Source organism: Deltaproteobacteria bacterium, from assembly GCA_016874735.1.
Classification (GTDB): Bacteria; Bdellovibrionota_B; Oligoflexia; order Oligoflexales; family CAIYRB01; genus CAIYRB01.
Genome location: VGTI01000033.1, coordinates 1 through 48004, shown reverse-complemented (window position 1 = coordinate 48004; position 48004 = coordinate 1). Strand labels below are relative to the sequence as shown.

Below are 48004 nucleotides of genomic sequence, written 5' to 3'. Positions count from 1 at the left end.
AATGCAGAGCGGCAAAGTTTGCAGCGATAACGCTGAATCCGTGGCATATGCCCCGTTTCGCGTTTAAAAAATCCATATTTGATTACCGAGCGATAATCTTTGGGACAAATGGGACAAGCTGGACGTACTGCGGTCTTGGAAGGCACAATTCTCTCTCCCTACTTTGAAGAGCGAGTTATGCTTCAACTCATCCGCATAGAGAAGTGACATGAGCCTTGCGCACGATGACTTATGTATCTCTCACCAACAGTTAAATGGATCAGTTGTTAAGGCCCCCCCCACGCATGGCATCGACTAAGTTACACACATAGCGCATTCCTGGATGCTCGACCAGACGCTCACTTAGCCTCATCGAAACGTCATGAATTGACCGAGCACCTTGCAGCGCCCCGTCGAGAGAAGCCCAAAAAATCTCGTCTAGTCCGACAGCAGATTCATCGGGTGGAGGACTCTCATCGTTCAGTAACATCAAAAATCCGTCGGGGCGATGATAGTTGAGTCTCTTGACTAGCCCTTCCAGCTGAGCTTGTAGCGGTGGGACGTCCCATGGGATCACGCGCGCAAAAATAGCTGCAACATCACGGCTAGGTGGTACCCGAGGGGTGATATCATTGACATGCTCAAGACGGAAGTAACGACTGCCAACGAGTTCTCTGGCCTGATTATAAAAATCTTCGTTGCCGACGCGCGGCTGCCCAGAAGTATAAATCCCTGCCACTTCCTGGCCCATAAGTTTTAGACGCATACCGTACATAAGAGCCATCGCTCCGCCGAGGCTGTGTCCTACGAGATATAGTGGTTTTGGATCCTTTTCTATGCGCTCGAGTAGCGGCTGCATGACTAGGCCTTGCAGCTTCTCGAAATGGCGCCTCATCCCAAAATGTCCGGCGCCAGCAAGGCCTATCGGTGCATAGGACACTTGGTTGAAAAGCGAGTCCTTGATGGCCTCCTCAAAACTTGTGGTACCGCGAAAGGCGACTAACCGAAAGTCATCCATTTCTGCCACAATTCCGTAAAACCCCTGACGTGGTTGACCGAGATACAGAACATCGCGAAATTGCCAGGCCGTAAACTGCTCCTCAATGAGTTCTTTGCTACGCTTCTCCACCACATAACTTGCCAAGGTAGCTAGCAGCGCATTGTCAACTTTATAGTCGGTTGATACCTGAAAATTGGCGCTAGGCATGCGATCAGCACAATCAAGTGGCACGACTACGGGCTGAAGCGTCCAAGCCCAGCACGGTGTAGCCAAAAATCCTGTCAAGACAACCAAGCAAAAACGAAAGACGGCCCAGCGAGCGCATGAAAGCATCCAATGCTCCAGATGTCGCCGACCATGCTGCCGCACGTGAATGATCTCCGTCAGTGTTACAGTAGTCCAGGACCACCGTTAAACTATCGGACCTCCGCTCGGATCACGGTCGCTAAGGTTGCTCTTTTTCCAAATTATAAGAGAAATTTGCCCATCCGGCTAGAGATTTCTAATCCAGCCGGTGCGCCACGAAAATACCGATACCGATACCCTCACCGAAGTCTGCTAGTCCAACGCTTTGCAGGGGAGAGGCAGGAAGAACAAGGTCACATGTGAATGCGATATCACCCTGTCCATTGATACTCGGGCTGTGATTGAAGTTGGCGCTCGCCCCCATTGGCCGACCAACCACAGCGGGCCCAAGGTCAGACATGACTGTATCCCCGCTACCAATAATCTTGATGAACGCGTCGTCTTCGCTTAGGTAAACGCCCCTGAGACCTCTCGCTACTGCTCTTAATACCACCAGGCCGTCATCATTAATTGCCGCTGGGAACAATTCTGCAACTCCATCAAATGCGGACGGAACAATCGGCGTAATCTGATTATGCACCGTCAAGAGACGCCAAGCGAGGCCCCCCTGGGCACCGTAATAGGCGAATAAAAGCTCGCCACGGGCGTTGCCATGAATCCATGGTGCTAAAGCGCCGTTAACCGCCCCACCCCCGGAGAACGACTGCTGCAGCAAAGACTCAGGAGGAGCACCAGACCGTAGTCGATAAATTGCTGAATCACCCGATCGAGGGGAATGCATTGCGTGAACGATAGCCTGGTCCTTCTCAACAAAATGAACCCCGTAGAAAAAGTAAAAAGGACTTAACCGATCGACACTCATAGTCGCAGCGAGCCAATGCCAAGATCCGCTCTGATATACACCTAATTGTTGGTCAGAAGCGCCAAAAGATAATTTCGATCCAAAAGCGCCGTTACCGAGAGATTCTAAGCTACGAAATGCCCTGACACCGAGCGGCTGTGCCGTCACTAAGGTAACCTGATCATTCGCGTAGCTGTAACGATAGACACCGAGCGCAGCCGCCTCATCCATCACGGTGAAAAGGACTCCTTCTTTCCCGTCGTTCACGACCTCTGTGATGAGCTGATCTGTATCATCGACCTCAAAAACAACCCGGCCCGATAACCAATCGTGTCCTCGCACCCACAGAGCCGCTTTACCATGCGGACCTGTAAGCATAGGCTGGGCTATGTCTCCTGCGTCGTTCAGGACGACTGGATGAAAAGAGGGATATAAACCCTCTTCAATTGCAAAACTGCCATGCCTTGAGCCAATGGCAGCCATACGAGCCGCCAGCTTTATTTGGTAGCGAGCCGCAAAAAGGTCACCGGCAACCCCCAGGGCAACCACGACGGTAAAGCATCGAAGTAAAACCTGCGCCAATGCGCCGTACAACATCGTCAGGCCTCATTTAACCATTTCATTCCAGCATGTTATGTCAAATTGACGGAACTTGTATTTTATTTCAATTCGCATAATGATGATCCGGAGATCCTCGGTGTAACCTATGGTGCCATAGTTAACCACGAGGGACTACTCGGGGAGTACGGTAGTTAACAAACATTTTTGAATGGGGAGAAAAAGCATGAAGCGGATGCTGACGGCAGTCGTCGCACCCTGGTTGCTCGCGATGATGTCGCTTGCTAGCCCAGTGTTGGCGGCCGATGACGACGACGCAACAGAGATCAGTGAAGAGGAAATCCACAACGACGACGCCCTGGCCTGCGACTTCATTGAGGAGCAGGATTTGTGCGAAGCCCAAGACGCCTGCATCTACGACGAAGACCAGAGCCTGTGCCTAAGTAAAGAGAGCCAGGAATCTGAAGGTCAGACATTCGAGTTCCATCGTGGTGGTGTTCCCGGAGGTGGATTTCACCCTGGCCCAGGTCCTCGCCCTGGTCCACGCCCGGGTCCCTATCCCGGCCCGCGCCCCGGCCCCTATCCAGGACCACGCCCAGGACCTTACCCAGGGCCTGGCCCGTACCCAGGACCACGTCCCTGGCCGGGACCTGGACCGGTGCCAATTCCGGTACCAGTGCCAATCCCGGCACCCTATCCGCAGCCTTACCCGCAGCCTTACCCGCAGCCTTACCCGCAGCCTTACCCGCAGCCTTACCCGCAGCCTTACCCGCAGCCTTACCCCAACCCAGGCCCAAACCCGGGGACATGGTGTGACCCATATTCCCACCAGTGTTATCCATACTGTACAAATGGGAGCAACAACGGCAACGGATGGGGCTACCAACCGGAATTGGGTGGACCCAACGGCTCATGCCGCGTCCCCTACTGATTCGTATCATCGTCAGTTTCAGAGCAGTGGCCGGTGGACTTACGTCCATCGGCCGCTACTGCGTTCGGGTAAGAATTCATTACTTTATAAACAAAAGATCAACGCTACCCTGCGCCATTAGTGCTAAGGTTGTGAAACAAGTGTCCCCCCCACCTACTTGCATTTTCACACCTGCACTGGGAAAGGTCCTGGACATGGCCAAGATTGCCTTGATTAATATAGACATGCACGGCCACGTGAACCCCACCCTCGGGTTGGTTGCCGAACTACGTCGAGCCGGACACGATGTGCATTTCTTCTCTTCCGAAGAGTTTAGAGAATCCGTCTTGCCCACCGGTGTAACCTTTCACGCCTACCCGAGCGTCATCGGCAAAGCAATTGCCGCAACAGCCCAGATACAGGCCGTTGCTGATACCTCTGGGACGGCAGCGCCCAAAGAGCTCGCTCCTTTGAAAAGGGGGCTCGACGAGTTTAGTGCAACTTTTGACAGTCTCTACCGAGAATTAGAACATTTAAAACCCGACCTGATGATTGTCGATTTTGTCTCACTTGCTGGCCGCATCATCGCCGACAATCTTAAAGTACCTCAAATTAAATTCTATACGACTTATGCTTCTAACGAACATTACGACCTGATGGCTGCATCCTTTGCTAAACGCGAACCAATGACCCTCGATGCTCTCAATGCAGCGCAGCAAATCATCGATACTAAGTGCACCGCTTGGGGACTCAAATCACTGAGTTTAGCCAAGTCCTTGAACACCATTGCGGATCACAACTTAGTTTTCTTGCCACGAGCTCTGCAACCTCACGGTGACACATTTGACGAGCGCTTTCACTTCGTAGGCCCATGCTTTTTGCCGGTATCGCCTCATGAAGCTAGCGAACTGATTCCTCAGGGAGACGGACCGGTCCTTGTAGTGTCTCTTGGGTCTCTGTTTCACGAATGGCCCGAATTTTACCAAAGCGTCATTGCCGCATTTCGAGATACGGATTGGCGCGTTGTGATGAGCATTGGCCGTCAGTTGAAAGCTAGCGACCTTGGACCTATCCCAAGAAATGTTGCAATTTATCCGCATATTCCTCAAGTTGCTCTCCTGCAGCACGCCGCCTTGTTTATCTCCCACGGCGGCATGAACTCAACTATGGAAGCGCTCAGTTACGAGGTGCCTCTCGTAGTCATCCCGCAAATTGAGGAGCAAATGATCACCGCCGACAACGTAGTAAAGATGGGCCTTGGTATGAAACTTGACCGCCCTAAGTTGACTACTCCCGCCTTGGCTGAGGCCGTTGCCACGGTCTATGAATCGAAAGAAATAGCCGCCAAAGTCACCGCCATGTCAGAAGCTATCCATGCCGCCGGCGGTCCGCGGGCTGTACTCAAACTTGTCGAACTGATGATCGCCAGGCCCAGCGTCACGAAAGGTGACACGAGTCAACTGGATGAACAAGACGTAGAGAGGTGAGAATTGGCACGTCCAATATATTCGATTCCGGTCTTACTACTGGCAGGCGTACAACTGTCGCATGTTCTTGATTTTGTAATTCTCATGCCACTTGGTCCTATGTTGACGCGGGCACTTGGTATCAGCACCCAGAGCTTTTCTTGGTTGGTCTCTGTTTACACTTTGAGTGCGGCTTTGAGCTGCTTACTGGCCGCATTCGTTATGGATCGCTTTGACCGCAAGAAAGTTCTAGTTCTCATCTACAGTGGACTGGTTTTAGGCACGTTCATGTGCGCAGCTAGTACAAATTTCGAACTACTGCTTGCAGCAAGGGTGATCACTGGATTTTTCGGCGGACTATTGCAATCCATCATACTCGCGATCGTCGGCGACATCGTACCGGCAGACCACCGCGGGCGAGCAACCGGTACGATCATGGCAGCTTTTGCCGTTTCCTCAGTAGTCGGCGTGCCGCTTGGACTTGCTATCGCCAACAAGTACGGTTGGCAGGCGACCTTTTTCGCGATTGCCGGATTCAGCCTCGTCAACTTGGGCTTAGTCATGTGGCGCGTACCTAAACTCGATGGGCATATCGGCACTGACGACAAGTCTTCGATAGCTAGTGAATTCGCTAATCTGATGAAAAGTCCTACGACCTGGACCGCATGGATGCTCATAATCTCTATGATGAGCGTATTCGGTATGTTTCCGTTTATCAGCCAATTTATAGTTCAGATTTTAGGGATCGACGAGTCGCGCCTACCACAAATTTATCTAGTACAGGGTTTAGCGACCATGATCGCGGCTCCCTTGATGGGTCGATTGTCGGACCTTTTCGGAGCCAAAAAAGTTTTCATCATCTGCTCCGTACTATCTACGTTCTTTGTGACCTGGTTCACCCACTTAGAGACGGCGACGCTACTTACGGTTATCACACTAAACACTGTCATGGCAGCCATCGGTATCGGCCGAATGACCCCCTCTATGGACCTTATTAGCCGTAGTGTGATCGCCAGAAAAAGGGGCAGCTTCATGACTTTGGTAGCAGCCGTCCAGCAGCTTGCTGCTAGTGGCGCTGCCTACGCCGGCGGGGTGATCCTTAGCGGCCATAAAGGCATGGCGGCATTTCCCGTGGTGGGATTATTGGTGGCGGCTACAATGGCTCTTTCAGTTGGCGTCAGCGCCAAGATGATAACCGTCGAGTGATGAATTAAACTTGGTAGTTCGTAATACCGTTTCGGGAGATCTTAAACATGCTCGTATTTAAAATAAGGCTCCGGCTTTATCAGTTAGTGTCGCTCGGTCTATTTGTGTCATCCACGGTGTTGGCGCGCACAAAGGCCGATTTTCCCGTAACCGTGAACCCGGATGACATTATTTCTGCGCCGGATGTTGAAGATCGCATTTTTCTTGCCGTCTTTGGAGACAGTGTCTCGATGGCCACCATGGCGGACGCTAAACTTGGTCAACCAGGCCCGCGATTTTATGCTGACTTTCTCGCGTCAATTGCCGCGGCCACCACTTATGACGCGACTCTCGGCAAACTCAAGAAGGAGCGAACCGAAGACGAACAGCATCGACTCCTGACTGCCTTCTTCGGCAACATGGCACGCCTTCACCTGTCGCCGTTGCTCGGACGTCAAGATTATTCCCTACCAGTGCTGATAGAAGAGTCCCATGGCAACAAGCCACTTGTATACAACGGTGCGCGCATGGCTGGCGCGTATCACTTTGGCCATCTCTACTTAGCGACATTTAGGAAATTTTTAGAGCGCCATCCGTTTATCAAAAAACCCGACCTCATCATCGTAAACTTCAACGGCATGGACTTTATGGAGGGCTGGCCGCTGGAATCCTACGCAGAAAATGTACGCTCTTTTTATCTGGAGCTGACACAACTGGCCCCCCAAGCGAACCTCGTGGTCACAGGAATGGCTGATCCTGTACCGTTGTTGACAGCACCTGATCGCGTGACCATCCCGAATTCGCCTGCCGGACCCATCACCTGCTCCCAACTCTATAAGATTGTGCGCTTTGGCAATAAGACTGGACTGTATCCGGGAGCTCCTGAGGAAGTCCTCGACGCGGCGCGGCAAAGGGTTCTGGCCATGAATGATACCCTGGAAGCAGCTGTAGCTCACTTGAACGACGACCGTAGTATGTTCCCGGAGTACAAGGGTCAAGCCATCTTCGTACCCCCAATGACTGGAGGCGACGGCGCTAATCACATTGCGGCGGACTGTATTCATCCCGATAAATTCGTTCAGGAAGCTATCGGTAGGCACCTCTGGCCGCTCGTGGAACCCTTACTTTGAATCGGATTGGGCGGCCACGACAAGGTTTGCATAATCCTAAAATAGTCACCTTTGGGATGCTGCTGCAGTACTCTAGCGTCACCCGGATACCGCCCCGATACTCCATGGCCCCGTCGCAGGGCCACTAAAGCTCAATGTTACAGGAATAATTGCCGATCCTACGTATAGAGGACTATGCCTCTCTCGCAGGATTAAATGCAGTCATTAAAAGAAATATTGATTAACCTCATCCGGATCCTGATGGTCTCGAACGACGGGCTATCAGAGGACGAGGTAGAATATTTAAAGCGTTGGGAATGGGATAAGATCAAGTTATCCTATCTCCATACTTCAAAGCTCTTCGCAATCATGATGCCAATTTCTGTCGTCGCTATCGCCATCCTAAGCCCTGCCCCCCAGAGATACGCCCAAATTCCAACTCATGTTCTTATGTCCATCATAGCTGTCTACTGGGCTCACCGCCTCGAGAAGTTACTTTCGTGGACACCATGGATAGCCTTGACACTCAATGCGATTGCAGCAATAGGCTACGCAGCAGCCATCAACCTTGCTTTCCGCCAAGGTCCCGACGTCAATGCGGCGGTATTTCTCATTGCGGCTCAGTCTGCCATTTCAATCATCACCATCATCCAATTCCCGTTCGCTAACGGTAGCGTGCTCCTATGGGCTGTAGCTTTACTGATCATGGTTTTTTTCTCGGTTTCTGCTGACTCATCGATCTCCACCACAACTGTCGTACAGATTTCAACCTTTAATATCCTTCTGGCAACCTGGTTTAGATATTCCATGATTAAAAACATCAGAAACCAAGCCCTCACTGAGTTTGCAGTACGTCAGACAATCGTCAATGAACAACGCGCAATCACTGGCGACGTAGAATTGCAGATCCGTGAGGCCGAGGAGCTTCAAAAATCATTCTCATTTGAATTAGGGGAGCCCAAAATACCAGGACTCAAAATTGACATCCAACACAGGCGCGTGGAGCGTCTAGCTACCGCCTGGTGTGCTGTGCGCCACCTTACTCATGGGGAAACCGTAGTATTTCTTGTTGATGCAACCACGCTGGGACTTCGTGCTGGACTGATGATCCACTCAATGCAGGCACTATGGGCATTGAGCCTCACTGCGACAAACTTCGATCCAAAGACATGGTTGAGCACGGCAAGTAGAGCACTGAGCGCAGTCAGTGCGGATGTTGAAAAAGCGGTCTCTTTGTCGCTTGTCATTCTAACCCAAAACACAGTAAGCCTATACGCCACAAATTTATCCCACCTGTGGTTAGTGGAAGAACAGGATGACCATGCAAACACCACATATCTCAGCGCAGAATTGAATAAATTTACCCAATCAGAAACTAACGTGGTGGGTCAAAAAGATTTCCGGCTCCGTGATAAACAAAAACAATCACTAGTTTTACATACAAAAAACGATGCAACTCGCGATCTTGACGAGATCCATCAGAGTTTCAATCTCTTTAAGTCAAACAAATTAAACACCGCTCAAAGCGGGGGCAAACAGGATCATTCTATACCAATTAATAATGCAGCAACATCACAAGCAGATAGTCTGATGGTATGGGTGTCTTATGAAAAAGCTGGTTAAATGGATCTTCTTCCGCCACACCGAACTTTCCCCCGAAGAGCAATCGTTTACCAAAGATTGGTTGATACGGGATCAGACGCTTTACATTATCGGAGTAGCTAAATTCTGCCGCTGGACAATCCCAATATTTATTTTGATCATGATGCTGAACGGCAACGCGTCCAAATACTGGATTATTACCGCAACGCTTCTGGTCCTGTCCGTCATAAGTTGGCTGATAACGGTTCTAAGGCACTTGCAAATGCATTACGTGCGGCTACTGGTAACGGTAGCATCGCTGACAATATTCATGGGTTCTACGAGCATCATAATCCAAACATTTCGGCGTCCGTTTGATTTAGAGGCCTCCATTTTGGTCACCCAGATCTACATTGCCGCACTTATTTTTAATATCCGTATTTTCCCCTATCGATCGGCTTGGATTATTCCGTGGACAGCGTTTCAAACCACCGCAGCAGCTTTGGCTTTCAGCACCAATCCTGATCTAAAAGTACCCGACCTTATAGCCGAACTTATTTTGGTGTCCGGCATATCAGTTGGTCTTTATTACGCCTGGATGCATCGGCTTCACTCAGAGGCCGTCTTGGAATTCAAAGCCAGAATGATCCTCCTTGAGGACGAGCATGCTAGACAAAAATCTCTACAAAAAGATTTAGAAAATGCCGAAGCTACCACGCGCGGTGATGTTGTTAACAGCTCTCAGGTCCTGTCGCGCGATCTCGCCATATCGTTGTTTGAGAGGAGGTTCTCCGCTCTGGGTGGAGACTGGGGAGCACACCGCACGTTTCCTGACGGCAAACTTGTCATTGTGGTCGCGGATGCCACTGGCAAGGGTATACAAGCCGCACTTGTGATCCAAGCGCTGAAGACCATGTGGGCCATGATTGACGATCAACACAGCTTCGACCCCATGTCGTGGTTAGCTATGGCAAATAAAGTATTCTATCAACTGGGTCACCGCCGCGATCACACACTGACCCTGGGCCTACTTGTCATCGACGAATCGTCACTGACTTACTTTGCTGCGGGGCATGTACCCGTCTTTGCGATCGTCAAAAACGAGAACGGTGACGACGTCGTTGAGACTATCGTCGGCCAGGGCATACCACTGGGACTCGAAGAGGAACTGTCCCTCGAGCCCACCAAAATTCAGCTAAATCTTGCCAAATTAAAAGGTTTGATGCTGGGGACGGACGGTATATTCGATCGGGGTGTACGGACGCGCAAACGCGATATTATTAAGCTTCAACAGGTATTTACAGCTAATGGCGCGGCGGCGCTGGACACCCTGCCACGCCATGACGACCAACTTGTCGTCTGGCTGCACGCGGCTGCTTAAGTGAGTTCCACTTAGTTGTTGGTGAATCCTGCTAAATACCCTAAAAGGGGATCCTCAGTAGGATTGGGTAAATGCTATTGTGTTGAAAGAGATTCTAAAGGCACGGGTATACGAAGTAGCTAAGCGGACGCCGCTCGAGCGCGCACCCGCCATTTCCCACGAACTGGGCCATCAGGTGTATCTCAAGAGAGAGGACCTGCAACCCATATTTTCCTTCAAAATACGGGGGGCTTACAATCGTATCGCAGCGCTGACGCCAGACGAGCGGGTACGCGGAGTCATCTGTGCCTCTGCGGGCAATCATGGGCAAGGTGTAGCCCTCTCGGCGCAAAGACTAGGGATACCGGCTTGGGTAGTCATGCCGACGACGACTCCGGATATTAAAATTCAGGCCGTAGCGCGCTTTGGAGCAAAGGTCATTCTATCCGGTGATCACTATTCCCAGGCCTACGAGCGTTCCCTGGCGCTAGTGGCATCCACTGGCGCCACCATGATCCACCCATTTGATGACCCCCTGGTCATCGCCGGCCAGGGCACGATTGGTAAGGAGATCCTTGAGGATTTACCCGAAGTTGACGCTATATTTGTCCCAGTGGGTGGCGGCGGTCTCCTTGCCGGGATAGCATCCTACGTTAAGGAACTATGCCCCGACGTGAAGATTTACGGTGTCGAGCCGCGGGATAGTGATGCCATGGCCCGTTCGGTCGAGGCGGGTGAGCGGATCGTTCTGAATGACGTAGGAATATTCGCGGATGGTGTCGCCGTCAAACAGGTGGGAGCAAACACTTTTAGCTTAAGTCAGTCTTTGGTTGATGGCTACGTTAGGGTCACAACGGACGAAATTTGCTCCGCAATTCATGATATTTATCGCGAAACGCGCACGCTACTGGAACCAGCCGGGGCCTTATCTTGGGCTGGCGCCAAGAAGCATTTGATGGCCAGCCAACAACGGAGCCTGAATGTCGTCACTATCAGTTCGGGCGCAAACATGAACTTTCAAAGGCTCCAGTTTGTCGCCGAACGCGCCATGACAGGAGCTGGTCTCGAGTGTCTCTATGCCGTGCGCTTGGCTGAACGTCCGGGCAGTCTCAAAGCGCTTTGCTCTGATATCCTGGGTGGTCGCAGTATCACGGAATTCAATTACCGCAAAAGTGGACCAGACGATGCTTTTATCCTACTTGGTATAGCAACGCAAAAACCTAGTGATCACGGCATTTTTACAAAACAATTACGAGATAAAGGGTACTTTTTTACCGATCTGACCTCTAACGATTTAGCCAAAGAACATGTGCGCCACATGGTGGGCGGCAGGGCGCAGCACGTGAGTGCCGAGGAGCTATATAGTTTCGTGTTCCCTGAGCGTCCGGGAGCATTGGCTAATTTCCTTAACACTATGAGTGGGGGCTGGAACATTTCCCTGTTTCACTACCGCTCCCACGGCGCCGATTATGGTCGTGTGCTGATTGCCTTTGAGGTGCTTAGAGAGGAGCGCGAAGACTTCGAGCGGCACTTGATTAACAGTGGATACCCGTTTAAGAGGGAAACTGACAACCCGGCATACACACTACTTTTGTAAACCCGTCCAAGTGGGTAACGAATAAAAGTTGCCATTTTTTGTTTGCGATTATTTGTCAAAGTGTTAGGTTGCGAGCGCTCGTAACTAACTCCGTGATTGCTCAGGTTACTAACCGTGCGACAAATTCAAATTATTATTGCGATTATTAGCTCCATCCTACCAAGGGACCGGAATTAAGAGCGCATGACTGAAAGCTCACTAAACCCCGGATCCCATAGCGGACTCGGGGTTTTTGATTTTTGACCGAAAACCAGGACCGTTACTTACAGATTGACTATGATGAGCACGACGAAAACGACCAATAGTGGAACAACACCCCCAGGCACCCTTGGATTGCCACCACATTTATCCCAGTTGGTGGCAGATTTCGAATTACCAACATCATTAGGCTTTGGCCAAGTGATGGCACCGATCATGGTAGTATCAGATTTTTCTGATGGTCAGTGGTCAGCTCCCACCACGGTATCCTACCAGCCACTGGTTCTGGACCCAGCCTGTAAGTCACTTCATTATGGGCAGCTGATCTTTGAAGGCATGAAAACCTTCAGGCTCAACGATGGGCGCGTGGCGCTCTTTAGACCGGAATTAAATGCCAGGAGATTTAATACTTCAGCGCGTCGCATGGCGATGCCTGAGCTGCCGGAGGAGTTGTTCCTCCAAGCGGTAAGCAGTCTAAGTTATCACTTACGGAGCATCGTGCCGTGTGGCCACGGTGAATCGCTTTACCTGCGTCCATTGATGCTTGCTACGGATGTTGGACTGAGCCTTAAGCCAGCATCCACCTATAAATTCCTGGTGATAGCTAGTCCATCGGGAGCCTATTTTGCCAGTGGTAAAGTGACCGCACTCATTGAGAGACTGGATGCGCGCGCCGCACCTGGAGGCACGGGCGCCTACAAAGTGGCCGGGAATTATGGCTCCAGCATTCGCGCAGACATCAAAGCAACTCATCTCAATTGCCAACAAACTCTCTGGCTCGATGCCGTAAACAAAACTCACATTGAAGAGTTTTCGGGCATGAACTTTTTCGCTGTAATAGACGGTGCACTATGGACACCACCTCTATGCGACTCCATACTTGGCGGAGTCACGCGTGACTCCGTGATCCACTTGGCGCACGGCATGGGACTCCGTGTTAACGAGGCTCCGATTCCTATCGAAACACTCTTAGCAGCGATAAGGAATGGCACCTGCACTGAACTCTTCGCATGTGGCACCGCTGCTGTAATTTCACCAGTACACGCTCTTGCAGAGCGTGACGGCACAGTCTACGAGCTACCGGTATTGGAGTTTGAATTATCCATTAGTTTGAAGCTCCGTAAATTATTGGTAGACATCCAGAACGGTGCACACCTAACAAACTACGATTGGATTAGACCGGTGACCCCATGACCGAGGTAATCTCATTGCCCACCGAGGCCAAGTCCCCGTCCATCGAGACAATCACCGAAGCCAGCACGCTGAGTGGTGCGCAGATTTTGGTCCGGGAACTTGAGAACCTTGGGGTCACGCACATCTTTGGCTACCCCGGCGGTGCTGCAATCAACATGTTCGATGCACTCTACGATTCTTCAATTGAAGTCGTGCTAGTGCGTCACGAGCAGGGCGCCACCCACATGGCAGACGGCTATGCGCGTGCCACCGGTCACGTTGGTGTGGTGCTGGTGACGAGCGGTCCTGGCGCTCTCAATACGGTAACTGGTCTCCTTACAGCTAAGATGGACAGCGTCCCACTATTGGTAATATCTGGCCAAACGAATAGCACAAATCTAGGCAAGGATGCCTTCCAGGAGGCAGACGTTTTTGGGACCACGCTACCACTCGTTAAACATAATCACTTGGTCCTTGATGTCGAACAAATAGCACCGACTGTACGTTATGCTTACGAACTCGCAAAGCATGGACGCCCTGGACCGGTGCTCATCGACATCCCCAAGGATATTTCAGCAAGAAAAACTCGATACCATGCGCAATCTCACGGTAGTTCAGCCGTGCCGTCAAAGGCCACCCACTCATTGAACAGTGAGCAGGTCGCTAGTTGCCGAGGGCTGGCGAATCTCTTGATGAAGAGTAAGCGCCCCCTCTTACTTGTTGGGCATGGAGCTGTGATCTCTGGCGCACACAACTTAGTCCTTCAACTTGCAGAGAAACTGGGAAGTCCAGTCACTAACACGCTGCTCGGTAAGGGCGGCTTTCCTGAGAGCCATCCTTTGTCGCTGGGTATGCTCGGCATGCATGGGACCGCCTATGCCAATTATGCTACAACTCAGTGTGATCTAATCCTGTCTATCGGCTCAAGGTTTGACGACCGTATCAACGGTTGTCCCAGCGAATTTTGCCCTCGTGCCAAGATTCTTCACATCGACATTGATCCGACGGAAATTGGGCGCAGTGTCCGCACAGATGCCGCTGTGGTGGCAGATGCCCGTCTAGCCATTGCTGAGATTCTACAACTTGTGGATCAGCTTGATACCATAGCTTGGCGCCAGGAACTGGCGGCCTACCGCAAAAAGCATCCGCTCGTAGTCGAACATAGCGACGGCATCATCGCAGGCAGGGAACACCGGCTGCGCGCAGCCCAAGTGTTAAGTGCTATTCACCGGATGGCACCTAACGACTCCGTGGTGACCACCGATGTCGGTCAACATCAAATGTGGGCTGCCCAATTTATTCTGACCGATGGGCATCGCAATTGGCTGTCTTCTGGCGGCGCCGGTACGATGGGATTCGGTTTACCAGCAGCCATAGGTGCTCAATTCGGTCGCCCAGACGCCACAGTGATCGCCGTCGTCGGAGACGGTGGTTTTCAAATGGTACAGGCCGAACTGGCAACGGCAGCCATTCACAAGTTGCCCATAAAGATTGTCATCATAGACAACCAATGCCTCGGTATGGTGCGCCAGTGGCAGCAGCTCTTTTATCAAAATCGGCTAAGCAGTGTATCCATGCACGGCAATCCCGATTTTGTTAAGTTAGCAGAGGCATACGGTATCAAGGCATTCTATGTCGATACTTCAACGACACTGGACCAAACTATCACCGAGGCACTTGCCTATCGAGAAGGCCCGTGCCTGATTCACGCACAGGTCCAAAACGAAGATAACGTTTGGCCGATGATACCAGCGGGTAAGTCCGCTCAAGATATGGTCCTCGCCCATCCTAAGGCACAATTACCCATGCCTACAGGGAGTACTTGATATGCCTCGCGACCGCACGTTAGTAACTAGTAACAATCAATCAATCTTTGCCGACCCTATGCCAGCGCCACGGTTTTTGAATGCCACTGGCGACAGAGTCAGGCTCGAACTCAAGATGCGTCGTTCCCTGGGGATCATAGCCAGGGTGGCATTAGTGTTTTCCCGCCGCGGCCTTGACATAGCTCAATTCAAACTCGACGAAACTAAGTCTTATGAGAAAGTCGTTGTCACCCTTGAATTTAGAGCAACCAGTGAGCAGCTGCAGGCGGTTTCGCGAGACCTTAGTAAACTTATAGAATTGGAATCTATCCGAGAAGTTCTGCCGCAACCCTCAAATATTTCACTTTCGAGTCTGACTGAGATGCAGTCCGCCCTCACATGTTAGGAGATGTCATGACAACTACAAACTCGTTCCATGTTTACTATGAAGACGATGCCGACCTCCAACTCATTCGCGGGCGCAAGGTCGCCATCATAGGTTACGGTAGTCAGGGCCATGCTCATGCACTTAACCTGCGCGACAATGAAGTCGATGTGGTCGTAGGGCTGCCTGAGAGCAGCAAATCCAGAGCCAAAGCAGAGGCCGAGGGTCTACGCGTGCTGACCCCAGCTGCGGCAGCGGCCTACGCTGATGTGGTGATGCTACTTGTTCCCGACGAAGTTGCCGCGGCAGTCTACGAGCAGGATATCGCCCCGGCACTTAAGCCTGGTGATTATCTCGTTTGTGCTCATGGATTTAATTTCCACTTTGATAAGATTGCGGCTCCAGCAGGTGTCAGCGTATTCCTCGTTGCTCCCAAAGGTCCTGGGCACATGGTGCGACGCCAGTTTAGTCAAGGTAAGGGTGTGCCCTGTCTAGTTGCAACGCTCGTAACTGGTGACCAAAAATCCCTACAACTAGCGCTCTCTTACGCTAAGGCGATCGGGGGCACCCGTGCTGGCGTATACGAAACCACGTTCAAAGAGGAGACGGAAACGGATCTGTTCGGGGAGCAGGCTGTGCTGTGCGGAGGACTAACAAGCCTCATTCAACTTGGATTCGAGACTCTAGTTGAGAACGGCTACAGTCCAGCCATGGCCTACTTTGAATGCGTTCATGAAATGAAGCTTATTGTAGACCTCATCTACGAGGGCGGACTCGCTCACATGCGATCTTCTATTTCTAACACTGCCGAGTACGGTGACTATACGGTTGGTCCTAAGATTATTGACCACAGTGTTCGTGAACGGATGCAAAAGGTACTCGAAAACGTGCAGAGTGGTGAATTTGCGAGCGATTGGCTCGGAGAAAACAAGAAAGGCGCCGTCAATTTCAAAGCCATGCGCACTGCCGGTGCCAACCACTTGATGGAGCAAGTGGGACGGGAATTGCGATCGCGCATGAGTTTCGCCAAGCCACAGTGAAGGCGTTTTTGGGATGAAAGAGGTAATCTGTGTCTAAGCCAATAAATACATTTAGTGCCACCATCACGCAACCCAAAGAGCATGGCGCTGCCCAAGCAATGCTCTACGCCACAGGCTTAAGCCCACAAGACATGGCCAAAGCCCAGGTCGGCATCGTCGCCAATTGGTTTGATGGCAATCCCTGTAATATGCATTTAGGGGACCTTGCCAGTGTCACTAAAGACGCAGTGAGCGCCTCAGGTCTCATCGGTATGCGCTTTCACACAATTGGGGTCAGTGACGGTATATCGATGGGCACAGATGGCATGAGTTACTCACTGCCCTCGCGGGATATCATCGCTGATTCCATCGAGACGGTGATGAACGCGCAGTGGTATGACGGTTTAATTGCCATCCCCGGATGCGATAAGAACATGCCAGGCGCAATGATGGCTCTCGGTCGTTTGAACAGACCAGGGCTCATGATATACGGCGGCACAACAGCACCTGGCTCGCGACGACCCGGTGAGCGGCTAGATGTCGTGTCGGCGTTCCAAAGCTACGGTGCTGCCCTAAGTGGGGCCATTTCGGAGGAGGAGCGTCAATCTATAGTGCGGCACAGCTGCCCCGGCAAAGGAGCTTGTGGCGGCATGTATACCGCCAACACGATGGCGGCGGCGATTGAGGCCATGGGCATGACCTTACCCTATTCGTCTTCGACACCAGCTGCCGACCCAGGCAAGGCTGAAGAATGTCGCGCGGCAGCGGCGGCCGTTCGTCATTTGATGGAAGCTGGCATTAAGCCGCGTGACATCATGACGCGTCAAGCCTTCGAAAACGCAATCGCGATCACCATGGCCCTTGGCGGTTCAACAAACGCCGTGTTGCACTTAATTGCTATGGCCAAGTCGGTCGAAGTACCCCTGACCCTAGACGACTTTGTGCGCGTCAGCAAAGAGGTCCCATATCTTGCCGATTTAAAGCCATCCGGTACTTACGTGATGAACGATCTTCATGCCGTCGGCGGCACGCCCGGAGTATTGAAACTACTGTTACGTCATGGACTCATCCACGGGGACATCATGACCGTCACCGGGAAAACCCTCGCAGAAAATCTATCCGTTCTGGACGATCTCAGCCCGGACCAGAAAATCATCAGACCCCTGCATGCTCCGCTTGCGGATCAAGGGCACATCAAAGTGTTACGCGGCAACCTGGCTCCGGAAGGTGCCGTGGCAAAAATTACTGGCAAGGAAGGTGACAGCTTTAGTGGGCCAGCCCGCGTGTTTGATAGCGAAGAGGCTATGCTCACAGCACTCAGCACTGGGACCATTAAGCGCGGCTCTGTCGTGATCATCCGCTACGAGGGCCCCCAGGGGGGACCTGGTATGCCAGAAATGCTGACACCTACTTCCGCCATCGTGGGTGCAGGACTTGCGCGCGATGTGGCCCTGCTGACTGATGGCCGCTTCTCTGGCGGATCGCACGGCTTTATCGTCGGTCACATTGCGCCTGAGGCTCAGGCAGGCGGGCCTCTTGCCCTGGTGGAAGACGGAGATCTCATTACCATCGATGCTACTCAACTGAAGATTAACTGGCATGTAGATGAAGAACAAGTGGCCCGCCGCCGCAAGGAGTGGTCACCACCTGCCCTGAAGGCAAAATCGGGAGTGCTCTATAAGTACATCAGAACGGTGAGCTCGGCCTCCGACGGATGCGTCACGGACAGATAACTGTAATTATTATTTTTTTATTGGTTTTTTGCATTACCTCTCAAGTTTGACCGCATTCTGCCGAAATTCTCTCGGGCCCTCGGTCTTGTGGAGGAAGTTATGGCCGCGCATCGGAATAAAACTGCTGTAACAATCTTCTGCGCCCTGTTGTCATTCGTCAGCTGCGGTAGTCCCGAACCCAGCGACGACCTGGGTACCAGGAGAGCTGAGCAAAGCAGCGAGGATGATAAAAGCCAGAGCAACGATGCCACGACGCGGCGCCGGAAGGTTTCGACCATGTCTAAAAGTGCCAAGGCCAAAGCTACCGGAGACGACGAGACTTCCGGCCCATTTGACTTGACCAGAGCTGTAACTGCCAGTCGCTCACCTGCAGGCCCAGCGCCCCAGCCGGTGCCTCAGCCAGCGCCTCAGCCCATATCGCCCCCAGCTGCAACGCCTCCGACCAATGCGGATCCGGCAATCAGCGACTGCCACAAGGGCGACGAGTTCACATGCAAGGTAGAATTCGCTATAGTGCGACTTACCAACGAAAAGCGCAGCGGCATGAGCCCCCTGCGCCACGATAAGAATCTGGCTTTCGTGTCACGAGACTGGTCGCGCGAGCAAAGTCAGGTAGGTGCGATCAGCCACAGCGGCTTCCCTGGCGCTAGGAATGCCCTACATCAGCAAGAGTTTGGCGCAGGCACACAGATTAATGCTGAAAACGTAGCGATGTTTAGTGGAGGCGGAGGATCCCCTGAAGACGTCGCCAAGAGGTTTGTTGATATGTGGTACAACAGTGCAGGTCACAGAGCCAACATGCTTGGACCTTATCAGCGTCTTGGTGCAGGTGTATATCGGGGACCCCGAGGTTTTTATGGTACACAGATTTTTGGCAGATGAAGACTGCTTACTGAGGCTACGCTAAAGTAGCGGTAACTGCGCAACCTGAAACCAGAAAAGATCAATAGTCCTGACCAGAGCAATAAATTGATCCATATCAACTGGCTTCGTTACATACGAGTTGGCATGGAGTTCATAGCACTGGTGGATGTCTTCTTCGGCTGATGATGTGGTCAAAACGATCACGGGAATGCTGCGTAAACTCGGGTCGGCCTTCACGGTAGCTAAGACCTCTCTACCGTCCTTGCGCGGCAAGTTGAGGTCTAAAAGCACAAGATCGGGCCTTTGCACTGCAGCATAATTTCCATACGCGTACAGCATGGCGATTGCTTCAATTCCATCTCTGGCTACCGTCAAATTATGGCGCACCTTACCCTCTTTGAAGGCCTCGATAGTGAGCCGCACGTCAGCAGGATTGTCCTCCACCAAGAGGATCTCAATAGGTCGTCTTAAATGATAGGGACTCAAGAATCTTGGCTCCCAGCCACAGGAAGTGTGAAACAAAACACGGTACCTTGAGTCGATACCGGCTCAACCCAAATGCGCCCGTGGTGACGCTCGATAACTTTTTTACAGATAGCCAGTCCGATGCCATTGCCGGGATAAAGATCGCGCGTATGAAGTCGCTGAAAAGCGACAAAAATCCGTTCCCGGTATTCGGGGGCAATGCCGATACCATTATCAGCAACTTGAATCACCCATTCATCGCCGCGACGCGCGGCGCTAATCTTAATGACAATTGGCCGCTCTGGGGAACGAAACTTCAGCGCGTTGCTCAGAAGATTTTGCAGTACTTGAGAAAGCTGCGACTGATCACCCATGACAATCGGTAAGGCGTCCAACTCGATGTGCGCCTTTGCTTCCTCAATCACAGGCGAGAGGTACAAAATAGTCTGCTTAGCAAGTTGGCCCAAGTCCGTAGGTTTAAATTCACGTCCTCTCGTCGATAGACGCGCATAAGCAAGCAAGTCATTTATCAGGGCCTGCATGCGTTTGACACCCTCGACGCTAAAATCGATATACTCCTGCGCCTCGTCGTCGAGTTGCCCAGCATAGCGCCTTTTCAAGAGTTGCGTGTACCCGCTCACCACGCGCAACGGCTCCTGCAAGTCGTGACTGGCAATGTAAGCAAATTGCTCCAGTTCCTCATTTGACCTTTTGAGCTCCGCAACAAGACGCTGCAGATCAATCTCTAGGCGCCGCCGATCACTCACGTCCCGAATGATGGCGATGACACACTTGCTGCCATCGACTTCGGTACCACTCAAGCTTATTTCCACGGGAACGGAGCTGCCGTTTTTACGTCGTGCGGACAAATTAAGCCCAGCTCCCATAGGCCTAGGACGCGGCAACTTCATGTAAGACGACCGCAGCTCTGCATGCTTAGGGCGCCCAGACTCGGGAACCAACATGTCAATCGATGCGCCCACAAGTTCGCTGACCTCGTAGCCCAAAAGGTCGGTGCATTGCTTACTGGCCAACATGATCCTACCATCGGCATCGCACACCAAAATGCCGTCTGGTGCTGATTCCATCAAACTATTGAAAATCGACGCGGAATAAGAATCATTTTGTCTCATAGGTCACCCACTGTAGCAAAAACAGGGCCAACAGTTTTTAGATTTGAATCCCGCTCTCTGCGGGATATAACACACCTGTGTGGTGTCACACTGTACGCCAGGATAGCCATAAAAGCATACGATCGCCGGATATTGCGGAAAATAAAAATATGGCACCAAAGTTGCTTAGTAGGAAGTGCCGCGTTTAACGGTAAGGATCTGAGGCAGATGACGCAACCAACTCCCACACAAAATGCCGCCCTCATCACCATGGCCCGGTGGGTTTCAACGATTGCTGACAACATCAGAAACCCCATAAGCGGCATCAGCGCCGCGCTCAGCATCCTCGAGACTCAGCTCCAAACCGCTCAATCTCACGCCGCGCGAAATCAACCCCTGGTCGACGACGCTTTAATCCGCATCCGGGGGCGCCTCACTAGCCTCAGCGCATACGTATCGGAACTTATTGATTTTGCCAAGCCAGCCGTTATTGACCTCCAACCCACAGATCTGTTGGCAGTTCTCAGCGCGGCGATGCGGGATATGACAGCGGGATTACCAGGGATTGAGACACATACCGTGGCACCAGCCAACGCGGTGTTGCTAGAGGTCGATCATGAACGCCTCCGCATAGTCTTAGCTGGCATCCTCCGCAATGCCGCCGAAGCAGCCATGGGCAATCCCGGAGCCGACCACCCCAGGGTAAAGGTAGCCATCCACCGAACGCCGCAAAAGGTGACGATCGAGGTCTCGGACAACGGCCCCGGGTTCACGGAACTAGCGATGAAACACGCTTGTGAACCATTCTTCTCTACCAAAGAGGCGGGCACCGGACTCGGCCTCGCCCTAGCAGCAAAAGTCGCGCGAGCGCACGGAGGTCAAATCACCATTGAAAGGAGCGCCCTCGGCGGCGCTAAGGTATCCATGCATCTGCCCGACACAAAACACGATAGCAGCGACCTTATGCCTTCAACCGAATCTTGAGGATCCGTTATGACTATCCAAACCGCATCTACCAAAAATCCCGGCCACACCATCAACCTCAAAGATACCAAAATACTTATCGTCGATGATGAAGACATTCTCGCGTGGAGCATAGACACCGAGCTTCGCGGACTTGGCGCCGAAACCATGCGAGCCGGTAGCGTCCGGGAGGCCATTGAGCGTTTCCACCAATTCACCCCGGACGTAGCTGTCACCGACCTACGCCTGCCAGATGGTAATGGATTAGAATTGTTGAAGAAATGGAGAATAGAACACCCCGACATGCCGGTAATCTTAATTACCGCCCACGGCGCCATCGATTCGGCCATCACGGCGCTACGCCTTGGCGCCTGTGACTATTTGCAAAAACCGTTCGATATGAAAGATCTTCTAGCTGCCGTCGGCCGCGCCACCGAAATTGCTAAATTGCGCCAAAAAGTCAGCCGTCTGCAAGGCCGCGAAGCCGGCTGCAGTGAAGTTAAAATCATCGGCGACACCGTCGCCATGCGGCAACTCCATAGCGAGCTCGCTAGAATCGCCAAAAGCAAAGCTCAGACTGCACTTATTCTCGGCGAAAGCGGCAGCGGCAAGGAGCTAGCCGCACGGGCCATCCACGAGTGGGGTGATCGGGCAGGCCACCCCTTTGTCGAGATCAACTGCGCATCGATACCTGAAACGCTTCTCGAAAGCGAGCTATTCGGTTACGAAAAAGGCGCCTTTACCGATGCCCGAGAACGCAAGCTAGGACTTTTTGAGATAGCCCGAAACGGCAGCATTTTTCTTGACGAGATTGGCGATATGCCGTTGAAACTCCAAGCCAAGCTACTCCGGGCGATCGAATATCGACGGTTTAAACGCCTCGGTAGTATTAAAGATATTGAATTTACCGGACGTATTATCGCTGCAACCCACCGCAATCTACTTGAGGAGGTGGCCGAAAAGCGCTTTAGAGCCGACCTCTATTACCGCCTCAGCGCTTTGCCAGTTTACGTACCGGCACTGCGAGAACGTATCGACGACCTCCCTCACTTAGTCGCCTTCTTTCTGACAAAACTAAGTTCGGACCTGGAACTTCATAGGCCTGACGTGAGTCGGGAGGCTTTAGCTGTGCTAATGCAACACGATTGGCCGGGCAATGTGCGTGAATTGAAGAATGTGCTCGAACGCGCGCTGGTATTTTATGAACCTCAATTACTTGAGCCCCGCCATCTACGCATAGATACCGTACCCGAGTCTCTTAGCGCGCCACCGCTGAGCAGCGACCTTGAACCGCAAGCGCGGCAATTGCCAATGCCTAGTCCGGTACTCGCACCAACCAATGAGCGGCAGTTACCTATGCCGATCCGCGCCGGAGCCATGGCACACCCGACGAACGCTGATCGCCAAACAACCATGACCTGTGATCGATTGCCTAGCACGCAAGCCCCAGAACCAGTCACCAGCAACTTTCGGTTACCAGCCTCGGGTGTAAATTTGGATGATCTTGAAAAGAGCCTTTTGACGCAAGCTTTAGACCAGGCTAGACACAATCAAACCCGAGCGGCACAATTGTTAGGGATTACCCGTCATACTTTGCGCTACCGAATGGAAAAGCATGGCTTGCTGGCACCGCACCACGGCGCCCTGGCCTGACCCCAATCGCACGCGAGAATTTTGGGTATGTAGCGAATTGTTGATTCCATGGAGGGATACGCATGGCTTTTTCACTATGCAAAGTATGTAGAGTCGTTGGTTTAACCTTAAGTTTTTTGCCTACTTGGCAAATGAGCTACGCAGCTCCAGGCACCAAGGCGAAAGAGGACGCACCGACACAGAGCATCATGCAACAAATTATCGCTCCTTTATCTCGTGTTTTGCCGCTAAGTTTTGATGATTCTAGCTTTGAATCGGCAAAAAACAGAGCTGCGATCAGCAAAGATTTGAAACAACTCATGGATAGCGCAACCCACCTCGAAGACCACGCACGGCGCAAAGATAAGGCCTTTGACTACATCGCCAAATCGCTCCGTAACGATGCGCGTCATGCATATCGCCGCTTCGAGCGTGGCGATTTCGAAGAGGCAAAATTCGCCATACACAATATGACTGAAAATTGCATTGCCTGTCATGAGAGCCTACCCGAAACGCACAAAGTTCCACCTGCTACTGGTTTCTTCGCCGCACTTAAAATTGACCGCCTGCATCCCCTCGAGAAGGCTCATTTCTACGTAGTGAGTCGACAGTTCGATGATGCAATGAAGACCTATGAAGACTATTTTGCCAGCGGCAACGTGCCACTCAATAGCATTGGTTTGCTCGGCTCGTTTACCGATTACCTAAAAATCGCCACTAATGCCAAAGGCGACCTCGATCGCCCCAAAAAACTGATAGACAAAATCCTAGCAAGACCTGACCTACCGGGGCACGTCAAAAGTCAAATGAGCCATTGGCTTGATGCCATTCAGCAACTCGAGAACGAAAAAGCACTCGCCAAAACCGATGTAGCAACCGCTCATAGAGTGCTGTCTCAAGGCCGGGAAATGATGGAATTTCCGCGCGACCGTAATGGCACAGTTCATTACATCACCGCAGCAGCTATCCTCAATCGTTACGTCCACGATCACCCAGAGGCAACGCCCGATGTCGCCGAAGCCTACTACTTACTCGGAATCACGGAATCGCTGCTATCTCACTCTTATTGGATCTCCAGGGAGGAGTTTGATTTTGAGACGGCTATCCGTATGGCTCCCGCAGCGCCTTTTGCTGAAAAGGCCTACGCGCTCCTTGAGGAGAGTTATACCGTTGGGTTTAGCGGCTCCAGCGGCACTCATATCCCGCCTGATGTTAAGGCACTGCTCGCCGAGCTGAGGAAATTAATCGACAACGCTAAGTCACAGCAAAAAACCTAAAGGAGGCCAGAAATGCAATCTGCATTTGGAATTGTCATCACAGCCCTATCAGCAATGGCCCCAATAGCCCAGGCCGCTGACAGCAACGTCAAAGTTTTAATGCGGGACAAGCTCACCGCCGCTCATGGTCTTCTCGATGCACTTGCCACCGAAGACTACAGCAAGCTTGAGCATTTTGCCGGGATGCTTCACGACCTTAGTAAGGCCACGACTTGGAGTAAACGCGATTCACCAGACTTCCAGTTTTACTCGAAGAGTTTTCAAACTGCAGCGGCATACGTCAAAGATCAGGCTAAGGCCCATAATCTCGAGGGAATTACGGTAGGTTACGTACGTGTCTCTCTCGAATGCGTCCAATGCCACAAATTTGTCCGCGGACAAACGCCGAAGCACTAACAAACTAAATTGTTTGAGTTTACGGACGGACACCTTCAGGGTGTCCTTTTTTTCACCACTAAACGTCCCATAATTTATCCACGTGGCCTATTTCCAGCCTTCGTCGTCCGCGATCCGATCTACAACAGAATGAAACTATTAGATTTAATATTTCATTGCTGTATTTTTATGCACGGCACAGGCGTTGCAGTGATATTGGGCGGAGGGAGAACACTCCTTATGCCACGCCCCGTAAAACTCAACTCCAGGGACTTCAAACGAGCTGTCGGATACCTGATCCGCAATCACGATCGCTCGATTTCGCTGGAGGAACTGGCTGACTCCACAGGGCTGGCAAAAGTAAGCTTAAACCGTCTGTTCAAATCAACCTGTAGTCTGACTCCCATGCAGTGGATTTGGAACTACCGCGTACACTTGGCAAAGACTGTCATAACCCACAAACCAGATTTAGAACTCCGTCACGTCGCATCCGTTTGCGGGTTCAGTAATCAAGCACACTTTTCAAAACGGTTTGTTGACCAAATTGGGGCACGACCGGCAGCCTTTAGGGCAAAAATTAGATCCGTGCAAACCAGCCGAAAAGTAGTTGCTGCCGATGTAAAAACGCCACTTTCGCAGCGCCAGCTTAACAAATTTAAAAAAGCGGCTCTTAGCTCCTTTCAAACAAATCTGACACCAGGGAGTCACTGACCTCGGGTACTCCCTGCCCCCCAAAAAACTACGAATGGAGCTGCCGCACAGAGGCCGCGTCACAGCCTCGATAGAGAGCCCAAGTACGCGTTTTATAGTCGTAGCAGAACCAATCAAGCTCGTCGTCAAAGTATTTCATCGCTAGTAGACGGGCACGCGAAAGTAATTTCACTGCTCTTACCCTCGCTGACTTATGAAATCGCGCCGAATTTGTTTGCGTGGGTTGCATGCGGTACACAAAAGCTAGAATTTCACGAAGGGAACAGCGTCCACCCTTTGCTATCGCGTAGAGACGAAAAAGACGCAGAGTAAGATGAAAATCACTCAAGTCTAATACCTGATCCGCGAAATAAACATTAGTTCCCGCAATTTTTAACTGACGTTTTGACCAGGGACCGTCTCTCAGTCCCACATTCACAAAAGATCTTCCACTCACGCCAGTCACTAATTCAGTCACATTCTGTTCCACCGAAATTTGCTCCCACCAAACAGTTTAAAACGACAAGAAGCAGTAAAATAACCACATGCGAGCCACTGTCAATTGCGACAGAGTGACTTGCGCCAGATGTCCGCGCCATCACCCTGTCAAATGGACTAAGAAAATTGATTCGACCACCTCGTAACATGCAACGAAATCGCATAGGAAAAAAATTCCTCCTTTAATTTCAGCACCTAGCTATGGTGCTCACAGCAAGAAAAAATACCCAACTGACAAAAATTTAGGCAATTCTCGCGACACCCTAATGACCCGGCCAGATTGGCCAAAGCGACGCCTTTTTGTCGCCCGACCAACATGACACTTTGGGTAGGACACTCAAGTATTGGCGCGGTCGTGACGAATCACCCAATTGAATGCTTAGGATTTTAATTATGGTGTTCGTGCGCGCTCTCACGTACGACGCAACTTCGGGGTAAACCTCCGTAGTTGTACCCAGGAGAGTGGATCATTCTGGAGTTATGATTTCATGAGTTTGCGCATGACAACTTGGCAAAAAGCGACGCTAGCTGCGATCAGCTGCGCGCTTCCGCTAACGTTGGCATTGCGAAATATCATGAACTCGAGGCCGAGCCAGAAATTTGGCGAAGTCGTGCTCTTTGAAGAACTGATGCGCTCGAAGATGGAGGAGCTGTCTGACAACGATATCCACCTCTCCACGGTTCGAAGCGAAATGGCCAAATTTGAGGGGCAACGCAAGCAGCTATTAACCGAGCTCACCGCTATGCGCGATCAACTAACCCAGCTCGTCGACGCCGAACAAAATGACCTCAGCGAACTACCCGAAGAAGCCGAAGACACTGACCAGCAAAGCCGCTAATGATCTAAATCTAATTCATTTACACGTTTTATTTATAGTTAACCAAGCCCAGGCGCGGGAGGACCATTATCAGTAGGTTTCTAGCTGTGCATGTTACACTAAAAGAATCCCCACCTTTTAGCATCTGCATAGCCGAAGCGACCCACCGAGTGGTCAAGGGCTAAGACGCAGGAGACGGCATCATGGAACATCTACAGAAGGAAGCACTAGCCACGATACTGGCTATGTCGGATGACCGGCTAGCTGCGTATGCGGCAGCAACCTCGGCAACCAATGTGGCCGTGTTACTCTCGGTTATGCCCATCAAGCGCGCTAACCAGATCTTTGCCACGTTACCACCGAGCAAGTTAGCCGCAGCTCTCGGTCACAGTAAGGCGGTGCCACCTAACGGTGTTGTGATAGTGGCCCGCGAGCTTGAACAGATCAATAAAGGTCTCGGCACTCCCGAATCACCTCGCGAGCAGCAAAAGCCGACGCCGAATTATCGTAAGACCGCTCTCTCTGCCGCCCCCTTTATCCTCATCGCCAGTGTCGCTTGGGCTATTTATTTCGTGACGGTTCCTAAACACAAAATGGTCATGCCCGCCCAGACTGCCGCCGAGCGCCGCTCTAGCCAACTAACAGCCGCAGCCGCTAAAGCTAACGTTAAAAACCAACAGGTCGCTGCAGCCGATTCCGGCGCTAGCACGGCAACGCTGACTGCTAAGCCGCTGGCTGCGGTTGAAAAGCTCAGCGAAATGGTGGATGTACTCGGTCAAAAGGACAAAGAAGAGATGGGTCCACCAGTGCAGCCACTGCCTGTGGCGGCTAGTGGAGCAAAACCGGTCAATATGTTACCCAATGCAACTAAACCGACACCAGTTAATACCGCTGCAGCTGACTCCACTGAGCGGAAACTGGATACTGATGTCGTTGAAGAAGATGACGAAGGCGCCGGGTTAAAACTCACGGAGTTTAAATACAGTCTCCATAGACAGCAGGGTATGCGGATATCGTTCCGTCTACGCAATGACCGCGCCGTTCCTGCCCTAGGTAGTATCCATGCTACGGCACGCTACCTGCATCGTGACGGTCGGGTAGAGATTATAGACTCAACTCCTCATGCCGAAAAATTTAAAGTACGCAGCTTAGGCGTGCCCAAGGTGTTGGAGTTCAAACCCAACAAAACAGATGGGACCTTTGTTGATCTGATTATCGATGTTAGGAACCTCAAGGGTCTGAGCCTACTCCATCGTCAGTTCGAAGTGACTGGTACCTAAAAAGGTACTCACAGAAACTTGTCGAACTGAAGATAGCTCACGAAAAAATCCGCGATCAATATAGCCACGAGGGAGGCCACAACCGCTTCCGTCGTGGCTTTTCCAACTCCTTTGGCACCGCCACCAGCATAAAAACCGCGAAAACATCCAATCGATGCGATGAGCAAACCAAACACGGCCGACTTCTGCATCCCCTGTGTTAGATAGGCGGGACGCACCAACCAGCGCATCTTCTCAATAAATACCCCAGTATCGACATCATAAAATGCGACAGCCACACCGTAAGCAGCGACACTACCGACCAGAACAAAAACACAGTTAAGTAGTGGCATGACCAGGCTGGCTGCTAGTATCCGGGGAGCGACTAGGTAGCTGTAGGGATTCACAGACATGATTCTCATGGCATCGATTTGCTCATTCACGCGCATCGTGCCAATTTCGGCTGCCATTGCAGATCCCGCCCGAGCAGTTACCAGAAAACCACAAAAGACTGGCGCCACTTCCTTAGTGAGAGAAATACCCGTGGCAGCCCCTAGCAAGGACTCCGTACCAAAGCGCCGAAAGATGTTGCCGAGGATGAGGCCAAAAATAACCCCCACCAGAGTACCAGCTATGACGACAATCCCAAGACTGCGATTACCGACAAACTCCATTTGCCGGAGCAAGAGACGCCTATCTATCATCGGCACCATGCAGCGCTTCACACCCTCAAGAAAAAACGTCGTGAATCGTCCGAATTCACTGATGGGCCGCACGAAAAAGTCATCCCATAATCTATTCATAGCTTCGGATATCAACGCAGCACCCCCCAACATCCAAGCGGCAACAACTCATCAGTCTAGCTAAGTTTAACCGAGGCGGACCTAAGCCTCTAGACTTGGCTAGCTTCGAGTTCAAAAGCCGATTGATTTATTCAATGTTTTTAGATTGTTATCGTCAACACACAATATCAGAGGCATCGACTTAAACTTTGTGCTAGGGACGGAGTTTCCTTATGACTCGAAGACTCTATGATCAATCACAAGCAAACTGCGTCAAAACAAGAATTCAGGAATGGATTCGCCGAGGGATTCATAGGCCTAGCTCCGATGGAAGGCGTCACCAACCTAGCCATGCGCCTATGGTTCCATCTAGTCGCGGCGCCGCAAGTCATGGCTACGCCTTTTCTTCGAGTGACTGCGACCTATCCACAAAGGGAACTACCACGCGAATTCGCTCCTGAATTAGACGAGCTACGATCGTATTTACCCTACCGTCTGGTACCCCAGCTCATGGCGGCCGAAACCGACGACTTTCTCCGCGTGGCGCCAGCACTACTAGAACATTGTGATTTCGTCGAACTCAACTGTGGATGTCCTTCACCTAAGTGCGTGGGCAAAGGTGCAGGCAGTAGCCTCCTCAGAGACCCCGATGAATTTGGCGCGATGGCCTCGCGGATTAGCGGGGAGTTGGGACCTACCCGATTTGCCATCAAGATGCGCACCGGATTTCAAAGCGCTAGTGAGTTTAATGCGCTGATCGAGCCTCTACGCCAGTTGCCTTTAGCCCGACTGACGGTTCACGGACGCACGAGACCAAGCCGCTACACAGGACAAGCCGACTGGGACTTGATTGAGCGGGCTGCACAAAGAGCAGTGGCACCGGTCGTCGCATCCGGTGACATTACGGACCTCAAGAGCCTCCGGGAACGCCTCGCCATGGCCCCATCAGTAAGCAGGGTCATCATTGGACGTGGTGCCCTGCGCAACCCGTGGATTTTCTCGGAGCTGCGTCAATCGCGCAGCGAGCGGCTTCCCTTTCAGACACTAAAAATTAGCCTCATGGTGCAAGCCCTATTGCACGAGCTAATGGCTACAGACCCCGCGGCGGTCTACGCGTTGTGCAAGGATGGGTGTTTTACTGTCAGCTGCGGCATGGATTACGATCGTTGGGCAAAACTCTACGGCGTATTGGCAACTAAACTTTGGCCTGGCCATTCAGGCTATCCGGAACACCTACGGGAAGTATCGCGGGCCACTCTAGGCAGGGTCAAATTGGTATGGAACTACCTTAGGTCTAGTCTACCAACGCCATTTTTTGCTCCACTGCCCTTGCGCGCAGCAAACATAGAAGAATTTATTCAGGCCTTAGAACACTGCTATAGCCTGATGGATGATCCGGCCGATCTAGAGTTAAAACATAATCCCGACCTCGACTGGGTGTACAACGGCGAGAAAAAGGTTAAAGTGGGGGAATCACCTAGCGCAGGGGTACCGCAAGCCCCGCTATGACGTTGAGGGCTTAAAGGCAGTGAAGCTGGAATTGCAAACTGCAGGTGGCAGCAGAGCAACGCTCTTGCCGGAGCGTGGTGGGTTGTTATCATCCCTAGCACTCAAAAGCGCCGATGGCATGTCCCGCGATGTGCTTTGGCTCTCGCACCAATTCGATCTCAGGGAAAGCGGCTGGCCCGCTGGTGGCATGCCCCTTATGTTTCCATTCGCTGGGCGAGTCTTCCATGGGCTCACTCCTTTTCAATATGAGCTGGCAGGCAAGATTTGGCAAATGCCACTGCATGGATTTGCCTACGCTCACAAATGGCGGGTTGTCGCCGCTGACGACCGTACCGCCGTGCTATCGCTCCATACGAGCGATGCCTCGCGGCAATTATTTCCGTTCGATTTTGATTTAAAAGTAAAATACACGCTAAACGATACAAGTTTGCTCATTGATACAGAAGTATCCTGTCTTGGGGCACACTCTCCCTTGGCACCACGCATGCCTATGGCCTTAGGGTGGCATCCCTATTTTTATCTACCTAAATGGCAAGGATCGGTAGATGCAACGGCAAGGTTACAAACTTCAGCACAGATACAGCTTCCAGTCACCGCCATAGGTGGCGCCGGCAAACCTACTGCTTTTCCAGGCTCATCTTTGCCTGATCATCAAGTTCTCCATCAGGCGCATCTCAGTAACCTCATACTTGGCGATCTTAAAAGTGATCAAGCACTGGTTGAGTTTCCAGCTAGTGGTTATGCGATAGCCCTTGGTTGGGACCCATCCTATCGCTACTTAGTGCTTTGGACCCAGAGCGGCCAGGAATTTCATTGTGTCGAACCCTGGATGGGACTACCCGATGCTCTCAACAATGGTGCGGGGCTCAGATGGCTTGCGCCATCTGAGAGCCATAGGTCCCGAGTCACGATAGGCATCCTTTAGATTACGCCTGAACGCGGCTTCTCAAGAACTCCGTTAACAGCTGCAGACACTGCCCTGTCCCTCCGGCCTCGATGCACCCACCGGTATTGCCTTCGCTCCAGGCATACATATCAAAATGAGCCCAAGGCACATCACCGATAAAGCGCTGGAGAAATAGGGCGGCGACGATAGGACCACCGAAGCGGCTGTGACCGGAATTAGCCATGTCGGCCACAGGGGTTTTGAGAGCACTAAAATAGTCACCAAAAAGCGGCATGCGCCAAGTTGGATCTGCTGCACGTTTGGCTGCCTTAAGGAGAGATTCTGCCAACGCGTCGTTATTGGCAAACATGCCGGCCACTCTAGTGCCGAGCGCAATGCGCATGGCGCCAGTAAGCGTCGCTAAATTAATCAAAAGCTCCGGCTTATCATCACCCTGCGCCTTTACGGCCACATCAATCGCATCTGCTAAAACTAAACGCCCCTCGGCATCAGTGTTGTCGATCTCAACAGTGAGGCCACTCCTCGATAGCAGGACATCACCGGGACGGACCGAGGTCTGATCAACCGCATTTTCGGCAAGCGCCAGATATATGTCACAGGGCACCGGTAACTGCGAGCGCTCCAGCCAAAGTGCTAGACCAGCCAAAGATGCCGAACCGCCCATGTCCTTTTTCATGAGACGCATGCCAGAGCTAACCTTGATATCAAGGCCACCGGTGTCAAATGTGATCCCCTTGCCGACGAAAGCGATCGGTCGGACGCTCTTCTTGACGCCTTTAGGGCGATACTTCAAGTGAACTAAAGCTGGCCCCTCTGTTGCGGCCTGCCCTACGCCAAGAAGTAGACCCATCCGCTCCTTTTTCAGACGTGCAGCGCCCCACACATCAACCTGCATGGACTGTGACGCGGCAAAAATCTCTTCTAGTAAATCTGCATACGATTTGGGGTTGAGTTCTGCCGCAGGAACGTTAACTAAATGCCGGGCAAAATTTAGAGAATTACCGAGGTGCTGCGCAGCCTCAAGAGTCTCCGTTTTTACCCCTTGTACCGAGATCCGCGGAAGTTCGGCTGTCCCTCGCGGCTGACGAATCAGTCGGTAGCGGTAGGCACCTAGCTCGAGGCCCACCAGGGCGCCACATTGCTCATCATCAGTGGCGGCAACGAACTCAACTTTAACCTCACTGATGGTCTGCTCCAGTAATGGAGAGACCACTTGCGCCGCTAAATCTCTAGCAACCCCGTACTCGCTGACTTTGAACAGATCGTGATGTGCATGAGCTACCGTTCTTGCCTCAAGCTGCACCAACCATAAGGGCCCGTCATCTGTCGGCAAGTGAACGATCTCACCCCGCTTACGACCAACGCGTTCCATCTGCCAAGGCGGCAACTTAAGGCCAAGGTGCTTTAATGTCATACTGGTCGAAGCCGCTTGCCCGGCGACAACAACCCGGCCGCTCAGCGCCTTTTCTGCCTTGGATGCGGTCTTAGATGCGGCTTTAGCATCGCTTGACCCACCGATCCATCCAGCGAGACTAAGGTCGAATGCCTTTAGCTGCCATGACTTATCGGGGCTGCGACTGGTACGCGAAGATTTGACTGGCATAGGAAGTCCCATCCATTTTTGTCGATTTGGTAGTGTGTCATAATCTTATCAGAGGCTTTCAAAATCAGCATATTTTGACAACTATTGTCAAACCTAAGCCTCCACATCTAAGATGCGTTTTCGAGCTCACCCAAACCCGAGTGGACTAAGGTTATGGCCGTACTACATATTCCCGTTTCAGGACAGAGACTTAGCGACCAGACTGCGGTCACTAGCTACTTGCAAGGGCGCGGTATTTGTCACGAGAGGTGGGAGGCTCCAGTCTACTTTGCGGACGATGCACCGGAGGAGGTGATCCTTGAGGCATACGGATCCAAACTTAAGCCGTTCATGGAGCGTGCCGGTTACGTGGTGGCTGATGTGATCAGCGTCCACAGTGGCACCCCTAACGTGGCGCAGTTGCGCGCCAAGTTTCTGGGCGAGCACACGCATGTTGAGGATGAGGTGCGTTTTTTTGTCGACGGGCAGTCGCTCTTTTGGTTTCACACGGAAGGCGAGGTTTTCTCGGTACTCTGCGAGCGGGGCGACCTCCTCGGCATACCGGCTCACATGAAGCACTGGGCCGATATCGGTGCTAATCCCAGCTTCAAGGCGATCCGCCTCTTTGTCGACGCCGCAGGGTGGGTGCCTCATTATACAAACTCCGGTATAGACGCTAAATACGCGGCCGGCACTTGACCACATCAGGTGGAGGCGATAGATATAGGGTTCGCAATCAGGGTCCCTCCAGTTTGCCCTATGTCCACAAGAGGACGATGTACAGCATGCCTAAAGTTACGATAACGACCGACAATAAGACCATCGACGTTCCGTCGGGCTACGCCATGATTGACATGTGTGAAGACCACGATACCTCTATTCTTTTTGGCTGCCGCGACGGTGCTTGCGGTGCCTGCATGGTGCGCGTCCTTGAAGGGGCTGACAACATCAGCCCGATGAAGGATGACGAGCGCGACTTTCTTGAGACGATGGCGGCCGAGCCCAATGAGCGGCTTGCCTGCCAGTGTGTAGTCTTTGGCGACGTTAAAGTTGAAGTCTCGGACTAAAACGAAGGCGACGCCTGAGTCGTCAGCACCCGCGAAAAAGCGCCGCCGCATCCCTCTTGTCGAGATGTTTGCGCGTTTTGAGGCACACAATCCTGATCCTCGCTGCGAGTTATACTACACCAGCAACTTCCAATTGCTGCTTTCCGTCATGTTGTCGGCCCAAACGACCGATAAAGCGGTGAACGCAGCCGTGCGCGAGGCTTACGACGCTGGCCTTGGCCCTGATGATGTCGTCAGACTTGGAGCCGATGGCATGCTCAAGCTTATTCGGCGCATCGGCCTAGCCCCCACCAAGGCTAAAAGGGCTGTGGCGCTAGCCACTGATATTATTGAAAAGCACGCTGGTAAAGTACCCGGAGAGCGGGCGGCCCTGGAGGCCCTGCCGGGTGTTGGGCGCAAGACTGCCAATGTAATATTGGCGGAGCTTTTCGGCGCACCTACACTTGCGGTCGATACTCATGTATTTCGCGTCACAAGGCGCCTTGGGCTCCACAACGAGAAGACGCCGGAGGCTTGCGAGACAAAGCTGATGGCCCAAATCGACCGCAAGTATCTGCCTCGGGCCCATCACTGGTTCATCCTGCTGGGTCGATACACTTGCAAGGCTCTGCGACCAGCTTGCGATCAGTGCTACTTAGCCGATATTTGCCCGAGTTTTAAGGCTTCAGTGTCCAAGGCGGCGAGGACTGCAGCAAAGCATTGATACCAACCTGGCGCAGCTTGGCCAGAAGCGGTAGAAGCGGCAATCCGATGATCGCTGATTGGTCGCCGTTGACGCTACTGAATAGGTGGACACCCTTATTTTCGTACTGGTAGCAGCCGACGCTGCCGCGCCATTCGCCCGTGGCCAGATAGGCCTCGATCTCATAGTCGGACAGAGGACGCATGGTCATGCCGACGTCGACTCTTTCGCTGTGGACGATCACTGGCGTGTCACCACGGTTGCCGTAGGCGAGAGCAAAGGCTGAATGCAGATAGTGCGTACGTCCCGCTAGGGCTTGGAGCCGCTCTCTGGCCGTGGCTACATCGGGCGCCTTGTCAAAGGTTAAGTCCTCAAAACTAAGCACCTGATCGGCGCCGACCACCATGGCATCGGGATGCATGGCTGCAACGGCCATGGCCTTAGCCTCGGCACGGCGGCTAGCCTGCACACCGGGGGTGTCACCATGAATGGTGTATTCGTCAATGGGTGCCGCTGCGGCCTCGAACTCCAGTCCAGCGGCGCTGAGGAGCGCTCGCCTAAATGGTGACTGGGAGGCTAGGATGAGCTTTTTTACACTTGCCATGCAGATGCCTCTTCTGAGACTAAGGCCGGGCTGATTTGCCGCGGAGGAACCGTGAGATCTCCTAGTGATACCCCAGAAGTGCGCTCCTGTCAGCCCGCAGCGTCCGGGCCCGAACCTGATAGCGATTTCCTGCCCGACGAGTTTAAACGATTCGTAGCAGATCCCGATTCGGTCACGAGCCGCATTGCTAGGCAGTTCCAGGTACCAGCTGAGACCGTGCTAAACTGGCGCTGGCATATGCGCCGCCAGATTGGGGACGGTACTAGCGCGGCCAGTGTCTTACCGCTCGCCGCGACGGAACGAGATGGCTTCCACCTGCTCAAAGACGCCTTCGTCGCCGGTATCACCCCCTACTACATGGGGCTCATGAACCCAGACCCCGATGTCCCTTGCCCTGTGCGCCTGCAGGCTCTGCCACGGAGCGAAGAGATCGATGTGCGCCATGGAGTCATGGATCCCTTGGACGAAGTCCCTCACTCGCCGGTCAAGGAGGTAGTGCAGGTTTATCCAGACCGCGTGGCCTTCTGCGTCGCTCAACTTTGCCCGGTTTACTGCCGCTACTGTTTTCGTAAGCGTCGCGACGAAGAGGACGGACTCCACTTTAACCGTCGCATCATTGACAACGGCATCGCCTACATCGCCAGCAATCCAGCGATCCGGGATGTGCTCGTGACCGGTGGCGATCCCTTCATCGCTAGTGATAGCGCTCTCGAGAACCTGCTCGAGCGTCTGCGCGCCATACCGCACGTTGAGATTATTCGCTTTGGTACACGCACCCCGGTAACCCTCCCCTACCGAGTCACAGCTAAACTGGCGAAAATGATTGCTAAATTTCATCCAGTTTGGGTAAACACGCACTTCAACTGCGCGGAAGAACTGACACTCGAAGCCGTCCAGGCTGTCCGTAACCTAGTTGATGCCGGCATTCCGGTCGGTAATCAGTCGGTACTCCTTAAAGGCATCAACGACACGAGGGACCGCATGATGCCCTTGTTAAGAGGACTGCTCAAAGCCCGCGTGCGGCCCTACTACCTGTTTCATCCCCATTTGGTTGAAGGCACCGAGCACTTGCGCGTACCGATCGATGACGGCCTCAAGTTGATGAAATCTCTGCGTGGCAATATTACAGGTATGGGGATTCCGACCTATATTGTCGATACCCCTTCGGGCAAGGTGCCGATGCTACCCAATCACGTATTAGGTCGCGACGGTGAAGACCTTCTACTCGAGGATGTAAGGGGCCAGATTTGGCGCGAGAAGGCCTCGCTACGTCCTTGACCTTCTGATATAACCGGCCGATATGACAGATTCTAACTGGAAACGGCGGAATGACGAGGTCGCATGCTGCGAGAAGGTGTCGATTTTTACTGGAACGAAGACGGCCTTATGGTACTGACCGCCCACTATCTCTTGGCGCGTGGTCATTGCTGTAAAAACGGCTGCCGCCATTGCCCCTACGGTTTTATCAAGGGTGCGACGCCCCCGGAGCAGGCTTGTGAAAAAGTGGAACCTCATCGACGAAGCAAAAACTCCTGACGGAACCGCCATGGCTCTTTATGAGCACGATGGCGCCTACTCCATACGGGTCGGCGGCCTGGAGCTCATGTCTACACGACAGTCTAGCAGCGAAGAGCGCATGGCAGAGATCGCCTGCGAGCAGTTGGTGGGCAAAAAGAAACCGAAAATTCTCATAGGTGGTCTCGGCTTCGGTTTTACCGTGCGCGCTACGCTGCGTCTGGCGCCAAAAACGGCGGTCGTCACTGTAGCCGAGCTGATGCCAGCGGTGATTGCTTGGAACAAGAACCCGGACCTACCGCTGGCGGCGGACGTTATGCAGGATCCGCGCGTACGCATCATCCAGCGCGACGTCATGGAGATCATAGCTACCGCCAGGGGGAGCTACGATGCCATCATGCTCGACGTCGATAACGGACCAGCTGGCTTATGCACTAAAGACAACGACGACATTTATAGCGAAGTGGGACTCCACCAGATTCAAAGTGCCCTAGCGCCTGGCGGCACTGTGGTCTTTTGGTCTGCAGCGGCGTCACCGATTTTTGCTAAAAGGCTAGGCCGGATTGGTTTTGAGGTTAACGTTACCAGAACCAAATCACACGGCATGAAGGGTAGTTGGCACACCCTGTTTGTGGGACGGCGGCCACAGTAAATCGCAGGTGCCCGCTTGTCGATCCCCGCGTCGGTCAATATAATAACATCCATCGTTCATTTATAAGACCCAGGGACCGCCATGAAACACATTCTGATCACCGGGGCGACCGACGGCATTGGTAAGGTTACTGCAAGGGAACTTGGTCGGCCGGACACCACAATCTGGGTCGTGGGCCGCAACGCCGCCAAGACCACAGAAACTGTGCGCGAGCTTCAGAGTTTGCGCCCGGCTGCCACCTATCACGGATTGGTGGCCGACCTATCTAGTCCACCTGAAGTTCGTCGTCTCGCGCTTGACGCACAGAACCAGATCCCGCAGCTCGATGTGCTTATCAATAATGCTGGCGCCTACTTTCAGATGTACGAAAAAACACCGGAGGGTTTTGAGCGCACTTTTGCCCTAAATCATCTGGGTTACTTCGTCTTGACGCATCACTTACTTCCCTTGGTGCGTAAATCTCCTCGGGGCCGCATCATTTCGGTATCGAGTGAGGCACATCGCGGCGCTAAACTCGACTTTGAAAATTTGCAAGGGGAGCGTCACTACAGCGGGTGGGAAGCCTATTGCCGTTCCAAACTTTGCAATATTTTATTTACCAAAGAATTGGCCAAAAAGCTTGCCGGTGGCTCCATCACCGTTAACTGTCTGCACCCAGGATTTGTGGCGTCTAAGTTCGGGCATAACAATCAGGGTGCCCTAGCAGTTTTACTTAAGCTCAGTCAAAAAATCTTTGCCATTAACGAAGACAGGGGTGCTCAGACCAGTGTTTACCTAGCCACTTCAACCGATGTATCTGGAATAAATGGCGACTACTTTGCCAGCTGTGAGGCCAAGAAGCCGTCTCACATCGCTACGGACAGTGAGCTGGCAACTAAACTTTGGACCATCACCGAACAGCTCTGCGCACCGTTCCTCAAGGCCTAGGCCTCGGCCCATCGGCGGCGATCAGTCTTAAGCCGCGGTACTCTTTTGGTCAGGCAACTGGCTCATCAGTTTGTCGATCAGTTCGATAAGATCGTCTGCCGCCAGGCTGGCTGCATCGAATCGCAGAAAGTTTAGGAATGCATGCATGACCTGCGGATAAATGGCTATCTCTACGGAAGTACCAGCCTGCCTTAGGCGCGTAGCAAAAGCTAAGCCTTCATCCAGCAAGATGTCACAGCCCACCAGCGCCATCAGCGTCGGCGGCAAACCCGTAAGATTTGAGTGCTCTAGAGGGCTCAGTCGCCCATCCTTCAGAGAATGGGACTGCGCATAGTGTCTAACAAACTCCCTCATCATGCTAGCCGTGAGGAGGAATCCTTGGTCGTAGCGTTGAAAAGATGACCAAGTATCAAGTGCCGAAGTCACGGGGTAAATGAGTATTTGGGCGTCTGGCAGGCGCAAATTCTCGTCGCGCGTCTTGATCGAAAGCACAGCAGCGAGATTGCCGCCTGCACTGTCACCACCTACCATCAAACCCTGCCTATGTAGCTGGCCATCGCTGCGGCATCTTGCCGTAAGCCATTGCCACGCCTCTACAGCATCATCGATAGCAGCCGGAAACGGATGCTCAGGTGCTCTTCTATAATTCAGTGCATAAATCTTTAACGACAGTTTAGATGCGAGTCTGGAAAAAAAAGCATCAAAACAAGAAGCACGTCCAATGACCCAGCCGCCACCGTGGAGATAAAGTAAAGCTGGACGCTCAGGACTTAAACCTGGTGTTCCCCAGGTTTGTATTACGAGATTATGCCGCCGATTTATAACAAATGATTCTTTATTTATTGTCGTGGTGATTTTTGGGCTACCTATCTTAGCCATTATTGTAAACAAAAATCTTTGTATACTTGGCGACAAGTGTTCAAAAGACGGCAACACATTTAATAGGCGCACTAAGACCGCAAGGCTTGGGTCTAGGTCCTGACGTGTCGCGTACTCTTTAAGTTGGTAGGCCATGGTGATCTGATTGCGATGTGTCTAAATAGGAAATCTCAAGTTCCTATTTTAGTCGAAATGCTATCAGTAGGCGAGCAAAGGGCAATTTTTTCCGCGAAAAACCACCTATTTTAGGCAAAAAAGACTACCCACTTGCAGGTACTCTCTGTAGCTTCACCGCTTCGCTTTGGATGCACCATGAGGACCCGATGGCTTTTACTTCCGGCGCCGTGCGTAGGCGCCTTTGGCCCGTTGTTGGCTTCGAACATTATATGCTCGCCGATGACACGCAGCGTCATCCGATGGTGTTTTGGCTGAAGGCGACATTTACCGGCCGCGTTGACAGGGAACGATTAAAACGGTCTCTACAATATACGGCAAGTCAACAACCGCTATTGCGCTCGCGCCTATACACTAACTTTTTTAAATTTAGATTTCTTTTAAGATGGCGTGAAGATGCCGACACCGAAGTGTTTCTGGATGTAGCACCCAAAGGTACGCCGCTTAACTTCCCTCGGCCTGGACAACTCGGATTCGACCTAAGTAAAGAACCAGGGCTTAGACTTTTCGTCCGCGAAGATAATGAGTCAAGCGAGTGGTATTTACAACTCCATCATGCAGTCACCGACGGCACTGGAGGTCTCAGATTTCTTGAGAAGTTATTTGAGGCCTATGCCAACGGGGCGGCAGTCTGGCAAAGGACCGTCGCAGATGAGGCGCTACCGCCACATGCAGTGCGGCGGTTTACCAGACGTGGATACTTTGATCTGAGCTTTTGGCAAATCGTCAAAAGGCTACCCATAGACCTAAGGACTACGTTTACCTACTACGCTGTCATCCCAAGACCCTTGGCGCGACGGCGGCAAGACTCGCCGACCGCGTTGGATTACCGGCAAAAAAAATCACCGACGAGTATCAATTATACGTTTAGTCCTGAATCTACAGCAGCACTCAAACGTTGTGCACGGGCTTTTCATGGCACGCTCAACGATCTTTTATTGCGCGACCTGTTTCTCAGCCTCGCTAAATTTAACAAGTCTGGCAGCAAAAGACGTACCATCCGCCTCTGTATGCCTGTGAATATGCGCACCCCGCATGATGATCATCTGCCAATCGCTAACTACATGGGGATGTATGCCCTGGACCGCACGGACGCTGAGTTGAGGCAGCCGCATGAATTGATGACCAGCATTACGACCGAGACAAAGCGCATCAAATCGCATCGTTTGGCACTCGCCATCGCCTTCGTCCCCAAGCTGCTGACATTTGTGCCGGGACTCCTGACCCTAGCCTTGAAGCGTCCCGGCTATTGGAAATGCGCCGCCACGGTTGTACTAAGCAATCTTGGACCTAGCTTTCGGCGTCATCTCCTGCCAAACAACAGTGACGGCCAGGTTGTCATCGATCATTTAGTGCTGAAGCGTCTTGAGTTACTACCACCCGTGAAGATTGATACCAACCTTGCGATTGGCGTTGTAACGTATCATGATGCTATGACGCTCACCTTTCACTATGACCCACTAGCGCTCTCGGCACACGACGTGCGGACGATCCTAGCTGATTACGTGTCTCAACTCTCAGATTCCATGATGCTGGACATTGGTCAGTCTGACGCTGCCAAATTAAGCACAGCAGTCGATCCTGCGACAAATCAGCCGCCTGCGAGTCCGTTAGACAAAAGACACTTACCATCTTTGACCAATTGAAGTAACGGTGCATGGCCGATTTGGTAGGACAGAGCGGCCGGATGCGTTAGGTTCCAGACCGCCATGTCGGCACGCTTACCGATCTCAAGCGTACCGCGCTCTTTTTCTATCCCCAAGGCCTTGGCAGCGTGTTTAGTGACGCCTAGAAAGGCCTCCTCGGGCGTAAGTTTAAAGAGCGTGCAGGCCATGTTCATAGCAAGCGGGAGCGAGAGCAGGGGGGAAGTCCCCGGATTACAATCGGTAGCGATGGCGACGGCCACTTTGTGCGCGCGCATACTAGCTACCGGCGGGATTTTTGTCTCACGCAGAAAGTAGAACGAACCGGGAAGCAGCACAGGCACCGTGGGCCCCTCGGCCAGCTTGGCGACCACTTTGGCCGGCAGGTACTCCAAGTGATCGACCGATAAGGCATCAAGCCTCGCGGCGAGGGCCGAGGCACCGAGGTCTGAAAGCTGCTCTGCATGGCACTTAAGCGAGAGCCCACAAGCTAGTGCTGCATTAAAGATGCGCTCGGTCTGCGCCAGGCTAAACGCGATGGTCTCACAGTAGACGTCTACAGCATCCGCCAAGCCTAGCTGCGCTACTTTAGGAATCATATCCCGACAGATGAGATCGACATAGTCGTCAGGCCTCTCCTTAAACTCCACCGGGATGGTGTGCGCACCAAGATAAGTGCGCTTTATCGTCACACCGAGATCGGCTTCGAGACGCTGGGCGACGCGCAGCATTTTCAGTTCGTTCTCGATATCAAGACCATAGCCTGATTTGACCTCAAGCGTCGTGGTGCCGGATGCCATCATGGCTTTGACGCGCTCCCGACTTGCAGCCAGCAGATCGTCCTCACTGGCTGCCCGCGTTGCCTGAACGGTTGCCTTGATGCCACCACCCGCCTCGGCTATCTCCTGGTAGGTCGCTCCCTTGAGGCGTTGCTCAAATTCCCGGAGTCTGTCACCAGCGTAAACCACGTGAGTATGGCAGTCGATTAGCCCCGGCGTGATGCAACCGCCTCGGCAATCGATCACCGTGCTGGCGCCAGCGGCTGGTGAGGTCGGAATTTCCGTCAAGGGACCTAGCCAGGCGATCCTACCGTCTTTGGCAGCGATAGCTCCGCTTTCGATGATACCGTAGCCACCATTGGCTGTGGCAACGGTGGCATTGATCCAAACTTTATCCCAAAGCCTCTGAGCCATGTGCGTAGTCCCCACCCTCTGAGCCGATCGCATCTTCTCTGCCTAGCCTACCACAGCCTGTGCTATCGGGACCTAGACATACTTCGATCTTGCCAAGTCGAGCACCCTGCAACAAAATAGGAGGCTAAATACCTCCAAACACCTCTGCTGCGGGGATTCGGCGTCGTGACTGTCATCGACCGCTACCTAAAACCTGATATGACGCTGTGGCAGGGCAGACCAGATGCCCCGAGCGGTTCGGCCATGTTTCAAATCGCGCAAGCACTTGACCTATCCCTTGTACAGCCCGGGCAAATTAAGCGCCCTGGATTTGCCCTCATAGGTTTCGCCTGCGACGAGGGGGTGAAAAGAAATCGTGGACGCCCAGGCGCTGTGGGTGGCCCCCCGGCCGCACGGCGTGCCTTTGCACGCTTACCCGTGCACCGGGAGGGAGTCGCCCTATATGATGCTGGCGATATCACCTGTAACGACGGCAATCTTGAGGCGGCGCAACAGACGCTTGCTGGGGCCATCGGGCAGCTGCACGAGCAGGGGCTGACGCCTCTACTTGTGGGTGGCGGTCATGAGCTGGCCTACGGTCATTTTCTGGGCCTAACCAAATCCTTCCCAGGTCAGGTCATTGCTACGGTCAATATCGATGCCCATCTCGATATGCGCCCACTGATCGAGCAAAAGCTCGCATCTTCGGGTACACCATTTTTGCAAGCGGCCGACTTATGTAAAAGGTTAGGTATCGCCTTCAACTACGCGTGTATCGGAGCGCAACCGAGTGGCAATACCAAAATGCTCTTTGAGACGGCACGCCACCATCAGGTCGAGGTCGTGACAGCGCAGCAAATTGAACCGACAATCGATTCAGTCGCAGCTCACATCTTGAGCCAAATTGGATCTAAACATGAAGTTAATTATCTAACGATTTGCCTAGATGCCTTTTCTGTCGCAGTAGCTCCCGGAGTCAGCGCCCCACAACCCACCGGTCTCAATCCCACGACCGTGCTCCCTTGGATCCGCCTTTGGGCAGGGAGCGGCAATTTTAGGAGTTACGATCTTGCTGAGCTCTGTCCGCTCCTAGACCAGGATCAAAAGACCGAACGCTTAGCAGCCCAGCTACTGTTTGAAATATTTCATCATCACAAATTTGTTGATGCTTAAAACGAAGCCATCTGAGGTATCGCCATGTCCCATACCAGTCGTCATGATCCGAGTCGCAAAATCAAGGCTGCTCACGGCACGAAGCTCACGGCAAAATCGTGGCTCACCGAGGCACCGCTACGCATGCTCATGAATAATCTTGATCCCGATGTCGCCGAGATTCCGAGTGATCTCGTCGTCTACGGCGGCATCGGTCGCGCCGCTCGCAATTGGCAGTGTTACGACAAGATTGTGGCCACGTTGACGCAGCTGGAGGAGGACGAGACACTACTCATTCAATCGGGTAAACCTGTTGGTGTTTTTAAGACGCACCAGGACGCTCCACGGGTCTTAATCGCAAATTCCAATTTGGTGCCACATTGGGCCACGTGGTCGCACTTTCATGAGTTAGATGCCAAAGGGCTCATGATGTATGGGCAGATGACGGCAGGCTCCTGGATCTACATCGGGTCCCAAGGGATCGTGCAGGGTACTTACGAAACTTTCGTCGAGGCAGGTCGTCAGCATTTTGGCGGCAATCTCCGCGGCAAATGGATTCTCACCGGTGGGCTCGGTGGCATGGGTGGAGCTCAGCCATTGGCGGCGACCATGGCCGGAGCATCGATGCTTGCTGTCGAATGTGACCCACATCGTATCCAGCGGCGCCTGGAGACGCGCTACTTAGATCTAGGTGCCAAATCTATTGATGAGGCGCTTGCCATGATTGACCATCACCACAAGCAGGGCCAGGCCGTCTCCGTGGGACTACTTGGTAACGCGGCCGACGTTTACGCAGAGATGGTGCGGCGCAACATAAAACCCGACATGGTCACCGACCAAACGAGTGCCCACGATCCACTCAACGGCTATTTGCCTCAGGGATACACGCTCGAACAGGCTGCTGACTTGCGGCGCTCAAATCCGGATCAAGTGGTGCGGGATGCTAAGGCCTCGATGGCGGTCCAGGTTAAAGCCATGCTTGAATTCCAAAAACGTGGGATTGCCGTCTTTGACTACGGCAACAACATTAGGCAAATGGCCAAGGATGTAGGTGTTAGCAACGCCTTTGACTTCCCCGGTTTTGTTCCGGCCTATGTGCGTCCACTTTTTTGCCGTGGCATTGGCCCGTTCCGCTGGGCAGCGCTGTCGGGTGACCCTCAGGATATTTACCGCACCGACGCCAAGGTCAAGGAGTTACTGCCAAACGACACCCATCTCCATCGATGGCTCGATATGGCAAAGGAGCGCATTCAGTTTCAAGGTCTGCCGGCGCGCATTTGCTGGGTTGGTTTAGGTGACAGAGCTAGGCTTGGACTGGCGTTTAATGAGATGGTGCGCCGCGGGGAACTGAAAGCACCGATCGTGATCGGCCGCGACCATTTGGATTCAGGCTCCGTAGCGAGTCCCAACCGCGAGACTGAAGCCATGCTCGACGGCTCGGACGCCGTCTCCGACTGGCCTATCCTCAATGCGCTACTTAACTGCGCCAGCGGAGCTACCTGGGTGAGCCTACATCACGGTGGAGGCGTCGGTATGGGCTACTCCCAACATTCTGGTGTCGTCATTGTCGCCGACGGCACGGACAGCGCCAAGCGGCGTCTGGAGCGCGTGCTCACAAACGATCCAGCTACTGGGGTCATGCGTCATGCCGACGCCGGATATCAGATAGCTAAGGATTGCGCTAGGGAGAAGGGCATGAAGATGCCCATGCTGGACTAGGTAGCGACATCGTTGATTAGACTCTCCATCTCGTGGCAGCAGCGCTGGCTGCGCCACCTGGCCCGAATCTTGCTCAGCCACTGCACTGATACTTGCCGCGTCACGCCATCGGGCCGCTGCTCAATCATTTTTTGTTTTAAAAAGGATCGCTGTCATGAAGCTGCTCAAGTCCCTGCCCAGACTAAGCTATCTCCTAGTCGCCAACGTCCTCATCACTGGTGCCTGCGGTCATTCGGCCTCGGGAGCCAAACTTGCTTCTATGACTAAGCCAACGCCACAAGTTGAGCTAGCAACTGATGAAATGACGATCAAGACGTATCCCGCATCCACCCAAGTGACCTATCTCGATATCGATGTGCTAGCCCTAAACAAAGCGGACGCGGGTGTAAAGGGTGAGCTCCTCGTCTGGATATTCCCGTCTCATGAACCTGGTCATCTCGTTAGCTATCTAAAGACCCCAGTAGCCTTGGAAGCCGGCCAAAGTAAAATCGTGAGCCCTAAACTATCCTTAGTTAAGCCATTGTCGGTCAAAAACGGCGAGCCCACGAGGTACTTGGTGAAAGCAAAATTGATCATCGATGAAAAAGAAGTCACGAGCTTCGAACGAGACATCGAAGTTAAATTCTGACTTCATGCGCCACTATCGTGTCACTCTGCCTAAAGTTTTGACAGCCCTGTCGTTAAATTAGACGGCTGTGCAAGCTAACTCATTGAAGCTGAAGCTTTGCATGGCAGCTGCTTGAATGGCATCTCGTTTGCAGCATTCAGAGATAACTTTGGACGATGAGGGAGTAGCCATGAGCATGAAGTTGTTTCTGACCAGTACCGTTGTAGCGATGTCCATTCTTGTCACTGGGTGTGGGTCTGAAAAAAGCAACCGACCTACAGAAAAAGAAGAGATACCCGAAGGTGCCAGTGCACCACTCAATAATAGATTCGGTGCTTGGGCTCCACTAAAGGCCCAGGTTATCGACTATGATGGCAATTCTTCCATGGTCTGCGCGGAGGGTCAAACGAGCTACTTCATCTACTTGAAGACGGGAATGGTGATCGACCAAAAACGAATCAGCATCAATCTAAGCTGCCCAGAAGCCGCTCAATTGATGGATTTTAGCTGCGAATATAATGGTAGAGCATACGTACTCTATGCAGTTGCCAAAGGCGAAGTCGTACGCAATGGCAACCTGGGCGTTTATCAAAATCAAAACGACTGCCAAGGCTACGCTTACGCTTTAAAACACAAACAGCCCTAATGGGCAGTTCCGGTCACCAACGTCCGTAGTAACCGCCACCATTGTGTGCGCCAAGGTCCGGATAGATCAGTCCACCAGTGGTGTACCCACCGCCGTAGCCGCCACCCCAAGGGCCGTTATGAGCTCCGAGGTCTGGGTAGAGAAGACCGCCAGTCGTATATTGCCGATCTTCGTAAGGACGCGGGTAGTATACAGGGCTGTTATTGGCACCAAGATCGGGGTAGAGCACGCCACCTTGGGGATTCACGTAAACTGGTACCACTTGACCGTTTGCCAGTTGTACATAATAGGCGATGCGCAGTCCGCCGCCGCCACAGACGTGGTCACAAACCGGATGCATCCACGATTCACCACACTTGCCCCAGCTAGCCTGCTGTTCACAGGTGTAACCACCAACAGAAGTACTGCCCCCACCGCAGGCATAATCGCAAACTGGGTGCATCCACGATGCGCCACACTTGCCCCAGCGCGCCTGATCTTCGCAGCTGAAACCACCGACAGCGGCGCCTTTGAGCGCGCTCGTCTCAGTCCTGATGGTCTCCGTTTTTAAAGCATCGCCGCAGCTATAAGCAGCCGCGAGTAAAAGTGCGCATCCGGTAGATAAGATAAAACGACGCATGGTCAGTGCCTCCCTTTTAAGTCCGATAACATTGTAAATTAAAAAATACGAGTTAAAGGGCGTCTGCCGCCATCTTCTTTAAAAGCTCAAAGTCCAAGGACGCCATCGGTGCCTCCTCAAGCTCAGTCCTGATCCCACGACGGCGCTGATCCAGATTCCAAATCCGATAACAGGTGCTGTGATGTGGATCGCTGAAACTGCCAATAGGAACTCTTAACTGCCTACCATGTTCGGACCAGCGCGGATTGGCATCGTACAGTTGGCGGCAACGCGCTAGGCCAAAGTTAAGGGGCGAATCCAGAGTATTGGGATCAAAATAAGCGGCAAATGCCCACCAGTGATCAAAGGCGGCCGACACAGGCAATCCTACCAGGGAGAGCCATGAGAACGCTAGATTATCAGCCTCCTCTTCGGTGGTGTAATAGCCTAGTTTATCATTAAGAGCCTTGGTGAGAATCTGATCGTTAATCTCAGAGTCTCGGAACATTTTTTGATTCATCGACCGAGCTGCATCGATAAGACGCCACTGAGATCCCGTTTCGTTCGGGATATCCGCACGCCAAAATACTTTTTTAACTTCTGACATCGGTACAAGCTCTGACGGCACCGACGCTAGGCACTGAGTCAAGCTGCGCTCCCACTCACGGTAAGTGGCGAGCGATTCCCCCAACAAACGCGACTGCGGAAACCGCCCGAGTAAAGCTAAGCGTCCCTGATCTTTCATCAGGCTAGTCCACGACAAACAATCCTGGTGACAGAGGGCGCTGGTATCATTACACGCCGGTTCTATCAGTGCTGTGAATAAATAACGGCCGTATGAAAACATCTCCGAATGCCAAACCTGCCCCGGTATAGGCTGAGTCCGTACATGGGGAATCTTGAGTAAACGTTGACCCAATGCCACAAGCGACGGCTCGCGCAAGGGTTGAGCAAAATGCTCAAATGCACCGTCACGCCGGTAAAAGTATTGAAATTCTTGTTTATTAACCAAAGAGTGTGAGCGAAAGT

The 48004-nt window shown here is 52.6% G+C and carries 44 protein-coding genes and 1 pseudogene; 33 read left to right on the top strand and 12 right to left on the bottom strand.

The annotated features are described in order from the left end of the window. Positions 1–259 precede the first annotated feature (259 nt). From FJ146_13155 to FJ146_13145, 3 genes and pseudogenes are all read right to left on the bottom strand, one after another. Positions 260–1312 carry a lipase family protein gene (locus FJ146_13155; GenBank protein MBM4252913.1) on the bottom strand — a complete coding sequence of 351 codons (1053 nt, stop codon included), beginning with the start codon at positions 1310–1312 and terminating at the stop codon, positions 260–262. A 169-nt stretch (positions 1313–1481) separates the two neighbouring features. Then, entirely contained in the window at positions 1482–2723 is a 1242-nt protein-coding gene (locus FJ146_13150; GenBank protein MBM4252912.1) for a hypothetical protein, read from the bottom strand. 567 nt (positions 2724–3290) lie between these two features. After that, a pseudogene (locus tag FJ146_13145) lies at positions 3291–3365 on the bottom strand (ArsR family transcriptional regulator). Positions 3366–3515: 150 nt separating this feature from the next. Between FJ146_13145 and FJ146_13140 the strand changes: the two are divergent. The 12 genes from FJ146_13140 (at position 3516) to FJ146_13085 (ending at position 19087) form a co-directional block, all read left to right on the top strand. After that, on the top strand, positions 3516–5081 hold the full coding sequence (locus FJ146_13140) for a hypothetical protein (GenBank protein MBM4252911.1): 1566 nt from the start codon (positions 3516–3518) through the stop codon (positions 5079–5081). Between the two features lie 3 nt (positions 5082–5084). Next, positions 5085–6266: an MFS transporter gene (locus FJ146_13135; GenBank protein MBM4252910.1), complete on the top strand. Its 1182-nt coding sequence runs from the start codon at positions 5085–5087 to the stop codon at positions 6264–6266. A 47-nt stretch (positions 6267–6313) separates the two neighbouring features. Then, positions 6314–7375, top strand: coding sequence for a hypothetical protein (locus FJ146_13130; GenBank protein ID MBM4252909.1), 1062 nt, complete (start codon positions 6314–6316; stop codon positions 7373–7375). A gap of 498 nt (positions 7376–7873) precedes the next feature. Beyond that, the gene (locus FJ146_13125) at positions 7874–8977 is read left to right on the top strand and encodes a hypothetical protein (protein ID MBM4252908.1); all 1104 of its coding nucleotides are present in this window, start codon (positions 7874–7876) and stop codon (positions 8975–8977) included. Beyond that, positions 8961–10316 carry a hypothetical protein gene (locus FJ146_13120; GenBank protein MBM4252907.1) on the top strand — a complete coding sequence of 452 codons (1356 nt, stop codon included), beginning with the start codon at positions 8961–8963 and terminating at the stop codon, positions 10314–10316. Before FJ146_13125 ends, FJ146_13120 begins: the two co-directional genes overlap by 17 nt. A 76-nt stretch (positions 10317–10392) precedes the next feature. Further along, positions 10393–11892, top strand: a complete 1500-nt coding sequence (gene ilvA / locus FJ146_13115; GenBank protein MBM4252906.1) for a threonine ammonia-lyase, biosynthetic — start codon at positions 10393–10395, stop codon at positions 11890–11892. A gap of 276 nt (positions 11893–12168) precedes the next feature. Next, positions 12169–13284 (top strand): branched-chain amino acid aminotransferase, encoded by a 1116-nt coding sequence (locus FJ146_13110; protein MBM4252905.1) that lies wholly within the window; start codon positions 12169–12171, stop codon positions 13282–13284. Beyond that, the gene (gene ilvB / locus FJ146_13105) at positions 13281–15089 is read left to right on the top strand and encodes a biosynthetic-type acetolactate synthase large subunit (GenBank protein MBM4252904.1); all 1809 of its coding nucleotides are present in this window, start codon (positions 13281–13283) and stop codon (positions 15087–15089) included. Before FJ146_13110 ends, ilvB begins: the two co-directional genes overlap by 4 nt. Before the next feature lies 1 nt (position 15090). Continuing rightward, on the top strand, positions 15091–15474 hold the full coding sequence (locus tag FJ146_13100) for a hypothetical protein (protein ID MBM4252903.1): 384 nt from the start codon (positions 15091–15093) through the stop codon (positions 15472–15474). Positions 15475–15482: 8 nt separating this feature from the next. Continuing rightward, the gene (gene ilvC / locus FJ146_13095; GenBank protein MBM4252902.1) at positions 15483–16493 is read left to right on the top strand and encodes a ketol-acid reductoisomerase; all 1011 of its coding nucleotides are present in this window, start codon (positions 15483–15485) and stop codon (positions 16491–16493) included. Positions 16494–16522: 29 nt separating this feature from the next. After that, the gene (ilvD, locus tag FJ146_13090; protein ID MBM4252901.1) at positions 16523–18205 is read left to right on the top strand and encodes a dihydroxy-acid dehydratase; all 1683 of its coding nucleotides are present in this window, start codon (positions 16523–16525) and stop codon (positions 18203–18205) included. A gap of 99 nt (positions 18206–18304) precedes the next feature. Then, positions 18305–19087, top strand: a complete 783-nt coding sequence (locus FJ146_13085; protein MBM4252900.1) for a CAP domain-containing protein — start codon at positions 18305–18307, stop codon at positions 19085–19087. Positions 19088–19108: 21 nt separating this feature from the next. Here FJ146_13085 and FJ146_13080 read toward each other — a convergent pair whose 3' ends face one another. Continuing rightward, entirely contained in the window at positions 19109–19555 is a 447-nt protein-coding gene (locus FJ146_13080; GenBank protein ID MBM4252899.1) for a response regulator, read from the bottom strand. Further along, positions 19552–20667 carry a PAS domain S-box protein gene (locus tag FJ146_13075; GenBank protein MBM4252898.1) on the bottom strand — a complete coding sequence of 372 codons (1116 nt, stop codon included), beginning with the start codon at positions 20665–20667 and terminating at the stop codon, positions 19552–19554. The genes FJ146_13080 and FJ146_13075 overlap by 4 nt, the downstream gene beginning before the upstream one ends. A gap of 207 nt (positions 20668–20874) precedes the next feature. Here FJ146_13075 and FJ146_13070 point away from each other — a divergent pair, with 207 nt between their 5' ends. The 5 genes from FJ146_13070 to FJ146_13050 all read left to right on the top strand — a co-directional run bounded on the left by FJ146_13070 (position 20875) and on the right by FJ146_13050 (position 25604). After that, the gene (locus tag FJ146_13070; protein ID MBM4252897.1) at positions 20875–21630 is read left to right on the top strand and encodes a HAMP domain-containing histidine kinase; all 756 of its coding nucleotides are present in this window, start codon (positions 20875–20877) and stop codon (positions 21628–21630) included. Between the two features lie 9 nt (positions 21631–21639). Further along, positions 21640–23262 carry a sigma-54-dependent Fis family transcriptional regulator gene (locus tag FJ146_13065; GenBank protein MBM4252896.1) on the top strand — a complete coding sequence of 541 codons (1623 nt, stop codon included), beginning with the start codon at positions 21640–21642 and terminating at the stop codon, positions 23260–23262. A 62-nt stretch (positions 23263–23324) separates the two neighbouring features. After that, a complete protein-coding gene (locus tag FJ146_13060; GenBank protein ID MBM4252895.1) occupies positions 23325–24518 on the top strand; it encodes a hypothetical protein in 1194 nt (397 codons plus the stop codon). Positions 24519–24530: 12 nt separating this feature from the next. Continuing rightward, positions 24531–24914, top strand: a complete 384-nt coding sequence (locus tag FJ146_13055) for a hypothetical protein (GenBank protein ID MBM4252894.1) — start codon at positions 24531–24533, stop codon at positions 24912–24914. A gap of 129 nt (positions 24915–25043) precedes the next feature. Further along, complete coding sequence (locus tag FJ146_13050) at positions 25044–25604, top strand: helix-turn-helix transcriptional regulator (GenBank protein MBM4252893.1); 561 nt, start codon at positions 25044–25046, stop codon at positions 25602–25604. 28 nt (positions 25605–25632) lie between these two features. On the opposite strand, the gene FJ146_13045 is transcribed toward FJ146_13050, so the two are convergent. Next, a complete protein-coding gene (locus tag FJ146_13045; GenBank protein ID MBM4252892.1) occupies positions 25633–26073 on the bottom strand; it encodes a hypothetical protein in 441 nt (146 codons plus the stop codon). Positions 26074–26581: 508 nt separating this feature from the next. Here FJ146_13045 and FJ146_13040 point away from each other — a divergent pair. Next, entirely contained in the window at positions 26582–26920 is a 339-nt protein-coding gene (locus FJ146_13040; GenBank protein ID MBM4252891.1) for a hypothetical protein, read from the top strand. Positions 26921–27102: 182 nt separating this feature from the next. Then, a complete protein-coding gene (locus tag FJ146_13035) occupies positions 27103–28179 on the top strand; it encodes a hypothetical protein (protein MBM4252890.1) in 1077 nt (358 codons plus the stop codon). A gap of 8 nt (positions 28180–28187) precedes the next feature. Here FJ146_13035 and FJ146_13030 read toward each other — a convergent pair whose 3' ends face one another. Continuing rightward, positions 28188–28994: an ABC transporter permease gene (locus FJ146_13030; GenBank protein MBM4252889.1), complete on the bottom strand. Its 807-nt coding sequence runs from the start codon at positions 28992–28994 to the stop codon at positions 28188–28190. Between the two features lie 195 nt (positions 28995–29189). On the opposite strand from FJ146_13030, the gene FJ146_13025 reads away from it, so the two are divergent. Both FJ146_13025 and FJ146_13020 read left to right on the top strand, forming a co-directional pair. Next, positions 29190–30449: a tRNA-dihydrouridine synthase family protein gene (locus FJ146_13025; GenBank protein ID MBM4252888.1), complete on the top strand. Its 1260-nt coding sequence runs from the start codon at positions 29190–29192 to the stop codon at positions 30447–30449. Next, positions 30358–31374: a hypothetical protein gene (locus FJ146_13020; GenBank protein ID MBM4252887.1), complete on the top strand. Its 1017-nt coding sequence runs from the start codon at positions 30358–30360 to the stop codon at positions 31372–31374. The genes FJ146_13025 and FJ146_13020 overlap by 92 nt, the downstream gene beginning before the upstream one ends. 1 nt (position 31375) lies before the next feature. Here the strand turns inward: FJ146_13020 and FJ146_13015 are convergent, their stop codons facing one another. Next, a complete protein-coding gene (locus tag FJ146_13015; protein MBM4252886.1) occupies positions 31376–32728 on the bottom strand; it encodes a leucyl aminopeptidase family protein in 1353 nt (450 codons plus the stop codon). Between the two features lie 384 nt (positions 32729–33112). Between FJ146_13015 and FJ146_13010 the strand changes: the two genes are divergently transcribed. From FJ146_13010 to nth, 3 genes are all read left to right on the top strand, one after another. Beyond that, a complete protein-coding gene (locus FJ146_13010; GenBank protein MBM4252885.1) occupies positions 33113–33637 on the top strand; it encodes a cupin in 525 nt (174 codons plus the stop codon). A 77-nt stretch (positions 33638–33714) separates the two neighbouring features. Continuing rightward, on the top strand, positions 33715–34005 hold the full coding sequence (locus FJ146_13005; GenBank protein MBM4252884.1) for a (2Fe-2S)-binding protein: 291 nt from the start codon (positions 33715–33717) through the stop codon (positions 34003–34005). A 64-nt stretch (positions 34006–34069) separates the two neighbouring features. Next, positions 34070–34708: an endonuclease III gene (nth, locus tag FJ146_13000; protein ID MBM4252883.1), complete on the top strand. Its 639-nt coding sequence runs from the start codon at positions 34070–34072 to the stop codon at positions 34706–34708. Here the strand turns inward: nth and maf are convergent. Further along, entirely contained in the window at positions 34662–35291 is a 630-nt protein-coding gene (gene maf, locus FJ146_12995) for a septum formation protein Maf (protein ID MBM4252882.1), read from the bottom strand. The genes nth and maf overlap by 47 nt on opposite strands. Before the next feature lie 30 nt (positions 35292–35321). On the opposite strand from maf, the gene FJ146_12990 reads away from it, so the two are divergent. The 4 genes from FJ146_12990 (at position 35322) to FJ146_12975 (ending at position 38385) form a co-directional block, all read left to right on the top strand. Next, positions 35322–36569, top strand: a complete 1248-nt coding sequence (locus FJ146_12990; GenBank protein MBM4252881.1) for a KamA family radical SAM protein — start codon at positions 35322–35324, stop codon at positions 36567–36569. A gap of 63 nt (positions 36570–36632) precedes the next feature. After that, positions 36633–36827 carry a hypothetical protein gene (locus FJ146_12985; protein MBM4252880.1) on the top strand — a complete coding sequence of 65 codons (195 nt, stop codon included), beginning with the start codon at positions 36633–36635 and terminating at the stop codon, positions 36825–36827. Continuing rightward, entirely contained in the window at positions 36787–37458 is a 672-nt protein-coding gene (locus FJ146_12980) for a hypothetical protein (GenBank protein MBM4252879.1), read from the top strand. The genes FJ146_12985 and FJ146_12980 overlap by 41 nt, the downstream gene beginning before the upstream one ends. 81 nt (positions 37459–37539) lie before the next feature. After that, on the top strand, positions 37540–38385 hold the full coding sequence (locus FJ146_12975) for an SDR family oxidoreductase (GenBank protein MBM4252878.1): 846 nt from the start codon (positions 37540–37542) through the stop codon (positions 38383–38385). Between the two features lie 27 nt (positions 38386–38412). On the opposite strand, the gene FJ146_12970 is transcribed toward FJ146_12975, so the two are convergent. Further along, positions 38413–39399 carry an alpha/beta hydrolase gene (locus FJ146_12970; protein ID MBM4252877.1) on the bottom strand — a complete coding sequence of 329 codons (987 nt, stop codon included), beginning with the start codon at positions 39397–39399 and terminating at the stop codon, positions 38413–38415. A 170-nt stretch (positions 39400–39569) separates the two neighbouring features. Here FJ146_12970 and FJ146_12965 point away from each other — a divergent pair, with 170 nt between their 5' ends. Beyond that, a complete protein-coding gene (locus tag FJ146_12965) occupies positions 39570–41084 on the top strand; it encodes a hypothetical protein (protein ID MBM4252876.1) in 1515 nt (504 codons plus the stop codon). Here the strand turns inward: FJ146_12965 and FJ146_12960 are convergent. Next, complete coding sequence (locus FJ146_12960) at positions 41030–42274, bottom strand: imidazolonepropionase (protein MBM4252875.1); 1245 nt, start codon at positions 42272–42274, stop codon at positions 41030–41032. The genes FJ146_12965 and FJ146_12960 overlap by 55 nt on opposite strands. 165 nt (positions 42275–42439) lie before the next feature. Between FJ146_12960 and hutG the strand changes: the two genes are divergently transcribed. From hutG to FJ146_12940, 4 genes are all read left to right on the top strand, one after another. Next, a complete protein-coding gene (gene hutG / locus FJ146_12955; protein MBM4252874.1) occupies positions 42440–43426 on the top strand; it encodes a formimidoylglutamase in 987 nt (328 codons plus the stop codon). A 24-nt stretch (positions 43427–43450) separates the two neighbouring features. After that, entirely contained in the window at positions 43451–45124 is a 1674-nt protein-coding gene (gene hutU / locus FJ146_12950) for a urocanate hydratase (protein ID MBM4252873.1), read from the top strand. A 154-nt stretch (positions 45125–45278) separates the two neighbouring features. After that, a complete protein-coding gene (locus tag FJ146_12945) occupies positions 45279–45752 on the top strand; it encodes a hypothetical protein (protein MBM4252872.1) in 474 nt (157 codons plus the stop codon). A gap of 175 nt (positions 45753–45927) precedes the next feature. Continuing rightward, on the top strand, positions 45928–46377 hold the full coding sequence (locus FJ146_12940) for a hypothetical protein (GenBank protein MBM4252871.1): 450 nt from the start codon (positions 45928–45930) through the stop codon (positions 46375–46377). Between the two features lie 13 nt (positions 46378–46390). Here FJ146_12940 and FJ146_12935 read toward each other — a convergent pair whose 3' ends face one another. Then, positions 46391–46996: a hypothetical protein gene (locus FJ146_12935; protein ID MBM4252870.1), complete on the bottom strand. Its 606-nt coding sequence runs from the start codon at positions 46994–46996 to the stop codon at positions 46391–46393. Positions 46997–48004: the final 1008 nt, after the last annotated feature.

Coding starts and splice junctions, on each gene's coding strand:
- FJ146_13075 (MBM4252898.1), bottom strand. CDS start 20,667: ATGAGACAAAATGATTCTTATTCCGCGTCGATTTTCAATAGTTTGATG.
- FJ146_12940 (MBM4252871.1), top strand. CDS start 45,928: ATGAAGTTGTTTCTGACCAGTACCGTTGTAGCGATGTCCATTCTTGTC.
- FJ146_12965 (MBM4252876.1), top strand. CDS start 39,570: ATGCACCATGAGGACCCGATGGCTTTTACTTCCGGCGCCGTGCGTAGG.
- FJ146_13085 (MBM4252900.1), top strand. CDS start 18,305: ATGGCCGCGCATCGGAATAAAACTGCTGTAACAATCTTCTGCGCCCTG.
- FJ146_13050 (MBM4252893.1), top strand. CDS start 25,044: ATGAAACTATTAGATTTAATATTTCATTGCTGTATTTTTATGCACGGC.
- nth (MBM4252883.1), top strand. CDS start 34,070: ATGTTTGCGCGTTTTGAGGCACACAATCCTGATCCTCGCTGCGAGTTA.
- maf (MBM4252882.1), bottom strand. CDS start 35,291: ATGGCAAGTGTAAAAAAGCTCATCCTAGCCTCCCAGTCACCATTTAGG.
- FJ146_13150 (MBM4252912.1), bottom strand. CDS start 2,723: ATGTTGTACGGCGCATTGGCGCAGGTTTTACTTCGATGCTTTACCGTC.
- FJ146_12945 (MBM4252872.1), top strand. CDS start 45,279: ATGAAGCTGCTCAAGTCCCTGCCCAGACTAAGCTATCTCCTAGTCGCC.
- FJ146_13155 (MBM4252913.1), bottom strand. CDS start 1,312: ATGCTTTCATGCGCTCGCTGGGCCGTCTTTCGTTTTTGCTTGGTTGTC.
- FJ146_13040 (MBM4252891.1), top strand. CDS start 26,582: ATGACAACTTGGCAAAAAGCGACGCTAGCTGCGATCAGCTGCGCGCTT.
- FJ146_13130 (MBM4252909.1), top strand. CDS start 6,314: ATGCTCGTATTTAAAATAAGGCTCCGGCTTTATCAGTTAGTGTCGCTC.
- hutU (MBM4252873.1), top strand. CDS start 43,451: ATGTCCCATACCAGTCGTCATGATCCGAGTCGCAAAATCAAGGCTGCT.
- FJ146_12935 (MBM4252870.1), bottom strand. CDS start 46,996: ATGCGTCGTTTTATCTTATCTACCGGATGCGCACTTTTACTCGCGGCT.
- FJ146_13025 (MBM4252888.1), top strand. CDS start 29,190: ATGATCAATCACAAGCAAACTGCGTCAAAACAAGAATTCAGGAATGGA.
- ilvB (MBM4252904.1), top strand. CDS start 13,281: ATGACCGAGGTAATCTCATTGCCCACCGAGGCCAAGTCCCCGTCCATC.
- FJ146_13070 (MBM4252897.1), top strand. CDS start 20,875: ATGACGCAACCAACTCCCACACAAAATGCCGCCCTCATCACCATGGCC.
- FJ146_13120 (MBM4252907.1), top strand. CDS start 8,961: ATGAAAAAGCTGGTTAAATGGATCTTCTTCCGCCACACCGAACTTTCC.
- FJ146_13110 (MBM4252905.1), top strand. CDS start 12,169: ATGATGAGCACGACGAAAACGACCAATAGTGGAACAACACCCCCAGGC.
- FJ146_13015 (MBM4252886.1), bottom strand. CDS start 32,728: ATGGAACGCGTTGGTCGTAAGCGGGGTGAGATCGTTCACTTGCCGACA.
- FJ146_12975 (MBM4252878.1), top strand. CDS start 37,540: ATGAAACACATTCTGATCACCGGGGCGACCGACGGCATTGGTAAGGTT.
- FJ146_13065 (MBM4252896.1), top strand. CDS start 21,640: ATGACTATCCAAACCGCATCTACCAAAAATCCCGGCCACACCATCAAC.
- FJ146_13010 (MBM4252885.1), top strand. CDS start 33,113: ATGGCCGTACTACATATTCCCGTTTCAGGACAGAGACTTAGCGACCAG.
- FJ146_13005 (MBM4252884.1), top strand. CDS start 33,715: ATGTACAGCATGCCTAAAGTTACGATAACGACCGACAATAAGACCATC.
- FJ146_12985 (MBM4252880.1), top strand. CDS start 36,633: ATGCTGCGAGAAGGTGTCGATTTTTACTGGAACGAAGACGGCCTTATG.
- FJ146_13030 (MBM4252889.1), bottom strand. CDS start 28,994: ATGTTGGGGGGTGCTGCGTTGATATCCGAAGCTATGAATAGATTATGG.
- FJ146_13060 (MBM4252895.1), top strand. CDS start 23,325: ATGGCTTTTTCACTATGCAAAGTATGTAGAGTCGTTGGTTTAACCTTA.
- FJ146_13055 (MBM4252894.1), top strand. CDS start 24,531: ATGCAATCTGCATTTGGAATTGTCATCACAGCCCTATCAGCAATGGCC.
- FJ146_13100 (MBM4252903.1), top strand. CDS start 15,091: ATGCCTCGCGACCGCACGTTAGTAACTAGTAACAATCAATCAATCTTT.
- FJ146_13035 (MBM4252890.1), top strand. CDS start 27,103: ATGGAACATCTACAGAAGGAAGCACTAGCCACGATACTGGCTATGTCG.
- FJ146_12960 (MBM4252875.1), bottom strand. CDS start 42,274: ATGGCTCAGAGGCTTTGGGATAAAGTTTGGATCAATGCCACCGTTGCC.
- ilvC (MBM4252902.1), top strand. CDS start 15,483: ATGACAACTACAAACTCGTTCCATGTTTACTATGAAGACGATGCCGAC.
- FJ146_12970 (MBM4252877.1), bottom strand. CDS start 39,399: ATGGCCTACCAACTTAAAGAGTACGCGACACGTCAGGACCTAGACCCA.